Genomic DNA, 46,612 nt, shown 5'->3' on the forward strand with positions numbered 1-46,612 from the left:
GCGCGCTACCACGCGATCCTCGGTGCCTCCGAGCACTGCATCGCCACGCACCCCTCCGACATGGCGGTGGCGCTGGCCGCGCTCGACGCCGACGTCCGGGTCCTGGGGCCGGACGGCGGGAGGACGGTCCCGCTCCGCGAGCTCCACCGCCTGCCGGGCGACGACCCGACGCGCGACACCGTGCTCGACCACGGCGACCTGATCACCGCGGTCGACCTCCCGCCGGCCGACGCGGTCGCCGCGAACTCGACCTACCGCAAGGTGCGCGACCGCGCGTCGTACGCGTTCGCGCTGGTCTCGGTCGCGGCCGGGCTGGTGGTGGACGACGGCGTCGTCACCGACGTCCGCCTCGCGCTCGGCGGGGTCGCCCACAAGCCGTGGCGCGCGACGACGGCCGAGGCGGCCCTGCGCGGCGCCCCGGCCACCGACGAGTCCTTCCGCGCCGCGATGGAGGCCGAGCTGGCCGACGCCGCGCCGGTCGAGACCCCGCTCGGCGGCAACGCCTTCAAGGTCCCGCTGGTGACCGGCGCCGCCGTCGACACCCTCCGCCGCCTCGCCCGGGAGCACGCATGACCACTATCGACGCCCGTTCCCTGGGCACCTCGGTGCGGCGCATCGAGGGCCCCGACAAGGTCCTCGGCACCGCGCACTACGCAGCCGAGGCCCCCGTGGAGAACCCGCTGCACCTGCGCCCCGTGCAGGCCACCGTCGCCCGGGGCACCGTCACCGCGATCGACACCGCCGCCGCCGAGGCCCTCCCCGGCGTCGTCGCGGTGATCACGCACGAGCAGGCACCCCGCCTCGTCGACGGGGGCGACCCGGAGGTCCTCGTCCTGCAGGACAGGACCGTGGTGCACCGCGGGCAGTACGTCGCGGCCGTGCTCGCCGAGACCTCGGAGGTGGCGGCCGAGGCCGCGTCGCTCGTGGTGGTGACCTACGACGAGGAGGCCCAGACGACGGGGTTCGACCCCGACTCCCCCGAGCTCTACGCCCCGTCGGTCCTCGGCAACGGGCAGGCGGCCGATACCGTGGTCGGCGACCCCGACGCGGCGCTGGCCTCCGCGGCGGTGACCGTGGACGCCACGTACACCACCCCGGTCGAGCACCACACGCCGATGGAGCCGCACGCCACCGTTGCGCGCTGGGACGGCGACCGTCTGGAGGTCCACGAGTCGAGCCAGGGCGTGGGGCTCGCGCAGCAGGTCCTGGCGGGGCTCTTCGGGCTCGAGCCCGAGGACGTCCGGGTGGTCTCCCCGCACGTCGGCGGCGGCTTCGGCACCAAGGGCTTCCTGCACGCGGGCTCGGTCCTCACCGTGCTGGCCGCACGCCTGGTGCCCGGTCGCCCGGTGCGGTTCGCGCTCTCGCGGCAGGAGATGTTCCAGACCGTGGGCTACCGGGCCACCACGGTCCAGCACCTGCGTCTGGGGGCCTCGGCCGACGGGACGCTGACCGCGGTCGCGCACGACGTGGTCGCGGGGTCGGCGCGCTGGAAGGAGTTCGTCGAGCCCGCGGGCGGCTCCAGCCGGTCGATGTACGCGACGGCGACCCTGCGGACCTCCCACCGGGCGGTCCCGCTCGACCTCGACGCCCCCACCTACATGCGCGCCCCCGGCGAGGCGCCCGGCAGCCTCGGGCTCGAGTGCGCGATGGACGAGCTCGCGGTGGCGCTCGGGATCGACCCGATCGAGCTGCGGGTGCGCAACGAGCCGTCGGTGCACCCCGAGTCGGGCCTGCCCTACTCCAGCCGCAACCTCGTCGCGTGCCTGCGCACCGGCGCCGAGCGCTTCGGCTGGGCCGACCGCGACCCGCGGCCGCGCACCCGGCTGGTCGACGGCTGGTGGCACGGCACCGGGGTGGCCGCCGGGACGTTCCCGGCGTTCCGCATGCCCGGCTCCACCGCGAACATCGCGTTCTCCGAGGGCCGGTACCGGGTGGAGATCGGGGCGGCCGACATCGGCCAGGGGGCCCGCACGGTGCTCACCCAGATCGCGGCCGATGCCCTCGCCGTGCCGGTCGACCGGATCTCGGTGGTGATCGGCTCCACCGACGTCCCGCCCGGGTCGATCGCCGGCGGGTCGGCGGGCACGGCCTCGTGGGGCTCGACGATCGCCGAGGCGGCCGACCGGTTCCGCGACAAGTGGGGCGACGACCCGGAGGACGGGTCGGAGGCCGACGCGGCCACGCCCGACAACCCGTGGGCCGAGGAGCTGGCGATGGCGGCGCACTGCGCCCAGTTCGCCGAGGTGGCGGTGCACGCCGACACCGGCGAGGTGCGCGTCCCGCGGCTGCTCGGGGTCTACGGGGTGGGCAACGTGCTCAACCCGCAGCTCGCCCGGTCCCAGCTGCGCGGCGGCATCATCTGGGGCCTGTCGATGGCGCTGCACGAGGAGAGCGTCGTCGACCCCCGCTTCGGGCAGGTCGTGAACCACGACCTCGCCGGCTACCACATCGCCGCGAACGCCGACGTGCGCGACGTCGAGGCGATCTGGGTCGACGAGGACGATCCCTACGTCAACCCGATGGGCGCGAAGGGCATCGGGGAGATCGGCATCGTCGGGGTGGCCGCGGCCATCGCGAACGCGGCGTACCACGCCACGGGCGTGCGGGTCCGGTCGTTGCCGATCACCTGCGACGCGTTCCTCGGGGGCTGAGCTCCACCACCGGCCGGGTCACCAGTCGCCGGGGCGGGTCCCGTCCCGGCGGCGGTGGACGAAGGCCCACCAGTCGGCGTCCCACTTCCGCAGGCGGCCCCGGTCGAGGGCGGTGCGGACGCCGACCAGGAGCCCGACGAGCACCGCCAGGGTGGCCACGAGCACGGCGACCCCGTCGATCACGCCCTCCGCCGTCGCGTCCCCGGCGGAGGCGGGCGGGTCGACGGGCCGGTCGTCAGCGTCGACCCACAGCGGGACCTGCCGGCCGGCGTCCACGGCGGGGCCGAGGGGCATCGTCGCGGAGTGCACCCGGAGGTCGTCGCCGACCCACGTGACCGGGACGGCGAGGAGCGCGCCGCCGTAGGCCATGGCCGGGTCGGCGACCGGCGGGGGTGCGGTGCCGGCGGTGGCGACGACCGGGTGCGCGGTGGCCCGGACCGTCGCCGCGACGTCGGCGGCGTGGCGGGCACCGGCCTGCCCGAGCACGACGACCACCGGCACCATCAGCACCAGGACGAGCACGGCGAGCCGGTGGACGGCGGTCTCGATGCGGTCCGACCGCCGCCGCAGTGCGCTCGGCCGGGGGAAGAGGACCCCCCGGAGCCGGTCGATCCCGCCACCTGTCACCACGTCCGGCTCCCGTCTCACGTTCCGGGTCCGAGTACCCCGGCGGGCCGGATCGGACGGTGTGATGTGACGGGACCGGCTCGGTCAGGAGCAGACCGGGAGCGAGCGGGCCGGGTCGAAGGCCTCGTCGTGCTGCGGGAAGTACCAGGCGACGCGGCGGTAGGCGCGGCGGCCGTCGCATTCCCCGAGGTCGAACGCGACGACCTCCGCGCGCTCGCGGCGGCCCTCGGCGTTCGCCGAGCCCTCGGGCACGTAGAGCGCGGTGCCCCGGCCGCGCGCCCGGTCCTCGCCCCAGTCCGACCACCGCACGCCCTCCACAAGGCCCGAGCTGCTCGCGCCGCCGTCGATCACGGAGGGGCGGGGGCTGCCGTAGCCCCGGGAGTCGGGCCGCGCGGTCCCGAGGACCGGGACACCGGTCGCCCTGGTCGTCGGGGCGGGGACGATGGGCGGCGCGGCGAGCGGCGTCGGCTGCACCGTGACGGTGACGGGCGCCGGAGCCGCTGCGGGCCTCGTCGTCGCGCCCCGTACGAGCCAGCCGCCCGCGGCGCCGGTGGCCAGCAGCACGAGCGCCACCAGCGCCAGGACCAGCGGCCGACGACGCGTGGCGGACGGGAGGGACGGCAGCCGCTCGGTGACGGGCTCCGCCGTGTCCTGCTGCATCCCCGTGTCCTGACCCATGACGCCTCCGGGCCCCTGCCGGCGGTGGGGCCGGCGGAGTATCCCGCCGGGTGCCCGTGGCCGTCGAGGAGTCCGGTGGCGCGTCCACCGAACGCGTGGACTCGGGCTCAGCGCCCGTAGGTGATCGCGGCCCCGCGGGTCTCGAGCTGCTCACGGGTGAACTCGGTGGTGGTGGCCACGGAGCTGCCGACCCCGACGCGGTAGCGGTCGTCGCTCGCCTGCACGTCGCTGAGCAGGAAGGTGTACCGGCAGGCGTCGGCGAACGGGAACGACGAGCCCCACTGGTCGACCGCCACCCCCGCGGCGGACAGCGGCGCGGTTCCCACCAGCAGCCCGTCGGCCCCGAAGATCGAGACCGACCGGTCGGACAAAGCCGGGGCCTGGCACGGGGCGCCGGGCAGCAGCGCGGTCGACCCCGCGACGACCACTGTGCCCTGCACCGTCATCGTCCGGTTCGCCGACACGAGCAGCCCCGCGACGAGCGCGACCGCCGCGACGAGGGCCGCCACGGCGGTGACCCAGACCCACCGGCGGGTCCGCGGCGGACGCGACGAGGGCGAGGGTGGCGGCACGGCCGTGGCGTCGAGCCAGCGGATGCCCTGCGGGGGCGTGGGGGTCCACGGCGCCAAGGTCGACGGTGACGACGGCTCCGACGGGCGCCGAGGCACGGGCACGGCCGTCCCGACGACGGGCGTGGTGCGGTGGATCTGCTGCGTCATCGTGGCCTCCCCACCCGATCCTGCGACGCCTGCTCGGATCGTGCGCTGCCATCACCCCACAGTTCACCCACATGCGCACGGCGAATGCGCTAGGTCATGGTGTTGCGCAGGTGCCGCCCGAAGTAGGCCACGTGGATCCGCCCGGTCCGCTCCACCCACGTGAAGTAGATCCGGGGCGCCATGCCCGCGGAGGAGATCTTGATGTGCGACTCGACCTCGCGGAGCTCGCCGTCGACCTCGAACGTGCGGGTCTCGGGCCAGCGGTCCATCACCGACTTCGACTCCCGCATCGCGAGCTTGCGCGGGCTGGCCTGCCACGCCATCGGGTGCCCCGAGTTCCAGCACCACTGGAAGAAGTCGCCGTCGAAGCCGTCGCGGGTGCGCGCCCGGGCGTAGAAGGCCAGCGCCCGCAGCGCCCGCCACGCCTGGGCCCCCCAGGCCGCCCCCGCGGACTGGCGGTCGAGCAGCTCCAGGTCGACGCCGGCGCTCGTCGGGAACTCCACGTACTTCACGAGGTGTTTGCGGGTGAGGGAGGCCGCGTCGCTGCAGTCGCGGGCGTGCACCGGGGCGAGGTCGATGTCCTCGATCCCGGCGTCGGAACGCTCGTCGCGCAGGCGGGAGAGGTCGCCGGTGAGCAGGCGCAGCTGGTCGCGCAGGCTCGCGACCTCGTGCTCGAGGTCGCCGTACTCCTCCAGGACACCCTCGGCGAAGGAGCGCTCCGACGCGAGCTCCTGCTCGAGGTCGGCGATGCGGGCCGTCGAGCGCTCGAGCTTCGCGCCCACCTCGGTGGGGGCCTGGGCGTCGAGGTGGGCGCGGGCGCGGTCGTAGGAGTCGGGGGGACGCCGCGCCGTGGACAGCGGGGCGACGACGCCCGCGACGATCCGCCCGGCCATCCCCGGCCTCGTCCAGAAGCGCTCGGGGCGGACCTCGAGGCGGCGCTCCTCGCCCTCGGCCGGGTCGTAGCCGGGCTGGTAGAGCCGCAGCCCGCCGGGGGCCAGCTCGTCGTCCTCGGCCAGGGCCTCGGCGAGGGCCCGGCGGGCGGGAGGGTCGACGAGGGCGACCGGGGCGAGGCCGGCGACGTCGCGCACCGTCCGGCGGACCACCGCGTCGAGGACCCGGCCGTCGTCCAGCCCGGCGTCGTCGTCGAGGTCGGCCAGCACGACGACGGGCACGTCCCGGTCGGCGTGGGTCACGAGGTCGGCGAGCGCCTCCGCGCCCTCCTCCCCCCGGTACCGCACGGGGGCGGCCCGCAGGTCGACGCCGTGGCGCGAGGCCCCGGTGCTGGTGAGGAGCTCGCTGACGAAGATCGGTGGGCGCGGGATGATCGGCTCGTTGGGGTGGTGCGACGAGGCGTCCACGTCGACCCACACCCACGCCTTCGCGCCCTCGTGCTGGGCGCTCGCCCCGGCCCAGGTGCGCAGCGTGGTGGTCCACCGGATGCCGTCGCGGCGGTTGGCGATGAAGACGGCTCGGACGACCGCGGTGATCTTCGAGGCCGTCGCGTCGCGGTGGACCTCGCGGCGCAGCGTGTAGCGGTCCTGCTTGCTGGTCCGGGTGCGGGTGCCCGGGTCGGACAGCGGCCGGTGGTCGCGCTCGGCGGCGTGCTCGGCCCAGCGCGTGAACGCCGCGTCGGCCAGGTCGACGGCGCCGGGGTCGTCGGAGGACCAGATGCTGCGGTACAGCGTGCCCATCGACCCTCCTCCCTCGCCCGGTGCAGCATGCCCGCATCGGTACCCGGCGCGCGACGGCGCGACGGGACGTCACCTTTGTACGGAGCAAGCGCTCGACGACTAGGCCGACCCCGCGCCCCCCGGTTGCCCCGGGCGAGCTCGGCGCCGAGGTCGCGCGCCAGGCGAACGCGGAGGACGTCACCTGCCCGCAGGCCCTCCCCGCCCAGGTCGGCGCCTCCACCGTCTGCTCCGGCACCCTCGACGGGGAGCAGGCGCAGCTCGGCGTCACCATCACGGCCGTCCAAGGCAGCTCGGTCGCCTTCGACATCGCGAAGGTCGGCTGACCCGGAGCTCGAGGCACCTCGTCCGGACCGTGTCCGTCGGACACGGTCCGGACGGACCTCACCCGCCGATCGACTCCAGCGCCCACCGTCCCTCGCCCTGCAGGACGAGGCGGCGCGAGTGGAACGTCTCGAGACTGCTGCGGTGCCCGACGCTCACGAGCACCAGATCGGGCAGCTCACGCCGGACGAACGAGTAGAGGTCGTGCTCCAGGCCCTCGTCGAGGGCGGCGGTCGCCTCGTCGAGGAAGACGACGTCCGGGCGCGTGAGCACCAGGCGCGCGAAGCCCAGACGCTGCTGCTCGCCCGGTGAGAGGGTCCGCCACCAGACCTCCTCCTCGTCGAGGCGGTCGACGAGGTGCCCGAGGGCGACCTCGCGCAGTACCCGGCCCGCCTCGTCGTCGGGAACCTCCTCCGGCGGACGCGGATAGGCGAGAGCCGCGCGGACGGTCCCGAGCGGGAGGTACGGCTGCTGGGACAGGAACATCGAGCGCGGTCCGCCCGGGCGCTCGATGCTGCCCTCGGCGTAGGGCCAGAGGTCGGCGAGGCTCCGGAGCAGGGTCGTCTTGCCGAAGCCCGAGCGCCCCGTGATGAGCAGGGTGTCCGACTCGCCCAGGGTCAGGTCCAGCTCCTCGACGAGGAGCGCGCCATCGGGCGTGCGGACGGTGAGGTCCCGCACGGCGAGGCCCTCGCTGCGGTCCGTCGCGTCGAGCGTGGGGAGCGCACGGGCCTCGGCATCGGCGTCGAGCAGGCCCGTGAGCCGGTCGAGCACGGCACGGTAGCCGGCGAACGTGTCGTAGGCGTTGCGGAAGAAGCTCAGCGAGTCGTGCACCTGACCGAACGCCTGCGCGGTCTGCTGGACGTCGCCGAGGCTGATCTGCTGCGCGAAGAATCGTGGCGCCTGCAGGATGATCGGGAAGACCTGGGAGATCTGGGTGATGACGAGGTTGAACCCGTTGAACTTCAGGGTCCGGACGACGATCCGTCGGTAGTTCGCGATGACGGCCCCGAACCGCCTGTCGAGCGTGCGCCGCTCCACCGACTCGCCGCGGTAGAAGGCGATGTTCTCGGCGTTGTCCCGCACCCGGATCAGCGCGTACCGGTAGTGCGCCCCGAGGCCCTCGTCGAGGAAGTTCAGCCGGATCAGCGGTTTGCCGATGCGGAAGGCGAAGACGGTCGCGACGATGACGTAGAGGAAGGCGATGAAGGTCATCGCCCGCGGGATCTCGAGGCCGAGGATCGTGAACGGGCCGGAGAGATGCCAGAGGATGATCGTGAACGACGGCAGGGTCACCAGGGCCTGGACCGCGCCGGCCGGCCCGATCGAGAGGGAGTACGAGGTCCTCGCGAAGGAGGAGATGTCCTCCTGGATGCGCTGGTCGGGGTTGTCGACCTGGGTGTCGGAGAACCGCGAGCGGTGATAGACGCGGTCACCCAGCCAGTCGCCGAGGAGCCGGTGGTTGAGCGACTCCCAGAGGCGGATCAGGAATCGTTGGCCCACGTAGTAGGTCACGAGTGCCTCGAGGACCGACAGGGCGGCGATCACCGCGAAGATGCCGACCGAGCGCCAGAACGCGCCGGCGTCGAGGTTCTGCAGAGCCGTGTACAGGTCGTTGGTCTGGTACGTGTAGAGGATCGTCAGGCGCACCTGCAGCACCACGAGCGCGAGCAGCCCGAGGACGAACAGGACCGGTCGCCACCCGTCGTCGCCGGTCCTGGGGTCCATCCACGGACCGGCGAGCCGCCAGAACTGCCTGCCCCACGTCAGCAGGCGCACGATCAGCGTCGCGACGATCGCGAAACCGATCACGGTGGCGACCCACACCAGCGCGATCCAGATCAGGCTGGACAGCCATTCGGTGCCCCAGTCGACCGATTCCACCGTCTTCCTCCCGATCACCGCGGTAGATCAGCGCCGGACAGTAGCGAGTGGGCCGGGACGTCCGACGGGGACGTGGGTGACCGAGTCGTCGTGACCCGGTTCCGCGCGAGGCTCCGACGGGCTCGGCGCCGGCCTGACAGGGTGGGGCGACCGCACGCCTCGTCGGGAAGGACCGGCCGATGACCCGCTCGCCGTTCGGGGAGCTCCCGCGCGACGTCGACGACGACACCGGCGACGCCCACTGGCCCGGCACCCAGACCTGGGGCGGGCGCGGGCGGGTGTCGATTGTCGTGGTGCTCGGCGTGCTCGCGGCGGTCCTCGTGGTCGTCCTCGCCCTGACGTTCCTGTCCGACGACGATCCCGTGGCCGGCACGGCCGCCGTCGGTCCCGCCCCCGTCCCGACCGACGTGGGCCTCCAGCCGACGACGTCCATGACCGCGGGCGGCGTGCGCTACGAGGTGGGGATCGGGTCGTTCGCCCCGAGCACCCGGGGCGTGACCAGCGCGAACTCCCACCTGTTGGCGGCGTCGATCGTCGTCCGGAACCCCGGTCCCGCGGCCGCGCCGAACCCACTCTCGCCCCGCACGCAAGTGTTCCAGCTGGGGGTGCGCCCACTGGCCGTCGCCGCGACGAGCGGCGCGATCTGCCAGAACACGAGCCCGGCCGCCCCGCCCGGCCAGTACCGCGGGCTCGGGGACGAGTGCGTCGTCTTCGCCCGGGCGACGACGACCGGCGGGGCGGCCCAGCCGACGATCGCCCCCGGCGGCGAGGCCCGCGGCACGCTGCTCTCGCTGCCGGTGCCCGACGCGGTCACGGACACGGACCCGTCGGTGTGGGTGGCCGTGGCGCCGGGAGCGTGGGAGCGGCTCGCTCGCTAGGCAGATGGGTTTCGAGCGGGCACCTGGAGGGGTCCGACGGGCCTCGGAACCCCTCCAGGTGCCCGCTCGGTCGGGGTCGAGTCCCGATGAGCGGGGTGACCGGGGAGCGGCACACCACGCAGGATTCGGGGGCTCCGATCCTGCGCAGTGTGCCTCTCGGCAGGCGGATCAGCTCATGGACAGGATCGAGTCCATGATCGCGTCCCCGGCGGACCCTCCCCCAGCAGGCGCGTCGTCCTCCTCGGGGTCGCCCAGCCCGCTGTCGGGCGACGGCGACTCGTCACCCGGAAGCGTCCCGGGCCCGCCGTCGTCCTCCCCGTCGGACCCTTCAGGGTTCTCGACCGGAGCCGGGTCGGTCTCGTCGGCCGGGGTCTCGTCAGCCGGGGTCTCGTCGGCCGGGGTCTCGTCGGCCGGCGTCTCGTCAGCCGGGGTCTCATCGGCCGGGGTCTCATCGGCCGGCGTCTCATCGGCCGGCGTCTCGTCGGCCGGAGTCTCATCGGCCGGGGTGTCGTCGGCCGGGGTGTCCGTGCCCGGCACGTCCGGCAGGTCGATCGGCAGGTCGACCGGGGGCTTCGGGAGCATCGAGCCGCCGTCGTCCGGCTTCTCCTCACCCTTGCCCGGGTGGCCGTGCTCGTGGCCGTCGGACCCGTGTCCGCAGCCGCACTGGTGGTGCTGGTCGCTGTCGTTCGAGTGCTCCACCGACGGCGAGTCGGTGGCGAACGCGAGCCCGCTGCCGCCGCCCGCGAGCGCCAGGGCGGCGACCGCAGTGAAGGCGCCGCGGCCCGCGAGCCCGGTGAGTCGGCCGTCGCGGCGCTGGGAGGCGTGGTGCTTACGCATGGGGTTCTCCTCGTCTTCGTTGGCATCGGAAGGAGGAACCGGTGTTCCCCGAACCGGGAGGCGACGGTCACCGACCGTGCCTCACTCCGATTAACGAAGCCACCACGAACGGGTCACGGGCACATCACGACAATTCCCATATCGGCATCTGACCAGCGCGAATGCTTATCGTCCGACCACCGACGAAATGGGTGAGCCGCGCTTGTACCCACTCTCACTCGTACGTATGCGTCGAATTCATTCCGACGACGAGGCGGGCCAGTACCGCCCGGTGGTCGCTGCCGGGGACGTCCAGCACCTCGACGCTGCGCGCGGATACCGGGCCGGAGGCCAGCACGTGGTCGATCGTCACGCCGATCCAGCGCGGGCGGTTCGCCGGCCAGGTGGCGGGCGCGCCCGCGGTGAGGACGCGCCCGGGCAGGCCGTGCTCCGGGGTCGCGTTGAGGTCGCCGAGCACGACCGTGGGGTGCTCGGGGTCGGCGAGGAGGGGCCCGAGCAGCCGGTGCTCGCGGACCCAGTCGGGGGTGCGGCGGGGCAGCAGGACCGCGGGGTGCACACCCACCACCCGCACTCCCCCGAGATCGAGGGCGATCCAGCCCGACAGCGTGTCGGACGACGCCGGGTGCACGTCGGTCTCCCCCGCGCCGTCGGCGACGAGCATCGTCAGACTCGGTCCCTCGTCGGCGCCCGCGGCCTCCACCTCCGCGCGGCCGGGCGCGCACGACCACCCGTGGTAGCCCTCGAGCACGTCGAGCAGCCGCTTGCGGAAGCGGTCGCCGGCCTCGGGCAGGACGACGACGTCGGGCCGCTCGGTGCGGATGATCGCCGCGAGCGCCGACGGGTCGGCCCGGCCGAGCCACACGTTGGCGGCCAGGACGGTGAGGTCCCGGGTCGTGGTGGCGGCGTTTCCGTCGTCCAGTGTCAGCATGGCCGCAGTGCTGACACCAGCACGGCGGTGGCGGGCGGTGGACAGGGCGAGCGCCGTGGCGGCGACCCCGAGGACGCCGCGCGCCCAGCCTCGTCGTCGGGACAGCAGGAGCGCCGGCAGCGCGGCACCGAGGGCGAGGCGGCGCCGGAAGGCGACGAGGATCGGCCAGGGCGGGGTGCGCGCGAGCCCCAGCGCCTCGGGCAGGAGGACGGCCGTGGCGACGAGCGCCGGGATCCCACGTCGCAGCATGGCCCGATCATGCGCGTCGGCACCGGAAAGGTCCGTGAAAGCGTGATCCGCTTCGATCGACGAAGTGGACACCGACCGGGGGACGCCCCTAGGGCGTGAGTCGGAGTCCGAGGGGCAGGGTCGGTCCCGGGATGGCGGGGGGTCGTTCCGGGGCCGTCTCCTGCCCGAATCCCTCGGCCGCGTCCGCCCAGGGCGTCCAGCCGAGGTTCGCGGCGGTGGTGGCGGCGCAGCGGAACCGCTCGTGGGCGGCGGCGCGGTCGCCGCGGGCGTGCAGGGCGAGGCCCCGGTAGAGGTCGACCGGGCCGAAGAAGGCGGCGCCGATCCCGACGACCACGGTGGCGCCGGGGTCGTGGGGCAGCCCGGCGAGCACGACGTCGGCGGTCGCGGCGTCGCCGAGCGAGAAGGCGGCGCAGGCGGCGAGGCAGAGGCCGACCCGGTCGAACAGGCCGCCCTCGCGGTCGCGGCGTCGGCGGAAGAACTCGGCGAGATGGACGGCGGCCGTCGGAGGGTCGCCGTCCTGCACCGCGTCGACCGCGGCGCACGCCGGCCACGCCGGCTCGAGCGGGTAGTCCGTGGCCGTCCGGGCGGGCAGGCCGCCGAGTACAGGCAGGTCACCGCCGAGCAGGTGCTTGGCGACGAGGTGCGACGCGAAGGCCCCGAGCGCATCGGCCACCCCGAGCTCGTTCCCGACGGTGAACGCCTCCTGCGCGGCCTCGTCGGCGGCCGCGACCTTGCCGACGGCCAGCAGCGACGACGCCTCCACCAGGCGGCTCGCCCACATCGTGCGCGGCCGGTGGCGGCGCTCGGCCTCGGGACCGAGCTCGGCGGACAGGGCGAGGGCCTCGTCGAGCAGCCCGGCGCTCACCAGCGCGGACACCAGCAGCTCGTCGGCCTCGAAGCGCAGTGTCGTCGCGCCCGCCTCGCGGGCGAGCTCGGCCGCCCGGCGGGCCGTGCGCACCCGCTCGGCGGCGGGCAGGGGCGCGTCGAGCTCGAGGTAGGCGCGGGCGACGGCGACCTCCGCCCCCTGGCGCGCGGGGACGTCCCCCTCGCCGAGGGCGAACAGCTCGTCGACGAGCCCCGCGGTCCCGCGCAGCCCGTCGAGCTGGCGCTTCTCGACGACGAGGCCGTGCAGCACCCGGGCCCGCTGCAGGTCGTCGAGGGGCAGCTCCCGCACCTTGAGCAGCCGCTCGAGGCGCCGGGGCCGCCCGATCACCGACGGGCCCTGCGCGTCGTCCCCCATCGCGGCGGCGACGGCCCGGGCGACGTCGGCGGCGGGGTCGGCGACGATGCCGTCGTAGAGGTCCGCGGCCTCGTCGACCCGGCCGAGCCCCTCGAGGACGAGGCCGCGCACCAGCCGGGCACCGACGGGGTCGCCCGTGGGTCCGGCCGCCTCGAGCAGCGCGAGCGCGGCGGGCAGCGCGCCGTCGCGGTACGCGGCCCACGCGGCGGTCAGGTGCGCGTCGGCGACGGTGGTGCCGGGCAGCAGCGCGGCCGCGCCGACGGTGTGACGCAGGACGACGAAGGGGTCGGTCCCCTCCCCCAGCGCCTCCAGGTGCGCGCGGTGCAGCTGGGCGGCGACGACGGCGGGCACCGTGTCGAGCACGGCCGCCGCGGTGAGCTCGTGGCGGAACGCGAACCCGTCGGCGGTGGGGACCGCGAGGGTCATCGTCACGGCGGGGCGCAGGTCGCGGGCCAGGGCGCGCTCGCCGAGACCGGCCGCGGCGGCGAGCTGCGCCAGCGGCAGCGGCCCGAGCACGGCGAGCACCTCCAGGCCGTGGCGGCAGCGTTCCGGGAGTCCGTCGAGCTGGTGGGCGAGCAGCGGGCGCAGCCGCTCGGGGACGCGCCCGGCCGCGCGCTCGCGCGCCTCGTCGTCGGGAAGGTCCTTGAGCTCGGCGAGCAGCGCCGAGAGGTGCAGCGGGTGCCCGCCGGTGCGCTCCCAGAGCCGCCGGACGAGGGCCTCGGACACGGCGTCGCCGACGAGCGCGCGGGTACCCGGCTCGTCGAGCTCACGCAGCGCGATGCGGCCGACGCCGTCGAGCAGGGCGAGGTCGGCGGCGGCGTCGCTCCAGGCGGGGTGGGGTGTCGTGTCGGGCTCGCGGACCCCGAGCAGCACGACGACGCCCGGCGGCAGGCCGGCGCGGCCGAGCGCGCGCAGGACGTCGAGCGAGGCGGGATCGGCGCGGTGGGCGTCGTCGAGGGCGATCAGGACGAGGCCGTCGGCGGCGGCCACGGCGAGGCGACGGCGCAGGGTGCGTCCGGGCGCCGGGTCGCGCAGCGACGGCGGCTCCACGCCGACCGCGTGCAGGGCCTGCTGCCACGCGGCGAACGGGGCCTGGTCGTGCTCCCACAGGCCCCGGCCGACGGTGGCGCCGCGGCGGGCGGCCTCGTCGATCGCGGCCGTGATCAGCGTCGACTTCCCGATCCCGGCCTCGCCCGCGACCACGACCACGCGCCCGGAGTGTGCGTCGCCGAGGGCCTCGCGGATCGTCGTGAGGGGCCCGGCGCGGCCGACGACGTCGCGGCGCCGGCGCTGGACCTGCTCGAGGACCGTGCGCTCCGCGGCGCGCAGGACGTGGCCCGGGTCGGTCCCGTGCTCGGTGCGCAGCCGCCGGCGGGTGGTCGCGATGGTCTGCAGCGCCTCGCTGGCGCGCCCGACGCGGTGCTGGGCGAGCGCGGTGAGGGCGGCGAGCTCCTCGCGGTCGGGGTGGCGGGCGAGCACGGGCGTGCAGAGGGCCGCGGCCTCGTCGGGCCGGTCGGTGGCGAGGAGGGCCCGGGCCCGGTGGGCCACGACGTCGAGGTGCCGCCGCTCGACCCGGTGCCGCTCGGCCGAGAGCCGCGACCCGGGGCGGCAGCCCGGGAAGGCCTCGCCGCCGTAGCAGGCGAGGGCGGCGTCGGGCGCCGCGTCGAGGAACCGGGCGAGGTCGACCTCCCCCCGGCCGACGTGCAGCACGTAGCCGCCGCCGGTGCTCGCCACCACGGCGGGCGCCACCCACTTCCGCAGCCGCGTGACCTGGACCTGCAGCGCCGCCGACGGGTGCTTCGGCATCGCCTCGCCGTAGAGCTCGTCGATCAGCGTCGAGGAGGCCACCGGACGGCCGGGATCGAGGGCGAGCTGCGCGAGGAGCGTGCGCAGCACCGCGCTCCGCACCGACCGCGCGCCCACCACCTCGACCGCGCCCAGCAGGCGAATCTCCGTCACCGCTCCCCCAGGAGTAACCCACCGTGACTACTTACGCAGACCATACGTCCGAAGCGGTGATCGGGGTAGACCAGATCGACCCCGGCGACCTACTACTGGTCACGCCGAAGCCGAACGAACCCCTGGGCCATCTCATCACCCGCCTCGACGGCTCGGCCTTCTCCCACAGCGCGCTCGCCCTGGGCGGCGGCCGGGTCGCCTCGGCCCGGGCCTGGGTCGTGGGCGACGGGACCGACCTCGGCGGGATCCGCTTCGACCGGGTCGAGGACTTCTGGGCCAAGAAGCAGTCGGTGTACCGGCTCGCGGTGCTCCCGGACGTCGCGCGCGGTCCCGCCCTGGAGCGCGTGCGCCGGCTCGTCCGGCCCGGTGACGACGGCGAGTTCTCCCTCCCGAAGATCCTGATCGTCGCGATCGCCCTCGCGAGCTGGGAGCCCGGGCTCGACGACGAGGCGGCCCGGACGCTGCGGCGCCTCGCCGTCGAGGCGGCCCGCGCCTTCGAGGAGCTTCCCGACGACCGCAGCTTCTTCTGCGCCGAGCTCGTCGCCCACGCCTACGGACGCACCTTCGGAGTCCCGGCCCTGACCCCGCGGAACCCCGTGCCGGCGCCGCCGACGCGGGAGGGGGTCCTCGACACCGTGCTCGAGCGGGTCACCTCCGTGCTCACCGACGAGCGCGCCCGGGCCGCGGTGGACCGGCTCCTCGACGGCGTGGGAACCACCCTGTCGACGTTCCTCGACGAGGCCGCCAGGCGCATCCTGCGCAGCCCGGTGAGCGCACTGGCCCCCGACACCGGGCGCTTCCGGGGCCGGCTCACGCCGGACAAGCAGGAGTTCCCCGACGCCGAACAGCTCCCGCGGGCCCTCGTCACGCCGCGCATGCTGCTCGACGCGAGCTGGACCGCCCGCCACACCCAGCGGGTCGACGGGGACGGCGCGCCGCCGGCGCCGGACGACGCCGGCCGGACGCGCCCGTGCCGCGAGCTGGTCCCCTAGCACCGGCGGTCAGTTCTCCGGGTTGTCGCTGGCCTTCTGCGCGCCCCAGCCGTGCCAGCGCTCCACCTCGATCCAGGCGCTGACCCGGTCGCGGTCGCGCACCGGGTAGGGCTTGCCGGTGTAGTGGGTGGAGAGCCGGTCGATCTGGGTGAGCCCCTCGTCGTCGGCCCACTCCACGACCCGGCCCTGCATCGAGACGTGGGTGTACCAGTCGTCCTCGGCGAGGACGGTGATCGTCGTGCGGGGGTCGTCGCGCAGGTACTTCACGCGCGTCCGTCCCTTGTCCATGTTCACGAGCACGCGGCCGTCGTCCCAGAGGTACCAGGTGGCGACGGAGACCGGCGATCCGTCGGCGCGCAGCGAGGTGATCACGCTGGGGTTGGGGCGGGCGAGCAGGTCCTGGACCTCGGTGGGCAGGGGCGGCGTGGGCATGGCGGGAGCGTAGGCGGCAGCCGGGCCACACGCCGGTCACGAGCAGGTCACCGCGCCCGGGGAAGATCCACCTGAAGGGGTGGTGTGAGGCCTTGAGGGTCGAACCCGCTCCTACGGTGGGGCGCAAGAGACCTCCACCGAAAGGAGTAGTCGGTGCGCCGCCTCCCGCTGCTGATCGCCGCCGTCGTCGCGATCGTGCTCGCCTCCCTCGTCCACGGGACCCCGGCGCCGACCCCGGCCGCCGCCGCACCCGCGGGCCGGGCCGGCTTCTCCCCCGGCGGGTCGTTCCTCTTCGCCGACGCCGCGACCCAGGCGGCGGAGGTCCGGACGATGGCCGCGGGCGGGGCCCGCTGGATCCGCCTCGACATCGACTGGTCGGCCATCGAGACCTCCCGCGGCACCTACAACTGGGCGCGCACCGACCAGGCCGTGAACGCCGCCCGCACCGGCGGCCTGTCCGTCATCGGGCTCCTCGGCTACACCCCGGCCTGGGCCCGGCCCTCGGGCACCACCGCCCGGCGCCCCCCGACGAACCCCGCCGACATGGCCTCCTTCGCGACGGCCGTGGCGAAGCGCTACGGCGCGGGGATCGACGTCTGGGAGGTGTGGAACGAGCCGAACCTCGCCAGCGCGTGGAACCCGGCGCCCGACCCCGCCGCCTACGTCCGCCTGTTCAAGCCGGTGTCGGCCGCGCTGAAGGCCGCCGACGCGGGCAGCACGATTCTCACCGGCGGCATCTCCGCCGACGGCGACGACGGCGGCGCGGGGCACTACGCCACGGGCGCCTGGGTCTACGCCCTCTACCAGGGCGGCGCGCAGGCGTCGTTCGACGGCATCTCCGTGCACCCCTACTCGTTCCCGAAGCTGCCCTCGCAGACCGGGTCGACCGGCTTCGCGTCGATCCCGTCCCTGCGCAACTTCATGGTGAGCCGCGGCGACACCGCGAAGGGCATCTGGATCACCGAGTTCGGCTCGCCGACGCTGCCCTCCCCCGGCGTGGTCACCAACGACCAGCAGGCCGCGATCCTCGCCGACGGGTTCCGGCTGGTGGCGAGCTGGCCCTGGGTGCGGACGTTCCTGGTCTACAACCTGCGCGACGGGCTGCCCACCTCGAGCCGCGAGCAGCACTTCGGGCTGCGCACGATCAACGACCAGCCGAAGCCCGCCTGGACGACGTTCACCAGCCGCGCACCCACGCTGTAGGGGCGGATAGGCCGCCGGCGCGGGCGATAGGCCGCCGGATCGCTCGTTGTCCGGATGACTTTCCCGAGATCATCGGGCCGGGTATTCGTTGCCGGTCGCTCCCGCGACTGGGGGGATCGCGGGAGCGACGCCGTCACGTTGAGCCGGGGTGCTTCGATGTACTCCCGGGGGACACGATCGGGTGGAGCCCCGTGATCTCCCGGGGGGCCCGACGCCGATGCCGCGACCGCAGCGCGAACTGGACCCCGGCGGCGGCCCGCTCGTCGAGTTCGCCCGCGACCTGCGGGCGCTGCGGGACGCGGCGGGGAACCCCAAGTTCACGACGATGGCCCGGCGCACCGGCCGCTCGAAGACCGCGCTCGCGGACGCCTCGGCCGGCCAGCACCTGCCCCGGTGGGAGACCGTCGAGGACTTCGTCCGGGCCTGCGACGGCGACCCGGCCCCGTGGCGGGAGCGGTGGACGGCGCTGCGCGCGGAGCTCGGGAGCTCGTCGGCCGAGGCCGCTCCTCGTCGGCCCGGTACCCCTCCGGGTGGCAGCGATGTGCCATTGCGGACACCGGACGTCAGCGAGGTGCCACCGCGGACACCGGAGCCCGACGAGGCCGCGGCCGAGGATGGCGCCTCCCTGCCGCCCAGCGTCAGCGACGTGCCATCGCTGACACCCGACCCCGGGAGCCCCACTCCCGGGAGCCCGGCCCGACGACGAGGCCCGCTGCTCGCCGTGGCGCTCGCGGCGGTCGTCGGGATCGCCCTGGGGTTCCTCCTCGGCCGGCTCACGGTCCCCGAGCCCCCCGTGGTCCCCCAGACCGTCGAGGCGATCGAGGTGCAGAACAAGATCGCGCTGGGCGCCGACCGCCTCGTCGAGGACCGGACCCCGGCCTACCTGTCGACCGAAGCGCTGTCCTACTGCGCGTCGCCGAGCCGCTCGTGCAAGGTGCCCGGGACCGAGATGGTGTCGGGCGCCGCGGTGGTGGCCAGTTGCTGGACCCGGGGCCAGATGATGTGGAACGTCGACCTCGCCGACCCCGACCAGGCGCGCAACCCCGACCGCGTCCAGTCCGACCTCTGGTACCGCGCCTCGTTCCCCGACGGGCGCACCGGCTACCTCTCGGAGGTCTACGTCGCGCGCGGCGATCGCGGCGGGCGAGGACTCCCCCGCTGCACGCCCTGACCTACCGGCTCGCGGCCAGCCCCTCGACCCAGTCGACGTAGGCGCGGTGGGCCCGCCCGGCCCCGAGCGCGTCGGCGGCGTAGGCCTGCCCGCGCCGACCCGCCTCGTCGTCGCCCGCCGTGGCCGCGACGGCGGCGAGCAGGTCCGCGGGGGCGCCGGGGTCGACCCGCACGCCGGCCCGGGCCCGGCCGATCTCGGCCGAGGCGGCGGAGTGCGGCCAGGACGCGGCGACGACCGGCCGCCCGGCGGAGAAGTAGGACGTCAGCTTCGAGGGCGCGCTCATCTCGGCCACCGTCTCCGCCTCGTTGACCACGAGGACGTCGGCGGCGGCGAGGGCGTCGGGGAAGCGGTCGTCGGGCAGCGGGTCGAGGAAGGTGAGCCGCTCGATCCCGGCCCCGAGCTCTTCGAGCCGGGCGCGCTGGTTGCCGGTCCCGAGCAGCACGAACCGCACCGGCGAGTTCCGGGCGTCGGCCTCGCGGGCGGCCGCGACGACGTTCTCGAGCCCCTGCTTCACGCCCATGTTCCCGGCGTGCAGGGCGATCACCTCGTCGTCGCGCCAGCCGAGCTCCCGGCGGGTCGCGGCCCGGTCGCGGGTGGGGGCGGCGATGTGCGACCAGTTGGGGATCGTCGTGATCCGTGCCGGGTCGACGCCGAGGTCGGCGAGCGGCCGGGTGAACTGCGGGTGCACCACGGCGACGCCGTCGGCGCGCGAGAGCAGGCCGCCCTCGAGCTTCGCGCCCCAGCCGGCCAGCCGCGAGGAGGTCATGCGGGTCTCGGCGAGGGCGCGGGAGTAGAGGTCCTGGGTGACGACGCCCAGGGCCGTCCGGCCCTCACCCCTCCCGCGCAGCGCAGCGGAGCCGGGCCATCGGTACTTCCAGCGCAGGCCGGCGAGCACGGTGAGCAGGACGGGGCTGACGGCCACCACGACGTCGGGCCGGGGGCCGCCGACGAGGCCCGCGTGGGCGGTGAAGGCGGCGTCCATGACGATGCGGCGGCGGGCGTCGGGAACGGCGGGCACGGGGTGGCGCACCCGGGTGACCGGGACGCCGTCGACCAGCTCGCGGCGGCGCAGGCCGGTGTACCCCTCGGTGACCTCCCAGGCCGGGTAGTGCGGGTAGCCGGTGACCACCCGCACCCGGTGGCCGGCCTCGTGCAGGGCCGCCACCATGCCGGTGGTGTACGGCGCGTTCCCGGTGTGCTCGGGCGCGTAGTGCATCCCGATGACGCAGACGTCGAGGGCGCCCGTCCGGCCCCGGGGCCTCGGGTGCACCCGGTGCTGGGCCAGCGTCATCGCGGTGCTCCTCGGTGCGGCGTCGGTCGTCCGACGACGAATCGTCTCCGCCGCGCCCCTGGAACACCCTGGGAACAGATCCCAGGTCTGGTCCGACCGGGTCACAACCGTCACCGGGCCATGCCCGATTTGCGTACCTCATGGCATTGACCGCGCCGATCAGCGCCCGGATCATGGTCGCGTGTCCCCCGAACGCGCGGCCGCCGTCGAGAAGATGACGGTGCGTGACGCACCGTCGGGGCCGCGGGTGTCGGTGGTGGTGCCGCTGTTCCAGAAGGAGCGCTACATCGGCCGCACCGTCGCGAGCGTGCTGGCGCAGACCTTCACCGACTTCGAGCTCGTGGTGCTCGACAACGCCTCGACCGACGGATCCGTGGCCGAGGTGCGGGCGTTCGCCGAGGACCCGCGGCTGCGGCTCGAGCATAACCCCGAGACCGTGCCGATGACCGCGAACTTCGCGCGCGCCGTCGAGCTCTCCCGGGCCCCGCTGGTCAAGGTGCTCATGGCCGACGACCTCCTCACCCCCACCGCGCTGGCGGAGCAGGTCGCCCTGATGGACGCCGACCCCTCGCTCGCGCTGGTCTCCTGCCGCCACGACCTCGTCGACGACGCCGACCGGGTGATCGCCCGGGGCCGGGCCCTGCGCAGCCCCGACCTGCTGGGCCGCCAGGAGGCCGCCACGGTGCTGCGGCGCATCGTCCGCCACCGCGGCAGCCCGCTCGGCGTGCCGGGCAACATGCTCTTCCGCCGCACCGCGTTCGACGCCGCCGGCGGCTTCCCGGAGTGGGCCTACGCCCTCGACGTCGGCCTCGCCGCGCGCCTGGTCACCCAGGGCGCGTTCTACGGGATGCCGAGCTCGCTCTCGCAGTTCCGGCTGGCCGGCGGGTCGAGCACCTCGACCGCGCGCAAGGAGAACGTCGCCGAGCAGCACGCCTTCCTGCGCTCGCTGCGCCGCGAGCACCCCGACGTGGTGCGGCCCCGCGACGTCGCCCTGGGCCTGGCCCGCCAGCCGGTGACCTGGCTGCGGGAGCGGCTCATGATGGTGGCCGCGGACGACCCGCACTCGGTCCGCCACCGCGTGGCGGCCCGGGTGCTGCGGCTGTAGGACCTCCGCGACCGCCGGCCTCAGCCGACCTTCGAGGCGAACACGACGATGTTGTCGCGGTAGTTGAGCGAGGCGTCGTCGAACGGGCCGCCGCAGGTCAGCAGCCGCAGCGTGCTGGCCGTCGACGGGCCGTAGACCCGCTCGGTGGGCAGGCCGTCCTTGGGAAACGTCTCGATCGAGTCGACCCGGAAGCGGGCGGTCCCGCCGTCGGAGCGGTCGACGGTGATCTCGGCGCCGGGGCGCAGGTCGTCGAGCGCGCCGAACACGGCCGGGCCGCGGCGGGTGTCGACGTGACCGACCATCACGGCCGGGCCCGGGTCGCCGGGCACCGCCGAGGAGGTGAACCAGCCGACCTTCGAGAAGTCGGTGGGCACCTGCAGCGCCCCGCGGTAGTCGACGCGCAGGTCGACCGGGTCGCTCGAGTCGAGGCCGATGCTCGGGATGTCCAGCGACGTCGGGTGCGGCCCGCCGGGGGGCGGCGCGGTCGCGAGGGAGAGCGGCATCTTCACGGCGGCGGGCACGCTGTCGACCCCGTCGGCGTCGTCGGCGCCGAACCAGCCCGCGATGGTGTCCCAGATGCCGCCGGCGGCGAGACCCCCATGCAGGAGACCACTGCGGGAGAGGCCGCCGAGTCCGGCGCCGATCCCCCCGGTGGGCGGGCTCGGGGCCACCGGGGCCGGCGGGGTGGACGCCTCCGGGGCCGTCTCGGCGCTCGAGGGCTGCGGCGGGGCCGGGGTGCCGGGGGCGACCGGCGGCACCGAGGACTCCGCGGTGCGGGGCGCCTGGCTCGGCACCACCGGCGGGGCGCCCGGGGCGGGGGTGGGCACGGAGGCCGCGGACGCGGCGTCGGGCACGAGCTGGGTGGCGAGGCCGCCGTCGGCGCCGCGGGTGACCACCAGCGTGGCGACCGACGTGCTGGTCACCGGCACCTCGAGCTCCGCGGACTTCCCGCTGCGGCTCCGGACCTGCAGGGTCCAGGGCTGCGCGGGCACCGTGGCGTAGGGGGTGGCCGACCCGTAGAAGAGGGTCCGCGCGATCGGGACGTCGGGGCTGCCGGGCGAGGAGCCGGTGACGTCGACGGGCCCCACCTCCGCGGCGGCCTGGACGATGCGCAGCGCGCCGCTGCCCGCGGCGGCCGGGGCGGTCTCGTCGTCGAGGACCTGGGCCTGGGTGGCGCCGTTCGGGCCGATGTCGACGAACGTCGCCGTCTGGGCGGAGCCGGCGGGCACGTCGACCGCGACGTCGAACAGCGGCGGCGAGCTCTGCGGGGCCCCGGCGGGCCGGCCCTGCACGCGGTAGGTGCCGGCCGGCTCGGTGAGGTACGGGCTCACGGTGCGGTACGAGACCTCCCCGGCCACCTTGGTGAGCGGCAGGTCGGGGCCCTGGGCGTACATGTCGACGGCCGGGGTGGCCGGCGACAGGTGCGCGAGGCGCAGCATCCCGGTGCCCGGGTCGGCGGTCGCCTCCCGCACGCCGATCACCGCGACCGCGCCGATCGCGAGGACCACCACCGCCGCGGCCGACCCGGCCACCCACCACACCCGTCGTCGGGACCCTCCGTGCGCCATGTCGCCCTGTTCCCCCTTCGGTCGCCCCCCATTCAGGGGAACGTCAGTCGAATGAGCGGCCCCACAGCTGACGCCGTGAGGTCACTCCGAGCTTCGAGAACACGTTGCCGAGGTGGTAGGTGATCGCCTTCGGGGTGACGTGCAGCGCCGCGGCGACCTCGCGGCTGGTGAGGCCCTGCGCGACGAGGCGCACCACCTCGTGCTCGCGGGGGGTCAGCGAGGGCCGGGGCTCGTCGTCCGCCGCCGTCCGGGCGGCGGGCAGAACGGCCGGCACCGGGGCCTCGTCCGACCGGGAACCGTCCGACCGGGAACCCTCGAACCGGGAACCGTCGAACCGGGAACCGTCGGACCCGGGGGCGTCGTCGGCGGGCACCCGGTAGACCCCGGGGACCCCGGCGTCGATCTCGGCGTCGACGGCCGCGACCCACGGGGCCGCCCCGAGCGCGGCGAAGGCCCGGCGGGCCGCGGCGAGGTCCTCGGCGGCCGACGGCCATCCCTGGCGTCGCGCCAGACCGCCCGCCGCGGCGTGCAGGGCGGCCACCTCGACGGGGCAGGCGTCGGCCCGGCTGCCCGCGGAGGCGACCAGGTCGAGCGCCGCGCGGTACGCCGTCCGGGCGCCGTCGACGTCCCCGCGCTTCTCGGCGAGCCGCCCGATCAGCCGGTGCCGGGACAGGACGAAGCCCAGCGACGCACCCGCGACCGGCCACTCGCGCACGATCTCGTCCGCCGCGGCGACGCGCCCGGCGTCGATCGCGATGTCGGCGGCGAGCACCCGCCAGGGCGCCGTGGGGGCGCTGAGCATCGCGGGGACGGGGCCGTCGACGAGCCCGGACGCGAGCCGGTAGGCCTGCTCGAGGTCCCCCCGCAGGTGGGCGACCATCGCCCCGTTGAGGGCGACGATGAAGGCCCCGAAGGGGTTCGGGGAGCGCCCGAGGGCCCCGCGGGCCCGTTCGAGCAGGATCTCGGCCCGCTCGGGGTCCCCCCGGACGGCGGCGGTGCTCGCGCCGAGCGCCCGGGCGGCGGGCCCCACCCAGGCCCCGCCCGGCTCGTCGGCGGTCGTCGCGCCCACCCGGGCCTCGGCCTCGGCCTCGTCGTAGCGGCCGAGCCGGAACGCGGTCTCGGCGAGGGCCAGGTGCACCACCCGGCCGGTGGTGGTCTGCGACCCGCCGCGCACGCGGTGCAGCGCCTCGTGCAGCCCGGCGTAGGCCTCCTCCACGCGGCCCGCGGCGAGGTGCAGCCGCGCGGTGAGGATCGCCGGCTCCGGCCCGTAGGCCCCGGCGAGGTGGTCGGCGAGGGCGTCGAGCCCGGCATCGGGGCCCCACTGCTGCGCCCGGCCGTGCGCGGTGACCACGGCGGCCTCCTCGCGCAGCCGGGGGTCGTCGGTGAGGGCGGGGACCCGTCCGGCGGCGTCCACCGCCCGCATCCCGCGGCCGCGCCGGAGGTGCTCGGCGCCGAGCCGGACCGCCGCGAGCGCGCGGACCCCCGGGTCGGCGTCGAGGTCGTCGAGCGCGGCCTGCAGGAGGACGTGGGCCTCGGGCTCGGAGGACTCGGAGGCGAGCACGCCCAGGGCGAGGTCCCGACCGGCTCCGCCCAGGGCGACCCGCAGCCGGGGCTCGAGGGCCCGCAGCCGGCGGGTCGCCCCGGCCCGCACCAGGCGCACCGCGGCCGCCGTGGTGCGGTGCTCGCGGTCGGGGCCGGTGGCCGACAGGTCGGCGGCCCACAGGAGCCGGGTCGCGGCGTCGTCGTGGTCGGAGCTCTCGGCGTGGGCGGCCGCGGCGAACGCGTCGGCCGTCGCGGCGTCGGGACGACCCGCCGCACCGGCGACGGCGTGCGCGAGCGCCGCCCGGCCCCCGAGCACGGCCGCGGCCCGGCCGTGCATCCGCGCCACCTCCGGCGTCGGCGCGGCCGCCAGCACGACGTCGCGGACGCGGCGGTGCAGGAACCGCAGCCCGGCGGGACGGGGTTCGACGAGGCCGCCGCGGACGGCGGTGTCGACGTCCCCGGGGCCGATCTCCTCGCCGGCGACCCGTTCCAGCGTCGTCGCGGGCGCCGTGCCGCCCAGCACCGCGAGCGCCGTGAGCAGGCGGCGGGACGCGGCGGGCAGGCCGCCGAGGACGACCTCCACCAGGCCCTCGAGGTCGCGGGCGGGAGGCGGCGGCGCGACCCCCGCCAGGACCTCGTCGGGAAGGGAGCGCACCAGGAGCGCGAGGTGCACCGGGTGCCCGCCGGTGGCCGCGACCAGCCTCGCGGCGACCACCGGCCCCGGCAGCGGCGAGGCCGGGCGCCGGCTCGCGACGAGGGCGGCCACGGCCGGTGACTGCAGGCCGCCGACCGTCTCGGTGCGGGTGCGGGTCTCCACCGCGCCCGGGACGTCGCCGGCCGTGGGGTCGGGCACGAAGAGCCGCGGCCACCAGGGCGGGGAGGCCGGGGAGCGCCCCGGGTCGGTGGCCGTGGCGAGGACGAACATCCCGCCCGACTGCAGGCGGCGCAGGACGTCGGTGAGCACCACCGCGGACGCAGGGTCGACGTGCTGGAGGTCGTGCAGGACGAGCACCACGGGGCGGAGCCGGTCGGGCGGGCCGTCGCCGTCGGGCCGGCGGAGCCCGACGAGGGCCTCGTGCAGCGCGAGCGCCGAGCGCGCCGCCGTGGCGCCGAGGTCGCCCCGCCGGGCGTCGAGGGCCCGACCCAGCTGCTCGACGACGGCGAACGCGCGGGCGACCCCGACCGGGACGGGCACCGGTTCCTCGGCCGCCACGCGCACCACGACCGCGCTGTCGTCGGCCTCGAGCGCGGCGCAGAAGGCGTCGACGACCGTCGTCGTGCCGATGCCGGACTCCCCGGTCAGCAGCACCCGGGCCGAGTGGCCGCGCCGCACCCGGTCGACCTCCTCGTGGAGGCGGGCGATCTCGGTGCCGCGTCCGACCGGAGCAGGCGAGGAGGCCATCAGGGCCTCGGGGAACCGCCCGTCCGCCGTCGTGGACACCCTCGACCCCCTGACACGTTCCGTGTTCCCAGCCACCTTACGGAGACACCCGATGGGATCAAAGGATGACGCGGAGATCCATCGGTCACTCTGCGGTAGTGAACAAGCGCATATCGACCGTCGGTGTTCACGCGGTCGAGTGACGTGGTCGGGCGAACCCTGGGAGGAGTTCCCAGGGTCCGAACGGCCGTTCCTCGGCAGCATCGGTGACCGGACGGTTTCGCGATCGTGATCCGGGGAAGGGGTGGGACCGCATGGCCGGTGTCCAGACGGCGGCGGGCGAGGCCCGTGAGCACGTCCGGCCCACTCTCGCCGCGGTCCCCGCCGTGCGGGCACCCCGGCCCGGCAGCCCCGTCGACCCGCCGCGCGCCCGCCCCGTCCTCGGGGTCCGCCGGGCCGGTCGGCTCCAGGCCTGGATGGTGGTGCTCCCGGTCGACGCGGTCGCCACCGCCGCCCCGGTGCTCTGGTCCCCCGACTACTGGAAGGCCTACCTGGCCCTCTCGGTGATCACCGTGGCCCTGGTGTGCGGCGGCGGGCGCTACCGCGCCCGGCTCCACCTCTCGGTCCTCGACGAGCTGCCCGCCCTGCTGGGGCGCCTCCTGATCGCGATCGCGCTCGTCGCCGCGGTGTTCGCGTTCCGCCACGACGACCTCGGGGTGACCCAGTTCGTCGTCAGCGCCCTGGAATCCGTGGGCCTCGTGGTCGCCGGCCGGTTCCTGACGACGAGGCTGGTCATGACGGCGCGCCGCCGCCGGATCGTCGCGCACCGCACCCTGCTGATCGGCGGGGGCGAGCTCTCCGGCGAGATCGCGGCCCTGCTCGAGCGCTACCCGCGCTACGGCCTCGCCGTCGCGGGCTACCTCGACGCCGTCCCCGGCCCCGCCTCCGCGCGGGTGCCCTGGGTGGGGACGCTCGACGACCTCGACGCCGTCGTCGGCTCCCACGGGGTCGACGTCCTGCTCGTGGGCGACGGGCACGTCGACGAGGAGGACCTCCTCGACCGCGTCCGCACTCCGGCCGCCGCGCACTGCGACCTGCTCGTCGTCCCTCGCCTGCACGCCTTCGCCACGGCCACCGGGGCCTCGGACCACATCGGCTCTCTGCCGGTGATGCGCATCCGCACCCCCGCCCTGTCCGGGGCGGCGTGGTCGCTCAAGCGCGCCGTCGACGTGGTCGCCTCGACCCTGGCCCTCGTGCTCCTCTCCCCCGTGCTGCTGGCCTGCGCGCTCGCCGTCCGGCTCGAGGGCGGGCCCGGCATCCTCTTCCGCCAGGTGCGCGTCGGGCGCGACGGCCGGCAGTTCGAGTGCCTGAAGTTCCGCTCCATGCGCCCGGCCACCTCCATCGAGGGCGACACCCAGTGGTCGATCGCCCAGGACTCCCGCGTCGGCCGCGTCGGCCGCGTGCTGCGCGCGACCTCGCTCGACGAGCTCCCCCAGCTGTGGAACATCCTGCGCGGCGAGATGACGATCGTCGGGCCCCGCCCGGAACGCCCGCACTTCGTCGAGCGCTTCTCCGCCGAGCACCCGCGCTACGGTCACCGCCACCGCGTGCCGGCCGGGCTCACCGGCCTCGCGCAGGTCTCGGGCCTGCGCGGGGACACCCCGATCTCCGACCGCGCGCGTTTCGACAACTACTACATCGAGAACTGGTCGCTGTGGCTCGACGCGAAGGTCCTGCTCCGCACGGTCGCCGAGGTGGTGCTGGCACGGGGCCGCTGACGCCCGGCCGGGTCTCCCGGAGACAGGTGCTCGCCCTCACGACGACGGCCGGCGCGGCCGCGTTCGTCGCCGCCTCGTGCGCGGGCGCCCCGCACCCCCCGGCCCCCGACGACGACCTCCCGCGCCCGTCCGGCGCCCCGCTGCGCCGCGGCACCGTGCACGACGTCCGCGCCGCGGGGGCCACCGGCGACGGCAGGACCGACGACGCCGGCGCCTTCGTCCGGTCGCTGGCCGCCGCCCGGTCGGGCGACACCGTGGCGGTTCCCGCCGGGACCTACCGCCTCGTGCTGCCCCAGCCCCTGGAGCTCCCCGCCGGGGTGCTGCTCGCCGGGCAGCCCGGCCGCACGGTCCTGCGCGTCGAGCCGGGTGCGACCGCCGCGGTGGAGGTGGCCGGCACCGAGGCGGCGATCGACGGGCTCGAGCTCGCCCGCAACGCCGACGTCGAGACCGTCCTGCTGCGCGTGGGGCAGGTCGACCGGCTCATCCTCTCGCGGGTGGTGCTCTCCGGGGCGGCCGACTCCTACGACGCGTTCTGCCACGGCATCCAGCTCGGCGTCACCGACGACGTCTCCACCGGCCTCGTCGTGCGGGACTGCCTGTTCCACCGCCTGACCTACGGGCTCTACCAGGCCAACGAGTCGACGGCGATCACCGTCGGGGTGCAGGTCACCGGCAGCACGTTCGCCCGCAACGCCAACACCGACCTCGAGTTCAACAGCCCCGCCGGCTCGTTCCGCGACGTCGTCGTCCGCGACTGCACGTTCCGCGACAACGACTCCCCCGGCTTCGCCGTCGGCATCGCGCACTGCGCCGAGGTGACCGTGACCGACTGCTCGATCACCAACTACCGGATGGAGGCCGTGCACGTGGAGGACTGGTCCTCCGACGTCACGGTCAGCGGCTGCCGGTTCACCGCCTGCGGGCTCCGGGAGTTCGCCCACGTCCAGGTCATCTCCGGGTGCACCCGGGTCACGGTGCGCGGCAACACCCACGACGCCGAGACCAACACCGAGCCGATCGCCCTGGTCAACGCCCTGGCCGGCGGGCGCGGCGACACCGCGGGCGGGCGCGCGACCGTGCCGCCGACCGCCGTGACCGTCACCGGCAACGAGTTCCGCTGCTCGCCCGACGTGCAGGCCGTCGCCTTCCACGGCGTCGGCGGCGGCGCCATCACCGGCAACCGCGTCACCGGGCTGTCCGCCGAGGACGCGATCCTGCTCGACGGCGCGAAGGCCGTGGCGGTGGGCGGGAACTCGTTCAGCTAGCTACCGCGAGGCGATCCGGGCCGCCGCGAGGACGTCGTCGGCGGTCCGCTTCGGCGACGCGGCGTCCTCCGGGATGTCCGCGGTCCAGCCGGTCCACGCCGCGCGGGCGGCCTCGAGCCCGGCGAGCACGTCGTCGGCGTCGGGCTCGACCACCCACGCGCCGGGCACCCCGACGAGGTTCTCCGCGATGCCGGCCTTCGACGACACCACCACCTGCAGCCCCGCCACCTGCGCCTCGAGCGCGGTGAACCCGTAGACCTCCTCGGTGGAGGGCAGCACGAGGGTCTGGGCCCGGGCGAGGACCTCGACCACCCCGGGCTCCTCGAGGAAGCCGAGGAAGCGCACACGGTCGAGCACCCCGAGCGCCCGGGCCTGGTCCTCGAGGGCCTGCCGGTCGACCCCGTCGCCCGCGACGTCGAGCGTCGGCTCACCGTCGAGGCGGGAGAAGGCGTCGAGCAGGGAGTGCACGTTCTTGCGCCCGATGAGCTGGCCGATCACGGCGAACCGGTGGTGCGCGGCGTCGGGGCCGGTCCCCTCCCCCGCGGCGGAGCGCAGCTCGCGGGGCCGGGCCCCGAACGCCTCGAGGTCGATCGAGTTCACCGACTCGACGATCCGGCCGCGCTCGACCCCCGTGTGCAGGGCGGCGTCGCGCGCGCTCGGCCCGGGCACGACGACCGCGCCGGCCTGCCTGAACAGCTTCGTCCGCAGCCACGCGACCGGGCCGCGGTCGAACTGCCGGGAGTCGAGCGTCGACTCGGAGAAGATCACGTAGGGGATGCCGCGACGGCGGGCGCGCAGCATCGTCCAGGCGCTGGCCGCCTGGGCCCACGTCGGGATCACCACGACGTCGGCCGCGTCGAGCATCTTCCGGGTCTCCCCGATGCGCAGCACCGCCTGGTAGGAGTCGAGCCGCCGCGCGATCCGCTTCGGCAGGGGCAGCCGCACCGAGGGGAGGACGGCCGACCAGTAGCCCGGGTGCGGCCGGAACCGGAAGTGCCGCTCCGGCTCCTCGGTGAAGAGGAAGTGCACGTGGAAGTCGCAGCGGGTGGCGAGCTCGCAGAAGAGGGGCTCACGGTACGGAGCCTGCGCGTCGGTGAGCCACGCGATCTTCATCCCTGTGCTGCCCCCGCCGTCACCTACAGTCGTCGACACGTCGGTGAGTATCCTTCCTTGGGGGGACGAGGACCATGAGGATGTGGGCCAAGTGGCTGTGAATTCCCCCGTAGCGGTACTCGAGCTCGACCCGCTCGGCCATCGTCTCCGATACGTGCGCCTGCTGCTGACCTCGGTGCCGCCCGCCGACCGCCTCCTGCTCGTCCCGGCCGCCGTCCGCGACTCCCCCGAGTTCGCCGAGCACCTCGCCGACGTCGAGACCGCGGTCGTCGAGCTGCCGTCCGAGCGACGCGAGGCGATCGCGACGGGACTGTCGGCCGCCCGCGCGGCGGGCGCACGCCTCGTCGTGCCCGACGGCGACAAGAACGTGGCGCCCCTCCTGCTCGCCCTCGCCCGGGCTCGCGGCACCCATCCCCCGGTGTCGGTGCTGCTCATGCGCACCTCCCTGCCCGGCGGGCCGGAGCGTGCGACCCCCGGGATGACCGTCAAGCCGCCGCTGGCGTTCCTGCTCGCGCGGGTCCCGCGGGTGCGGGTCCGCTTCCTCACCGACGCCTTCGGCGTGGTGGTGCGCCGGCGCGGCTTCCCCGGGATCGAGCCGGTGCGGGATCCGGTCACGGTCCCCGGCCCCGTCGCCCGTCCCGACGACGCCCGTCCCGACGACGCTGGCGGCCCGGCCGGCTTCCGGCTGGGGGTGTTCGGCGTCGTCAGCGCCCGCAAGAACGTCCCCCTGCTCCTCGAGGCGCTCGAGCAGCTCCCCGACGTGCACCTCGTGGTCGGCGGCCGCTGCGAGCCCGACGTCCGGACGGCCCTCGAGGAGTCCCCGCTCGCCGACCGCCTGCACGTGGACGACCGGCTGCTGAGCGAGGCCGAGTTCGACGCCGCCGTGTCCGGGGCCGACGCGGTGGCGGTGCTGCACGACAACGACGCCCCCAGCGGCATCGTCGCCGAGGCCGCCGCCCGCGGGGTGCCCGTGCTCGGGCCGGCGCGCGGGTGGGCCGCGAGCATGGTGACCGGCACCGGGATCGGGGAGGTCGCCGAGCTCGGCGCGACCGACCCGGTGGCCGAGGTGCGGGCGGCGATCGCCCGGCTGGTGGCCCACCGCGACCGCCGGGCGGCGGCCGCTCACCGGGCGCGCACCCGTCTGGGCACCGACCACTTCGTGACCGGACTCATCGGCGACGCAAGGTAACCGTTCACCGGTACGGTTCCCGGGACCTCCCCGTTCGCGTTAGTCTCTTCGGAGCAATGCGACACGGTGTGACGACTCCGGGGGAGGTGGCCGTGACCATCAGCCCACTGCGGCAGCCCATCCGGACACGGAGCGTCTCCACCGCCACCACCCCGCGCCTCCCCGCGGCCGTGCCCGCCGGGCTCCTGCTGGCCTCCCTGCCGCTGCTGCGTCCCGGCACCTTCGGCGAGTACACCGCCCTGCCCGGCTGCGGGATCGCCCTGGCCGCCGGCGTCACCGCGATGCTGCGCCGCGAGCACGCCCCCACCCGGGCCGTCCGCGCCGTCACCGTCTTCCTCGGCCTCGTCGTCGCGGCCTACCTCTGGATGGTGCTGCACGGGGTCTGGGTCGACGACCTCACCCGCATCCGCAGCCTCTTCCAGGACTTCGTCCTGACGATCGGCTCGCTCACCGCCGCGGTGCTCGTCCTCGCCGACCCGCGGGCCCGCCTCGCGCTGGCGCGCGGCTTCGTCGTGGTGCTGTGCGTGGTCGGCGCGCTCTGGCTGGTCACCGCTGCCTACTGGGCGGTCGCCGGGGTCGGCGTCGGGCAGGTCACGACGGTCCCGGTCGGCACCGTCGGCCCCCAGCCCGTGTACTTCCCCTTCACCATCAGCTACTCCACGTCCTCGGTGTTCGGGCTCGACGTCCCGCGGCTCACCGGGGTCGGGCGCGAGTCGGGGTGGATGGCGATGTTCTGCGCCGTCGGCTGGTTCCTCGCCGACGCCGTCGGCTACCGGAGCTGGCGGGTCAAGGCCCTGCTGCTCGCGGGCCTCGTCGGGACCCTGTCCACCGCGGGGTTCGGCGTCTTCGTGGTCGTGGTGGCCCTCGAGCTCTTCCTGCGCCCGCGGGGCGGCATCGGACTGGTCCCGTTCCTGCGCCAGATCGGCGGGCTCGGCGCGATGGCCGGCGCCGCCTGGATCGCGCTCTACGCCCCGGTGTTCGGGCTGCAGGCGAAGCAGACGAGCAACGAGGCCTCGCTCGACGAGCGCTCCGACGCCACCGAGGCCGGCATCCGCGCCATCACCGAGAAACCCTGGGGCGGCCAGGGCACCGAGAAGCAGGCGGGGGTCAACCTGATCTCCGACATCGCCGTGAACGGGATGCCGTTCGTGCTCCTCGTGACGCTGGCCCTGCTCGTCCCGCTGCTGTTCCTGCGCCGCCCGCCCGGCTCCACGTTGCGGGGCCGTGCCGCACCCGTCGCCTTCGTCGTGTTCGCGACCCTCCTGCTCTCCCAGCCGGCCGCCGCGTCGAGCTGGGTCTTCATCCTCGTCGCACTGGCCCTGGCCTGCGACGACCTGACCGACGCCGAGCGCGACGCGCCCGGCGCGCTGCTCCCCGGAGGCGTCCAGCGCTTCCTCGGGGTCCGCGACGCCCGTGCCACCAGCAGTCCGGGAGGACGCCCGTGAACGCCCGCGAATACTGGACCGTGCTGCGCGAGGACCGCTGGCTCGTCGGCGGCATCGTCGCGGTGTGCGTGGTGATCGCCGCCGCGGTGGCGGCCCTGCTGCCCCGCACCTACACCTCGACCGCCGTGTTCTACGTGGCGTCGCCGCAGACCACCACGAGCTCGAGCGACTCCTACCAGGGCGCGCAGCTCTCCACCGAGCGCGTGAAGTCCTACTCCGAGCTGATCACCGGTCCGCGCGTCGCGGCCGATGCCTCCGCCCTGCTCGGCGGTTCGCCGACCGCGGAGGAGATCCAGGGCTCGGTCAGCGCCGACGCGGTCGCGGAGACGGTGGTGCTCAACGTCGGCGTCACGCAGCCGACCCCGCAGGAGGCCCAGCTCGTCGGGCAGGCCGTCACCACGTCGTTCACCCGCCTGGTGAACTCGATCGAATCGACCGGCCAGCCGGTGAACCGGCCGATCGTCTCCACCGAGGTGATCTTCCCGCCGACCGTGCCGATCTACCCCGCCGGGCCCGGCACGACGATGCTGCTCGCCGCCGGCCTGCTCGCGGGCGTGGTGCTCGGCACCGGGGTCGCGCTCGGCCGCCGCGCGATGCGTCGCGCCGTCGACTCCGCCGACACCCTCGCCGAGGGACTCGACACCACCGTCCTCGCCGCGATGCCCGCGCTCCCCCGCCGGCCCGACCGCCCCGCGCTGCTCGCCGAGCCCGCCCCCGGCCGCCGGGGCCGCTCCGCCGCCCGGGCGCGTGACCGCGCCGCCGCGGTGCGCCGGCTGCGGACCGCGGTGCTCGCCGGGGCGGGGTCCCGACGATGCCTCGTCGTCACCGGGGTGCGCTCCGAGCAGGGCACGACGACCGTCGCGGTCGACCTCGCCGTCGCCCTCGCCCTGGCCGGCGAGTCCGTGGTGCTCGTCGACGCCGACCTCCGCCGTCCCGCCGTCGCCGGGCGCCTCGACCTGCCCGAGCAGCCCGGACTCGCCGACGCCCTGGGGGCCCGCCGGGCCTCGGGCGGTGTCGTCGGCGTCCAGCGCTCCACCGTCGGCGGGTTCGACGTGCTCACCTCCGGCTCGGCCGTCGAGCGGCCCGGCGAGGTGTGGGGCTCCCCGGCCGGCGCCGCCGTGCTCACCGGTCTGCGGGAGACCTACGGCTGGGTCCTGCTCGACGCCTCGCCGCTCTCGGGCAGCCCCGACGCGCTCGACCTCGCCGCCCTCGCCGACGGCGTCGTGGTGGTCGCCCGCCGCGGGTCGGCCCGCCCCGAGGACCTCGACGTCGCCGCCGCCGGTCTGCGCACGGTCGGCGCCCCGGCCGTCGGCGCGGTGCTCACCTTCGCGGTCGACGTGCCGGAGTCGCCCCTGGAGACCCGCCGGGCCCTCCCGCCCGGTCGCCCGGCCGCCGTCACCCCGGCCCCGGCCCCGGCCGCCGCTCCCGCCGCTCCCGCCGCTCCCGCCGAGAACGAGCCCGAGCCCGAGCTGGTTGCGGTCGCCGAGCCCGTCCCCGAGGCCGAGCCGGCCGCGGTCGCCGAGCCGATGGTCGCCGAGCCCGAGCCCGAAGCCCTGTCCGCCGAGCCCGAGCCCGCCGCGGTCGTCGAGCCCGAGACCGCCACCGAGCCCCAGCCCGAACCGGTCGTGCCGGAGCCCGCCACCCCGGCTCGCGCCGGCGACGAGCCGGCCACGACCGCGCCCGAGCCCACCCCGGTCGTGCCGGAGCCCGCTGCCTCGTCCGACGAGGCGGCCGCGGCCGAGACACCGAAGCGTCGGGGCCGGCGTCGGGCGACCTCGTCCTGGTCGGTCCCGGCCACCACTCCCGCCGGCCCCGCCGACCCCCCGCCGGCCGAGCCCCCGACGAACGGCCACCACCCCACCCGGACCAACGGCGCCGTCAACGGCAACGCCACCGGGGCCGTCGCCCGGCGTCGTCGTCGGGTCGTGCGGCCGGCGCCCACGACCACCTCGTCCTGAGCCCGACCTCGACACTCCGGGGACGCTCGCCAGGCAGTCGATCATGCTGAGCGCGACGTCGCGCTCAGCATGATCATCTGCCTAGCGCGTCCGACGAGGGATGGCCTGGTCGACCCCCAGACCAACCCCCGACCGACCATGATCGACCTCTGCGTCGCAGGGTGCTCGCCTGGTGAGGCACTTCGCGACACAGAAGTCGATCATGCGAGAGCTGGGCGCCCTCAGCCGACCTCGGGCCCCTCCGGCACCGTCGCGGGCGCCCCCACTCCCGCCACCCCGTCGCGGCGGGCCCGGCGGGCGGCGAGCCCCAGCAGCACGAAGATGATCAGCTGGCTCACCACGTAGCCGATCGCCGCCCACACCGCGCCGCCGAACAGCGAGAGCACGTAGGTCGCCACCAGCCCGAAGGCGAGGCCGACCGCGATCCCCACCGCCACAGCCTGCTGGCGGCCCCGGTTCTGGGCGATCACCGCGAACGGCTGGTTCAGCGTCACGATCGCCGCGCCGACGGCGAGGATCGCGAACACGGTGCCCGAGCGGGCGTACTCCTCGCCCAGCAGCAGCGGGATCAGCGGCGGACCCGCCACCGCGGCGATCAGCGGGGCGGCGCACAGCGCGGCGCCCACCCTCAGCACCCGGCGCTCCTCGACGCGCAGCGCCGCCTCGTCCGTGCCGGCGCGGGCCAACCACGGCGCGGCGACCATGCCGAGCGAGTTCGCGAGGAAGGTCAGGGGTCCGAGCAGGCGTCCCCCGGCCGCGTAGAGACCGGCCTGGAAGGCGCCGGCCCCCGCGGTGACGAGCGCGGTGTCGAGCTGCTGGGCCGACGCCGCGAGGTTGGCGAGCCCGAAGCCCACCGACTCGCGGTGGTGCCCCACCAGTTCCGAGGTCGGACGGCGGCGCTGTCCGGCCGGGCCGAGGAAGAAGCGGTCGATCAGGGCCTCGAGCACGAACGACGCGGGGATCGCCGCCGCGAGGGCGACCTCCCCGACGCCCGCGACGGCCAGGACGAACGCGATGGCCAGTCCGCCGACCCGGCCGCTGAGCTGGCCGGTCGACGCCTTCGCGAACCGCTCCTGGGCGCGCAGCAGGCCGTTCGCGGTCTGCGCCTCGTACATGCCGACCCCGACCACGGCGAGCAGTGCCGCCGACCCCGCGGTCGGCGCGAGGAGGACGCTCGTGCCGATCCCGACGAGCAGCAGGACGAGCAGGGCCCACGGGCGCTTGCCCGCGACGACGGCCCGGGCGCGGGCCTCGTCGATCCGCCCGGCCGCCGTCTCGCGGACCAGGTAGTTGATCATGCCCAGGTCGACGACCGTGGCCGCGACCTGCCCGATCGCGGCGCAGGTGGCGATCAGCCCGAGCGTGGCCGGGGAGATGGCGCGGGCCCCGACGACGTAGGTGACGCCGAGGACGAGCTGCCCGACGACCAGCGCGCCGGCGACCCCGCCGACCCGGCCGAGGAAGAGCGAGAGCGTGCCCTGCCTCATCGCCCGTTCCCCGTCGCCGGCCGGACCGGTCGTGCCCTCGTCAGCGGGCGCCCGTGAGCTCGGCCTCGACCATGATGCGGGCGAGCTGCTCGGGCATCGTCTCGGCCTTCCAGCCCAGGATCTTCTCCGCCTTCGACGGGTCCCCGATCAGCGCGTCGACCTCAGTGGGCCGCAGATAGGTCTCATCGAACTTGACGTGGTCCTCCCACGGCAGGTTCACGTGCGCGAAGCAGTACTCCACCCACTGCCGGACCGTCGTCGCCGTGCCCGTGGCCAGCACGTAGTCGTCGCCCTGGTCGGCCTGCAGCATCCGCCACATGCCCTCCACGTACTCCGGGGCATACCCCCAGTCGCGGACCGCGTCGAGGTTGCCGAGGTAGACGAACTCCTCCTTGCCCTGCGCGATCCGCGCCGCCGCCCGGGCGATCTTCCGGGTCACGAACGTCTCGCCGCGGCGCGGGGACTCGTGGTTGAACAGGATCCCGTTCACCGCGAACAACCCGTGCGCCTCGCGGTAGTTCCGGGCCATCCAATAGCCGTAGACCTTCGCCGCCCCGTACGGGCTGCGCGGGTAGAACGGGGTCTCCTCGTCCTGCGGCGGCGGGGTCGCCCCGAACATCTCCGACGACGACGCCTGGTAGTAGCGGGTGTCGATCCCGACCATCCGGATCGCCTCGAGCAACCGCGTCGTCCCGACGCCGGTGGTGTTGCCGGTGTACTCCGGCTCGTCGAACGAGACCCGGACATGCGACTGCGCGGCCAGGTGATAGACCTCGTCGGGCCGGACCTTCTCGATCAGGGTGACCAGACGCGAGGAGTCGGTCAGGTCGCCGTAGTGCAGCACCAGACGCTGGTCGGGGTCGTGCGGGTCCTGGTAGAGGTGCTCGATCCGGCCGGTGTTGAACGTCGAGCTACGTCGGATGATCCCGTGGACCTCGTAGCCCTTGGACAGCAACAACTCGGTCAGGTACGAGCCGTCCTGACCCGTGATCCCCGTGATCAGTGCGCGCTTCACGTCCCAGCCTCCACCACGATGTTGTCCAGGTACCAGCGATAGGTCGAGGCCAGCCCCTCGGCGAGCCCGATCGTCGGCTTCCATCCCGTCGCCTCGATCTTCGAGACGTCGAGGACCTTGCGCGGTGTCCCGTCCGGGCGCGACGTGTCGTACACGATCTCGCCCGTGAAACCCACCGTCCGGGCGACGGCCGAGGCCAGCTCCGCGATCGTCACGTCCTGCCCGGTGCCGACGTTGATCGGCGCCGGGTCGTCGTAGGCCTCCAGCAGGTGCACACACGCCGCCGCCAGGTCGTCCACGTGCAGGAACTCCCGCCGCGGCGTCCCCGTCCCCCAGACGACGACCTGCTCGGAGCCGTCACGAGCAGCCTCGTGGAACTTCCGGATCAACGCCGGCAGCACGTGCGAGGACTCCAGGTCGAAGTTGTCCCCCGGCCCGTAGAGGTTCGTCGGCATCGCCGAGATCCACCGCCGCCCGTACTCCCGGCGGTAGGACTGCACCCCCATGATCCCGGCGATCTTCGCGACCGCGTAGGCGTCGTTCGTCGCCTCCAGCGGCCCCGTCAGCAGCGAGTCCTCCCGGATCGGCTGCTCGGCGAACTTCGGGTAGATGCACGACGACCCCAGGAACAGGACCCGCCCGGTGTCCGCGGCGTGCGCGGCATCCAGCAGGTTCGCCTGGATCCGCAGGTTGTCGTGCAGGAACTCCACCGGCCGCGCGTTGTTCGCCGCGATCCCGCCCACCCGCGCGGCCGCGTCCACCACCACCGCCGGCGCCGTCGCCGTCACGAACTCCCGCGCCGCGTCCGCGTCGCGCAGATCCACCTGCGCCGACCGCGCCCCCACCACGTCGGTGAAGCCCGCCGACTCCAACGCCCGCACCACCGCGGAGCCCACGAGCCCACCGGACCCGGCCACCAGCACGCGTGCGGAACGATCCAGCTCGTCCATGCCACTGACGGTAGCGGAGCGTGGTCGGTTCTCCGAGCACTAGGCCGATGGGCTCGCGTCACACCGTGGGGAGCAGGGGCCGCCGGTGATCGGCCGAGGCGAGGACCGCACTCGTTGGGCCTAATGGAGTAACGCCCGATCGGGTCGGCGCGAACGACCGGGTGTCGGACCGGCCGGTCCGGTGTTGCCCGATGGAGGTCGTCCATGTCCAGCCGCTCGTCGTCCCGCCGTCTGCGCCGGGCCCTGCAACGGCTCGACGCCGGCTCCGACCGGGCGCGGACCCTGCCGGTGATCGCCCTCGCCGTGCTCGCGGTGGTCGTCGTGACCGCCGCCCTGGCGACCCAGCCGTCGGCCTCGTCGTCGGGACCCACCCGCGCCGAGACGGTGGCGAGCGTGGACGCCGGGCCGCTGCCGGCCGCGGTGATCGGCGACAGCATCAGCGCCGGTACCGCGCAGGGCGGGCTCGGCGCGGCGAACTGGACGAAGCTGCTCGGCGCCCAGCGCCAGTGGGACGTCGTCAACACCTCGATCGGCGGCACGGGCTACCTGAACCCCGGGACCGCCGCGCCGTTCCAGGCGGCCCAGCTCGACAAGGTCGTGACCTCGCAGCCGAAGATCGTGATCGTCGAGGGCTCGCCGAACGACATCACCCTGCCGGTCGGGCAGGTGTCTGCCGCCGCCGACCGGCTCTACCGCGACCTCGCCGCACGGCTGCCGGGCGTCCGCATCATCGCCGTCGGCCCCTTCTGGAACGGCACCACGCGCGACGACGCCATGGAGTGGGTCGACGCGCTCGCCGACACCGCCGCGAAGGCCGGCGTCACGTGGATCGACCCGATGCGCGAGGGCTGGTTCACCGGGGCCTACGACCAGGGACGCGGCCTCATCGGGCCCGACCGGGTGCACCCCACCGACGCCGGCCACGCGCTCTACGCCCGCCGCCTGAACGCCGACCTGGACCGCCTCGGCGTCTGAGGCCGGTGTGGCCCGCGTGATCTCGGTGCACCGGGGGTAGCCGCTCCTCGACCCAATGTGTACGGCGGGGGAGGCACCGATGTCGGCCGGAGAGTTCGCCCGCGACGGGTTCGGCAGCGAGCCGCCCCTCCCCCCGCTCGAGCGGGTCCCCCACGAGCCGTTCCGCCTCCCCGGCATGCGGGGCCTGCGCTGGCGCGCCCGCTTCTGGCTCGCCACGTGCGGACCGACGAGCCGCCCGCGCCTCGCGCTCCTGCTCTGCCTCACCGGCATCGTCGGGATGTTCCTGCCCGTGACGACCGCGCCGAGCGGACACGGGTGGACCCCGCTCGAGCTCGCCGGCGGGCCCTCGGCGCTCGCGCTGTGCCTGTTCGGGGTGCTGACCGTCCTGCCCGTGGTCGACCTCGCCCTCGGCCGGGAGCGACTGACCCCGTGGCTGGCCTTCCCCGCCGCCCTCGGCCTGCAGGTGACGCTCGCCCTGCTCGTGGTGGTCGGCTCGCAGGGGCCCGGCGCGCTGCACCCGCGGCTCTCCGAGGGCGTCCACGGTCTCGGGGCGGGCGCGGTGCTGCTGCTCGGGGTCGAGCTCGGCCTCGCCCTGGTCGGGGGCGTCGGGTTCGCGCGCCGGGCCGCGCGCCGCAGTCGGGACATCCGAAGGTCGTAGCTCCCTGTCACCCCCTGGTTGCGTAACGCATTGCTCCATTCGGCCGAACAACCCGCCGAAGAGCAGTCGACGCGAGGGGGAACCGGTGGCGGTACACGGGGTCGTCGCCGGAGGGCGACTCGGCCGACGACGGGTGTGGGTCGTGGCCGCGGCCGCGGCGGCGCTGCTGGTGGCACTGACGGTCGCGCAGACGGCGGCGGGCGCCCGGTTCACCACCGCGCTCGGGCTCACCCCGCCGCCGCAGAGCTTCACCGAGATCTTCGTCGACTCGACCGCGCCGCTGCCCGGGATGCTGCCCCTCGGCGCGAGCGCCACCGTCCCGGTCTCGTTCACCCTCGGCAACGGCAGCCCCGACGCGGCGTCCTACCGCTGGTCGATCACCCAGCAGGCCGGCTCCGCCCCGCCCGCCGTCCTCGCCACCGGCACCACCGACGTCGCCGCCGGCGTCCGCCGCGCCCGCACCGTCCCGGTGACGGTCACCTGCTCGGCCCCGGAGATCGTCGTCGCGATCGCGGTCGCGGGGGTCGACCAGCCGGTCACCCGCCACGTCACCTGTCAGGTGCCCCGCCGATGAGGCCGGTGCCGGTACTGGTGAAGCCCGTACTGGCGTGCGTCACCGACGCCGTCGCCCCCTTCCACGCCGGCGGCAAGGAGCAGCGCACCGCGGAGCTCTCGGCGCGCCTCGCCGACCGCTTCGAGGTCCACGTCCACACCATGCGCTGGTGGGGCGACGAGCCCACCCGGCGTGACGGCGACGTGACCTACCACGGCCTCTGCCGCCCCCACCCGCTCTACGTCGGCGGCCGCCGGTCGATCCGTCAGGCCCTCGCCTTCGCCCTCGGCTGTCTGCGCCTGCTGACCGCGCGCTTCGACGTCCTCGAGGCCGACCACATGCCCTACCTGCACCTCCCCGTGCTCGCCCTGGTCGCGCGCCTGCGCCGGCGCCCCTTCGTCGTCACCTGGCACGAGGTGTGGAGCCGCGACTACTGGCGCTCCTACCTCGGGCCGGCCGGCACGCTCGCCTGGGCGGTCGAACGGATGACGATGCGCCTGCCGCAGCTGATCGTCGCCGCGTCGGCGGAGACCGCGGTGCGCCTCGCGGAGGTGGTCGACACCCCCGTCGTCGTCGCGCCGAACGGGGTCGACCTGGCCGCCGTCGAGGCCGCCCTCGGCCGCCGTGTCGAGGTCCCCGCCGTCGACGTCGTCACGGTCGGGCGCCTCCTGCCCCACAAGCGCGTCGACCTCCTCCTCGAGGCCCTCGCCCGGATCGACCGGCCCGTCACCGCCCGCGTGATCGGCCGCGGTCCCCAGGCGTCCTTCCTGACGACGAGGGCCGCGGCCCTGGGTCTCGACGTCACCGTCCACCACGACGTCGACGACCCCGCCGAGCTCTACCGGCTCGTCGCCGCGGCGCGGGTTTTCGTGCTGCCCTCGGCCCGCGAGGGGTTCGGCATCGTCGCGCTCGAGGGTCTCGCCTGCGGGTTGCCCGTGATCACGACCGCCGCCCCCGACAACCTCGCCCGCCACCTCGTCGCCGACGCCCCCGGCGGGTTCGTCTGCGCCGACGACGTCGGGTCCCTCGCCCGCGCCATCGCCGACGTGCTCGACGGGACCACGGCCGTCGTCGGGAAGGCCGACCGCGACGCCTGGCTCGCCCGCCACGGCTGGCAGCACACCGCGGACCGCCTCACCGCCGCGCTGGCCCCGCTGCTCGGCTCCCCCACCGTCGCCTCCTCCCCCGCCCACCGAGAAGTCGGGACGCCCGCATGACCACCGCCACGAAGTACGTCGACCTCACGCCCCGGGCGAACAGCCACCACCGCCCGGCGTCCGCCGCGCCGGGCGACCTGCTCAGCGCCCGGCCCGACGTGGTGCTCGCCGCGGCCGGCCTCGTCGCGATCGCCGCCCTCGTCCCGCTGCGCGCGAGCTGGGCGGCCCAGGTGGTGCTGCTCGCGCTGGTCCTGACGCTGCCCGGGGTGCTGCTGGTGCGCGCGCTGCGGCTGCCGGCCCCGCTGACGCTCCCGCTGTCGGTGCCCGGGTCGCTGCTGGTGCTGCTCACGTCGGGGCTCGCGGTGAACACGGTCGGCCCGCCGCTCGGGATCGAGGCCCCGCTGCGGCCCGTCCCGGTGCTCGTCGCCCTCGAACTGGTCGGTGTCGCGCTGCTCGCGATCGTGGCCACGCGGACCCCCGCGGTCGACCCGCACTACGGCTGGACCCGCCTGCTCGGGCGCTGGGACCTGCTCGCGCCCGCCGTCGTCCCGCTGGTCGCCCTGCTCGGCGCGCTGCGGCTCAACGCGGCCGACTCGGGGAGCCCGACCTCGGGGGTCGTCGCGGCCGGGACCGTCGTCACCGGGTCGCTCGCGGTGGTCGGGGCCGTGCTCGTGCTCGCGGCCCTCGTGGGCGGGATCGTCGGGGCCCGCCGCGCCGACGACGTCCTGCTCGGCGCCACCCTCTACGCCGCCGGTCTCGCCGTGCTCTGGTCGTTCAGCCTGCGGGCCGAGTCGATCTACGGCTACGACGTGATGACCGAGTTCCGCAAGATGATCGAGACGATCGACGCCGGCTGGTGGAACGCGTTCCGCCCCGGCGACGCCTACGGCGCGATGCTGTCGGTGACCGTGCTCCCCGCGCAGCTCAACGCGCTGTCGGGGGTGTCGGCGGAGATCCTCGTCAAGGTCGTCTTCCCGGCGGTCTTCGCGACGACGCCCGTCATCGTCTACGCGCTCTGCCGCCGGTTCCTGCGTCCGCGGTGGGCCTTCCTCGGCGCCGCGCTGCTCGTGGTGCAGCCGAACTTCGGCCAGCAGATGCCGGGCCTGGCCAAGCAGGAGATCGGCTTCGCGCTGTTCGCCGCCCTGCTGCTGGTGCTCGTCTCGCGGGTCGCGTCGCGGGTGTCGCAGGCCGTGTTCGTCGTGCTGCTCGCCCTCGGCGTCGTCGTCACCCACTACTCGTCGACCTACTTCGGCATCGTCATCCTCGGCGGCGGGCTGGTGATCACGGCCGTGGCCGCGGTGTTCACGCACCGCTGGCGGCAGGTGGTGATGGTCGGGCTCGCGACGTTCACCCTCGTCGTCGGCGCCGGGCTGTGGAACACGACGGTCACGCACTCGTCGTCGAACCTCTCCGACGCCGCCCTCGGGTTCGAGGTCTCCGGCTTCGACCTCCTGCCCAACCGCGCGATCGGCGACGACCTGCTCACCGGCTACATCAAGGGCAACACCACCCCGCAGATCTCCGCGGCGCAGTACGAGCAGCTCGTCACCGGGATCTACGGCACCGACCGGCGCTACATCCTGCCGGTGCCCGACGCCGCGGCGTACCCGATCACCGACGTCGGCACCGCCGCCCCGGTGTCGATCGGCCAGCTGCTCGTCGGCTTCGGCCTGCAGCAGATCGCGTACCTCATGGCGGGCGTGGCCGCGCTGGTGCTCGTGCTGCGCCGGCGCTCGTCGCCGACCGAACGGCTCGTCGGGTCGATGATCCTCGGCTCGGTGGTGGCGCTCGCGATGCTGCGGCTCTCCGGCACCCTCGCCGCGGCCTACAACCAGGACCGCGCGCTGCTCCAGGCGCTCATGGTCCTCGTCGTCGGGGTGGGCTGGTCCGCCCAGCGGCTGTCCTCCTGGCGTCCCCGCGTGACGACCGTCGGCGCCGTCGTCATGGTCGGCGCCCTGTTCGCGCTCAACTCGTCGCTGCTCGGCTCGTTCTCCGGCGCGGGGCGCATCAACCTGGCCGGCGGCGGCGAGGACTTCCAGCGCTTCTACACCTACCGGGCCGAGGTCACGGCCGCCCGCTGGCTCGGCGACCAGGCCGCGTCGCGCCGGCAGGTGGTCTACGCCGACCGGTACGGCACGCTGCGGTTCCTGCTCGGGACCGGCCGCCAGGTCGGGGTGTTCCCCGAGCTCGTGCCCAAGGTGATCGACAAGTCCGCCTGGATCTACGCGACGTCGGCCAACACCCGCGAGGGCGAGGTGCGGTCGCAGACGGCGGGACAGATGGCCTCCTACGGCTTCCCGTCGGCGTTCCTCGACCGCCACTTCGACGTCGTCTACACCAATGGCACGTCCACGGTGTACCACCGGTGAGCGGGCTGGGGAGGGTCCCGCGGAGCGCGCGGGCGCGGGTCGCGGCGGTGGTCCTGGCGGTCGTCCCGCCGCTGCTCACCGAGCCGGTGGTCGCGGTGCTGGCGGCCGCGACGGCGACCGCGATGCGGGTGCTCCGCCGACCCGGCGTCGCCCTCGCTCGGGAGAACCTGCGGGTGGTGCTGGGCGCCGACGTGCCGCCGCGCCGGCTCGAGCGCGTGTTGCGGGAGTCGCTGCGGCAGTACTACGCGCACTGGTGGTCGATGCTGCGCATGCCCGCGCTCGGCGTCGCCGGGGTCTCCCGGGCCGTGACGATCTCCGGCCTCGACCACCTCGTGCCCGGACGCGCCGCGCTGCTGGTCGGCGCGCACATGGGCCGCTACGAGTGGAGCACCGCCGCCCTGTCGACCGCCGTGCGGGACCGGACCGGGAGGCCGCTGCTCGGCGTGGCCCGCCTGTTCGACTCGCCCGTCACCGAGGCCGCGATCAGCACCGTGCGCGCCGCCGGCGGCAACGACGACATGCACTGGATCGACCCCGCCGCCCGCGCCCGCTCCGCCGGGGTGCTCGTCCGACGCCTCGCCGAGGGCGGGGTGGTCGGCGTGATGATCGACCGCTTCTCCGTGGGCGCGACCGCCGAGGTCCCGATGTTCGGGCGGCGCGTGGTGCTCGCGGCGTCGCCGGTCGCGATGGCCGCGCGGACCGGGGCGGCCCTGCACCCCATGACCTGCTGGATCGACGACGACGGCCAGGTCCACTTCGACGTGCACCCCTCGGTCGAGGTCCTGCACTCGTCGGTGCTCGGCGAGGAGGAGCGCTGCCGCGCGGCCCTCGAGGCGGTGGCCGCCGCGTTCGAGAAGGAGATCGGCGCCCACCCCGAGGCGTGGCACGTGACGTCGGAGATCTTCCGGTGAGGGCGGCGGTCGTCGTCCCGGTCGGGCCCGGGCCGGCGGAGTTCGTCGACGACACCCTCGCCTCCGTGCGCGACCGGCTCGGCGTGCCGCACACGCTCGTCGTCGTGAACGACTCCCCCCGCCGGACCTGGCCCCCCGGCGTCGTCGTCGTGGCGGCCCCGCCGCGGGCCCCCGGGGGTCAGGGCGGGCTGTTCGTGAAGCTCGCCGCCGGCATCCGGTGCGCCGTCCAGCTCGGCGGGTTCGACGTGCTGCTGCGCCTCGACACCGACGCGCTGGTGCTGCGGCCGGGGGTCGTCGACGCTGCTCGGAGGCGGTTCGAGGCCGATCCCTCGCTCGGACTGCTCGGGGCGGTGCGGGTGGGGCCCGACGGCGGGGCTCGCTCGTTCGCTCCCGCTGCGGCCGCCCTGCGGGCCGAGGCGGGACTGCGGGGTCTCGTGCACCCGCTCCTGCGCCGTCGGCTGCGGTCGGGCCCGCTCGACGGGGTGCACGCCCTCGGCGGGGCCTACCTGCTCTCGGCGGCCTGCTGCTCGGCCCTGATGGAGTCGGGCTGGCTCGAGGCGCCGGAACTCGCCCTGTCGCGGGCCGGGGAGGACCACCTCATGGGCGCCGCGGTGCGGGCGTGCGGGTTCTCGTTGGGTGAGTTCTCCCGGCCCGGCGATCCCTTGGCGGTGCGGTGGATCGGACTGCCCGACTCCCCCGCCGCCGTGTGGGCGTCCGGCGCCTGCGTGACCCATTCCGTGCGCTCGTGGGGCGTTCTCGACGAGGCCGCGGTGCGGGCGGAGTTCCGGTCGCTCTGTTCCTCGGGCGTTCCTTCCTGACGATGCCGTGGGGCTTTCCGTGTGCGTCGCGCATACGGCCGGCCGACTCGACGTGTCGCTGTCGCGCCGTTGCGTCGCGCATACGGCGGGGCCGACTCATGTGTCGCTGTCGCGGCGTTGCGTCGCGCGCACAGTTCCGGCGCATTCGCCGCGTCACTGCTCTGAACGTTCACAGTCGCAATGCCTCCGAATGACCTCTCGATCTTCCCGAACACCCGTTCGACAATGGAGGCATGACCGCAGCACACCGGGTCGACCCCGACCCCGAGGACCAGGCGTACTGGGACGCCGTGCTGCCCGTCGACGAACCCACCCTCGATGACGACGACCCCGACCTCACCCTCGCCGACCTCCACGCGCTGGCCGCACGTCTCGACGCCCCACCCGAGGACGACCTCGATCCCGATCCCGACGACACCGGCTGGGCGATCCCCGGGATGCCCACCCCCGCCGCGGACGACGACTCTGACGTCGAGGGCCTGTCGCGGACCTCACGGGCGGCCCTCGCCGAGGTCGCCGCCGCGGCCCGCGCGATGCGCATCCAGGGCGCCCGGCTCTACCGCGCCATCGCCGCGCTCCGCGAGTCCGACGCCGTCACCGAGACCGGCTACAAGAACCTCGCGCGCCTACTCGAGGACCACATCCGCCTCGACCCCGCCCACGTCAAACGCCTCGCCGTCCACGCCACCGCCCTCCAGCCCACCACCAGCCCCGCCGGTGCCGCTCTGCCGGCGGCGCTGCCCGCGACCGCTGCCCGGGTCGAGGACGGCGAGATCGGCGCCGAACACGTCCAGGTCATCGAACGCACCATCACCCGCCTACGCGCCCTGCCCGCCGACACCGCCCTGCCCGACGAGGTCATCGACACCACCGAGAAAGAACTCGCGACACTCGCCGCGACCCGCTCCCCGGCCGCGCTGAACCGGGCCGCCACCGGCATCCTCGCCCTGCTCGACGCCGACGGCACCGCCCCCGACGACAGCACACCCCCGGACAACGAACTGCACCTGCGCGAACGCAACAACGGCACCCTCGAAGGGAAGTTCGCCTACCGCGACCCCGCGGCCGCCCAGCAGTTGATTGCCGCGCTCGCCGCCGCCACCCCGCCCGCCGAATCCGCCGCGCTCGCCGACCCCGACGGCCGCGGGCCGACCGGCCCCTACGGTGAACACGGCGAGAGCCCCGGCGCGAACGCGCTGCGCACCCTGCCGGCCCGCCCCGCCCAAGCCCTGCTCGACCTCGCCGCCGAAGCCCACACCCGCGGCCTCAATATTCCCGACGATCACGCTGCCCCCACCGACGCCGACCACGACAGCGACACATCATTCAGCGCCTCCGGCGACGGCGACGGCGACGGCGACGGCGACGGCGACGGCGACGGCGACGGCGACGCCTCATTCGACAACGGCAATGGCGGCGACGAGTCCGACCATCACGTCGAGGACAGCGACTCCACCGTCGACCAGGACCCGGCCACGAAAGCCTCCGAGTCAGCCGCTAGACCGGAATGCGATACCGGGCGAGAACCGCCACCGCAAACCGGCGAGAAACAGCGAGCAGCGCCGTTGTGGACCCGCCCCGACTACGAAGGCGGCGAACGGATCGCGCTCACCCTCACCGTCGACTA

General features: G+C 75.2%; 37 protein-coding genes (1 of these 37 running past the window's edge). 21 read left to right on the forward strand and 16 right to left on the reverse strand.

Annotation, left to right across the window (positions count from 1 at the left end):
- Positions 1–573, forward strand: partial view of an FAD binding domain-containing protein gene (locus ACFPBZ_RS05700; RefSeq protein ID WP_378035040.1) — the 3' portion only. Its footprint begins 432 nt before the window's first position; the window shows 573 of its 1,005 coding nt (coding positions 433–1,005); its start codon lies off the left edge, out of view; its stop codon occupies positions 571–573.
- Positions 570–2,651 carry a xanthine dehydrogenase family protein molybdopterin-binding subunit gene (locus ACFPBZ_RS05705; protein WP_378035041.1) on the forward strand — a complete coding sequence of 694 codons (2,082 nt, stop codon included), beginning with the start codon at positions 570–572 and terminating at the stop codon, positions 2,649–2,651. Before ACFPBZ_RS05700 ends, ACFPBZ_RS05705 begins: the two co-directional genes overlap by 4 nt.
- 18 nt (positions 2,652–2,669) lie before the next feature.
- On the opposite strand, the gene ACFPBZ_RS05710 is transcribed toward ACFPBZ_RS05705, so the two are convergent.
- The 4 genes from ACFPBZ_RS05710 to ACFPBZ_RS05725 form a co-directional block, all read right to left on the reverse strand.
- A complete protein-coding gene (locus ACFPBZ_RS05710; protein ID WP_378035042.1) occupies positions 2,670–3,281 on the reverse strand; it encodes an Rv1733c family protein in 612 nt (203 codons plus the stop codon).
- An 81-nt stretch (positions 3,282–3,362) separates the two neighbouring features.
- Positions 3,363–3,956, reverse strand: a complete 594-nt coding sequence (locus ACFPBZ_RS05715; protein ID WP_378035043.1) for a hypothetical protein — start codon at positions 3,954–3,956, stop codon at positions 3,363–3,365.
- 107 nt (positions 3,957–4,063) lie between these two features.
- A complete protein-coding gene (locus ACFPBZ_RS05720) occupies positions 4,064–4,675 on the reverse strand; it encodes a hypothetical protein (protein WP_378035044.1) in 612 nt (203 codons plus the stop codon).
- Positions 4,676–4,764: 89 nt separating this feature from the next.
- Positions 4,765–6,366 carry a hypothetical protein gene (locus ACFPBZ_RS05725; RefSeq protein ID WP_378035045.1) on the reverse strand — a complete coding sequence of 534 codons (1,602 nt, stop codon included), beginning with the start codon at positions 6,364–6,366 and terminating at the stop codon, positions 4,765–4,767.
- Between the two features lie 20 nt (positions 6,367–6,386).
- Here ACFPBZ_RS05725 and ACFPBZ_RS05730 point away from each other — a divergent pair, with 20 nt between their 5' ends.
- Positions 6,387–6,689: a DUF4333 domain-containing protein gene (locus ACFPBZ_RS05730; protein WP_378035046.1), complete on the forward strand. Its 303-nt coding sequence runs from the start codon at positions 6,387–6,389 to the stop codon at positions 6,687–6,689.
- A gap of 58 nt (positions 6,690–6,747) precedes the next feature.
- Here the strand turns inward: ACFPBZ_RS05730 and ACFPBZ_RS05735 are convergent, their stop codons facing one another.
- Complete coding sequence (locus ACFPBZ_RS05735; protein WP_378035047.1) at positions 6,748–8,568, reverse strand: ABC transporter ATP-binding protein/permease; 1,821 nt, start codon at positions 8,566–8,568, stop codon at positions 6,748–6,750.
- A gap of 179 nt (positions 8,569–8,747) precedes the next feature.
- Between ACFPBZ_RS05735 and ACFPBZ_RS05740 the strand changes: the two genes are divergently transcribed.
- Positions 8,748–9,446, forward strand: a complete 699-nt coding sequence (locus ACFPBZ_RS05740) for a hypothetical protein (protein WP_378035048.1) — start codon at positions 8,748–8,750, stop codon at positions 9,444–9,446.
- Positions 9,447–9,614: 168 nt separating this feature from the next.
- Here the strand turns inward: ACFPBZ_RS05740 and ACFPBZ_RS05745 are convergent, their stop codons facing one another.
- The 3 genes from ACFPBZ_RS05745 to ACFPBZ_RS05755 all read right to left on the reverse strand — a co-directional run bounded on the left by ACFPBZ_RS05745 (position 9,615) and on the right by ACFPBZ_RS05755 (position 14,659).
- Complete coding sequence (locus ACFPBZ_RS05745) at positions 9,615–10,283, reverse strand: hypothetical protein (protein WP_378035049.1); 669 nt, start codon at positions 10,281–10,283, stop codon at positions 9,615–9,617.
- A gap of 214 nt (positions 10,284–10,497) precedes the next feature.
- Positions 10,498–11,460 (reverse strand): endonuclease/exonuclease/phosphatase family protein, encoded by a 963-nt coding sequence (locus tag ACFPBZ_RS05750; RefSeq protein ID WP_378035050.1) that lies wholly within the window; start codon positions 11,458–11,460, stop codon positions 10,498–10,500.
- A gap of 88 nt (positions 11,461–11,548) precedes the next feature.
- Positions 11,549–14,659 carry a BTAD domain-containing putative transcriptional regulator gene (locus ACFPBZ_RS05755; RefSeq protein ID WP_378035051.1) on the reverse strand — a complete coding sequence of 1,037 codons (3,111 nt, stop codon included), beginning with the start codon at positions 14,657–14,659 and terminating at the stop codon, positions 11,549–11,551.
- A 56-nt stretch (positions 14,660–14,715) separates the two neighbouring features.
- Here ACFPBZ_RS05755 and ACFPBZ_RS05760 point away from each other — a divergent pair, with 56 nt between their 5' ends.
- Positions 14,716–15,651, forward strand: a complete 936-nt coding sequence (locus ACFPBZ_RS05760) for a hypothetical protein (protein ID WP_378035052.1) — start codon at positions 14,716–14,718, stop codon at positions 15,649–15,651.
- Between the two features lie 9 nt (positions 15,652–15,660).
- Here the strand turns inward: ACFPBZ_RS05760 and ACFPBZ_RS05765 are convergent, their stop codons facing one another.
- The gene (locus tag ACFPBZ_RS05765; protein ID WP_378035053.1) at positions 15,661–16,083 is read right to left on the reverse strand and encodes a PPOX class F420-dependent oxidoreductase; all 423 of its coding nucleotides are present in this window, start codon (positions 16,081–16,083) and stop codon (positions 15,661–15,663) included.
- A 153-nt stretch (positions 16,084–16,236) separates the two neighbouring features.
- Between ACFPBZ_RS05765 and ACFPBZ_RS05770 the strand changes: the two genes are divergently transcribed.
- Entirely contained in the window at positions 16,237–17,286 is a 1,050-nt protein-coding gene (locus ACFPBZ_RS05770) for an endo-1,4-beta-xylanase (protein WP_378035054.1), read from the forward strand.
- A gap of 217 nt (positions 17,287–17,503) precedes the next feature.
- Positions 17,504–18,457, forward strand: coding sequence for a helix-turn-helix domain-containing protein (locus tag ACFPBZ_RS05775; protein WP_378035055.1), 954 nt, complete (start codon positions 17,504–17,506; stop codon positions 18,455–18,457).
- Position 18,458: 1 nt separating this feature from the next.
- Here the strand turns inward: ACFPBZ_RS05775 and ACFPBZ_RS05780 are convergent, their stop codons facing one another.
- The gene (locus tag ACFPBZ_RS05780) at positions 18,459–19,748 is read right to left on the reverse strand and encodes a glycosyltransferase (protein WP_378035056.1); all 1,290 of its coding nucleotides are present in this window, start codon (positions 19,746–19,748) and stop codon (positions 18,459–18,461) included.
- A gap of 181 nt (positions 19,749–19,929) precedes the next feature.
- On the opposite strand from ACFPBZ_RS05780, the gene ACFPBZ_RS05785 reads away from it, so the two are divergent.
- Entirely contained in the window at positions 19,930–20,853 is a 924-nt protein-coding gene (locus tag ACFPBZ_RS05785; RefSeq protein WP_378035057.1) for a glycosyltransferase family 2 protein, read from the forward strand.
- 20 nt (positions 20,854–20,873) lie between these two features.
- Here ACFPBZ_RS05785 and ACFPBZ_RS05790 read toward each other — a convergent pair whose 3' ends face one another.
- Together ACFPBZ_RS05790 and ACFPBZ_RS05795 are read right to left on the reverse strand one after the other, a co-directional pair.
- On the reverse strand, positions 20,874–22,421 hold the full coding sequence (locus tag ACFPBZ_RS05790; protein WP_378035058.1) for a class F sortase: 1,548 nt from the start codon (positions 22,419–22,421) through the stop codon (positions 20,874–20,876).
- A 43-nt stretch (positions 22,422–22,464) separates the two neighbouring features.
- The gene (locus ACFPBZ_RS05795; RefSeq protein ID WP_378035059.1) at positions 22,465–25,404 is read right to left on the reverse strand and encodes a helix-turn-helix transcriptional regulator; all 2,940 of its coding nucleotides are present in this window, start codon (positions 25,402–25,404) and stop codon (positions 22,465–22,467) included.
- Positions 25,405–25,658: 254 nt separating this feature from the next.
- On the opposite strand from ACFPBZ_RS05795, the gene ACFPBZ_RS05800 reads away from it, so the two are divergent.
- Together ACFPBZ_RS05800 and ACFPBZ_RS05805 are read left to right on the forward strand one after the other, a co-directional pair.
- Complete coding sequence (locus ACFPBZ_RS05800) at positions 25,659–27,122, forward strand: sugar transferase (protein WP_378035060.1); 1,464 nt, start codon at positions 25,659–25,661, stop codon at positions 27,120–27,122.
- A gap of 26 nt (positions 27,123–27,148) precedes the next feature.
- Positions 27,149–28,387: a glycosyl hydrolase family 28-related protein gene (locus tag ACFPBZ_RS05805; protein ID WP_378035061.1), complete on the forward strand. Its 1,239-nt coding sequence runs from the start codon at positions 27,149–27,151 to the stop codon at positions 28,385–28,387.
- On the opposite strand, the gene ACFPBZ_RS05810 is transcribed toward ACFPBZ_RS05805, so the two are convergent.
- The gene (locus ACFPBZ_RS05810) at positions 28,388–29,500 is read right to left on the reverse strand and encodes a glycosyltransferase (protein WP_378035062.1); all 1,113 of its coding nucleotides are present in this window, start codon (positions 29,498–29,500) and stop codon (positions 28,388–28,390) included.
- Positions 29,501–29,654: 154 nt separating this feature from the next.
- On the opposite strand from ACFPBZ_RS05810, the gene ACFPBZ_RS05815 reads away from it, so the two are divergent.
- The 3 genes from ACFPBZ_RS05815 (at position 29,655) to ACFPBZ_RS05825 (ending at position 34,092) form a co-directional block, all read left to right on the forward strand.
- Positions 29,655–30,689, forward strand: a complete 1,035-nt coding sequence (locus tag ACFPBZ_RS05815; protein ID WP_378035063.1) for a glycosyltransferase family protein — start codon at positions 29,655–29,657, stop codon at positions 30,687–30,689.
- A gap of 92 nt (positions 30,690–30,781) precedes the next feature.
- The gene (locus ACFPBZ_RS05820) at positions 30,782–32,134 is read left to right on the forward strand and encodes a hypothetical protein (protein ID WP_378035064.1); all 1,353 of its coding nucleotides are present in this window, start codon (positions 30,782–30,784) and stop codon (positions 32,132–32,134) included.
- Entirely contained in the window at positions 32,131–34,092 is a 1,962-nt protein-coding gene (locus tag ACFPBZ_RS05825; RefSeq protein ID WP_378035065.1) for a tyrosine-protein kinase domain-containing protein, read from the forward strand. The genes ACFPBZ_RS05820 and ACFPBZ_RS05825 overlap by 4 nt, the downstream gene beginning before the upstream one ends.
- Positions 34,093–34,313: 221 nt before the next feature.
- Here the strand turns inward: ACFPBZ_RS05825 and ACFPBZ_RS05830 are convergent, their stop codons facing one another.
- Genes ACFPBZ_RS05830 through ACFPBZ_RS05840 form a run of 3 tightly spaced genes read right to left on the reverse strand, consistent with a single transcriptional unit; the run spans position 34,314 to position 37,544 of the window.
- Entirely contained in the window at positions 34,314–35,579 is a 1,266-nt protein-coding gene (locus ACFPBZ_RS05830) for an oligosaccharide flippase family protein (protein ID WP_378035066.1), read from the reverse strand.
- Positions 35,580–35,619: 40 nt separating this feature from the next.
- Positions 35,620–36,594 carry a GDP-mannose 4,6-dehydratase gene (gene gmd, locus ACFPBZ_RS05835; protein WP_378035067.1) on the reverse strand — a complete coding sequence of 325 codons (975 nt, stop codon included), beginning with the start codon at positions 36,592–36,594 and terminating at the stop codon, positions 35,620–35,622.
- Positions 36,591–37,544: a GDP-L-fucose synthase family protein gene (locus ACFPBZ_RS05840; RefSeq protein WP_378035068.1), complete on the reverse strand. Its 954-nt coding sequence runs from the start codon at positions 37,542–37,544 to the stop codon at positions 36,591–36,593. Before ACFPBZ_RS05840 ends, gmd begins: the two co-directional genes overlap by 4 nt.
- A gap of 204 nt (positions 37,545–37,748) precedes the next feature.
- Between ACFPBZ_RS05840 and ACFPBZ_RS05845 the strand changes: the two genes are divergently transcribed.
- The 8 genes from ACFPBZ_RS05845 to ACFPBZ_RS05880 form a co-directional block, all read left to right on the forward strand.
- Entirely contained in the window at positions 37,749–38,519 is a 771-nt protein-coding gene (locus ACFPBZ_RS05845; RefSeq protein ID WP_378035069.1) for an SGNH/GDSL hydrolase family protein, read from the forward strand.
- 79 nt (positions 38,520–38,598) lie between these two features.
- On the forward strand, positions 38,599–39,177 hold the full coding sequence (locus ACFPBZ_RS05850; protein ID WP_378035070.1) for a hypothetical protein: 579 nt from the start codon (positions 38,599–38,601) through the stop codon (positions 39,175–39,177).
- Positions 39,178–39,319: 142 nt separating this feature from the next.
- Complete coding sequence (locus ACFPBZ_RS05855; protein ID WP_378035071.1) at positions 39,320–39,751, forward strand: hypothetical protein; 432 nt, start codon at positions 39,320–39,322, stop codon at positions 39,749–39,751.
- Positions 39,748–40,947 (forward strand): glycosyltransferase family 4 protein, encoded by a 1,200-nt coding sequence (locus tag ACFPBZ_RS05860; RefSeq protein WP_378035072.1) that lies wholly within the window; start codon positions 39,748–39,750, stop codon positions 40,945–40,947. Before ACFPBZ_RS05855 ends, ACFPBZ_RS05860 begins: the two co-directional genes overlap by 4 nt.
- Positions 40,944–43,256 carry a hypothetical protein gene (locus tag ACFPBZ_RS05865; protein WP_378035073.1) on the forward strand — a complete coding sequence of 771 codons (2,313 nt, stop codon included), beginning with the start codon at positions 40,944–40,946 and terminating at the stop codon, positions 43,254–43,256. Before ACFPBZ_RS05860 ends, ACFPBZ_RS05865 begins: the two co-directional genes overlap by 4 nt.
- Complete coding sequence (locus ACFPBZ_RS05870; RefSeq protein ID WP_378035074.1) at positions 43,253–44,167, forward strand: lysophospholipid acyltransferase family protein; 915 nt, start codon at positions 43,253–43,255, stop codon at positions 44,165–44,167. Before ACFPBZ_RS05865 ends, ACFPBZ_RS05870 begins: the two co-directional genes overlap by 4 nt.
- Complete coding sequence (locus ACFPBZ_RS05875; protein ID WP_378035075.1) at positions 44,164–44,985, forward strand: glycosyltransferase family 2 protein; 822 nt, start codon at positions 44,164–44,166, stop codon at positions 44,983–44,985. The genes ACFPBZ_RS05870 and ACFPBZ_RS05875 overlap by 4 nt, the downstream gene beginning before the upstream one ends.
- Before the next feature lie 233 nt (positions 44,986–45,218).
- A partial coding sequence (locus ACFPBZ_RS05880) for a DUF222 domain-containing protein (protein WP_378035076.1) occupies positions 45,219–46,612 on the forward strand: 1,394 nt, incomplete at its 3' end.

The sequence above is a fragment of the Actinomycetospora atypica genome, from assembly GCF_042653685.1.
In the GTDB taxonomy this organism is placed as follows: Bacteria; Actinomycetota; Actinomycetes; order Mycobacteriales; family Pseudonocardiaceae; genus Actinomycetospora; species Actinomycetospora atypica.

Bases quoted from the DNA above. Each gene is read 5' to 3' on its own strand.
- ACFPBZ_RS05845 (WP_378035069.1), top strand. From the start codon at position 37,749: ATGTCCAGCCGCTCGTCGTCCCGCCGTCTGCGCCGGGCCCTGCAACGG.
- ACFPBZ_RS05725 (WP_378035045.1), bottom strand. From the start codon at position 6,366: ATGGGCACGCTGTACCGCAGCATCTGGTCCTCCGACGACCCCGGCGCC.
- ACFPBZ_RS05715 (WP_378035043.1), bottom strand. From the start codon at position 3,956: ATGGGTCAGGACACGGGGATGCAGCAGGACACGGCGGAGCCCGTCACC.
- ACFPBZ_RS05840 (WP_378035068.1), bottom strand. From the start codon at position 37,544: ATGGACGAGCTGGATCGTTCCGCACGCGTGCTGGTGGCCGGGTCCGGT.
- ACFPBZ_RS05790 (WP_378035058.1), bottom strand. From the start codon at position 22,421: ATGGCGCACGGAGGGTCCCGACGACGGGTGTGGTGGGTGGCCGGGTCG.
- ACFPBZ_RS05720 (WP_378035044.1), bottom strand. From the start codon at position 4,675: ATGACGCAGCAGATCCACCGCACCACGCCCGTCGTCGGGACGGCCGTG.
- ACFPBZ_RS05830 (WP_378035066.1), bottom strand. From the start codon at position 35,579: ATGAGGCAGGGCACGCTCTCGCTCTTCCTCGGCCGGGTCGGCGGGGTC.
- ACFPBZ_RS05765 (WP_378035053.1), bottom strand. From the start codon at position 16,083: ATGCCCACGCCGCCCCTGCCCACCGAGGTCCAGGACCTGCTCGCCCGC.
- ACFPBZ_RS05810 (WP_378035062.1), bottom strand. From the start codon at position 29,500: ATGAAGATCGCGTGGCTCACCGACGCGCAGGCTCCGTACCGTGAGCCC.
- ACFPBZ_RS05800 (WP_378035060.1), top strand. From the start codon at position 25,659: ATGGCCGGTGTCCAGACGGCGGCGGGCGAGGCCCGTGAGCACGTCCGG.
- ACFPBZ_RS05860 (WP_378035072.1), top strand. From the start codon at position 39,748: ATGAGGCCGGTGCCGGTACTGGTGAAGCCCGTACTGGCGTGCGTCACC.
- ACFPBZ_RS05850 (WP_378035070.1), top strand. From the start codon at position 38,599: ATGTCGGCCGGAGAGTTCGCCCGCGACGGGTTCGGCAGCGAGCCGCCC.
- ACFPBZ_RS05750 (WP_378035050.1), bottom strand. From the start codon at position 11,460: ATGCTGCGACGTGGGATCCCGGCGCTCGTCGCCACGGCCGTCCTCCTG.
- ACFPBZ_RS05740 (WP_378035048.1), top strand. From the start codon at position 8,748: ATGACCCGCTCGCCGTTCGGGGAGCTCCCGCGCGACGTCGACGACGAC.
- ACFPBZ_RS05780 (WP_378035056.1), bottom strand. From the start codon at position 19,748: ATGACGCTGGCCCAGCACCGGGTGCACCCGAGGCCCCGGGGCCGGACG.
- ACFPBZ_RS05865 (WP_378035073.1), top strand. From the start codon at position 40,944: ATGACCACCGCCACGAAGTACGTCGACCTCACGCCCCGGGCGAACAGC.
- ACFPBZ_RS05745 (WP_378035049.1), bottom strand. From the start codon at position 10,283: ATGCGTAAGCACCACGCCTCCCAGCGCCGCGACGGCCGACTCACCGGG.
- ACFPBZ_RS05775 (WP_378035055.1), top strand. From the start codon at position 17,504: ATGCCGCGACCGCAGCGCGAACTGGACCCCGGCGGCGGCCCGCTCGTC.
- ACFPBZ_RS05705 (WP_378035041.1), top strand. From the start codon at position 570: ATGACCACTATCGACGCCCGTTCCCTGGGCACCTCGGTGCGGCGCATC.